The 53,189-nt window shown below is 66.8% G+C and carries 62 protein-coding genes and 1 tRNA gene (2 of these 63 only partly in view); 34 read left to right on the top strand and 29 right to left on the bottom strand.

Features of this window, described 5'->3' with window-relative positions; all coding sequences use genetic code 11:
• The 7 genes in view from AC5P53_RS08340 to AC5P53_RS08370 are tightly spaced (at most 58 nt apart) and all read right to left on the bottom strand, a layout consistent with a single transcriptional unit that may run on beyond the window.
• Positions 1–175: the 5' portion of a hypothetical protein gene (locus AC5P53_RS08340; protein WP_065200530.1), read on the bottom strand. Its footprint begins 20 nt before the window's first position; 175 of the gene's 195 nt are visible here — the first part of the coding sequence; its start codon is at positions 173–175; the stop codon falls past the left edge of the window.
• A complete protein-coding gene (locus tag AC5P53_RS08345) occupies positions 172–834 on the bottom strand; it encodes a hypothetical protein (RefSeq protein WP_495227271.1) in 663 nt (220 codons plus the stop codon). Before AC5P53_RS08345 ends, AC5P53_RS08340 begins: the two co-directional genes overlap by 4 nt.
• A complete protein-coding gene (locus AC5P53_RS08350; RefSeq protein WP_495227273.1) occupies positions 824–1,717 on the bottom strand; it encodes a helix-turn-helix domain-containing protein in 894 nt (297 codons plus the stop codon). Before AC5P53_RS08350 ends, AC5P53_RS08345 begins: the two co-directional genes overlap by 11 nt.
• A gap of 1 nt (position 1,718) precedes the next feature.
• Positions 1,719–2,033 (bottom strand): winged helix-turn-helix domain-containing protein, encoded by a 315-nt coding sequence (locus AC5P53_RS08355; protein ID WP_164166363.1) that lies wholly within the window; start codon positions 2,031–2,033, stop codon positions 1,719–1,721.
• Positions 2,034–2,038: 5 nt separating this feature from the next.
• Entirely contained in the window at positions 2,039–2,230 is a 192-nt protein-coding gene (locus AC5P53_RS08360) for a hypothetical protein (protein ID WP_088476175.1), read from the bottom strand.
• Positions 2,231–2,259: 29 nt separating this feature from the next.
• Positions 2,260–2,445, bottom strand: a complete 186-nt coding sequence (locus AC5P53_RS08365) for a hypothetical protein (protein WP_005418752.1) — start codon at positions 2,443–2,445, stop codon at positions 2,260–2,262.
• Between the two features lie 58 nt (positions 2,446–2,503).
• The gene (locus AC5P53_RS08370; RefSeq protein ID WP_495227275.1) at positions 2,504–2,962 is read right to left on the bottom strand and encodes a hypothetical protein; all 459 of its coding nucleotides are present in this window, start codon (positions 2,960–2,962) and stop codon (positions 2,504–2,506) included.
• Positions 2,963–3,035: 73 nt separating this feature from the next.
• Between AC5P53_RS08370 and AC5P53_RS08375 the strand changes: the two genes are divergently transcribed.
• The 15 genes from AC5P53_RS08375 (at position 3,036) to AC5P53_RS08445 (ending at position 11,520) form a co-directional block, all read left to right on the top strand.
• Positions 3,036–3,710, top strand: a complete 675-nt coding sequence (locus tag AC5P53_RS08375; RefSeq protein ID WP_164166367.1) for a S24 family peptidase — start codon at positions 3,036–3,038, stop codon at positions 3,708–3,710.
• A 29-nt stretch (positions 3,711–3,739) separates the two neighbouring features.
• On the top strand, positions 3,740–4,273 hold the full coding sequence (locus tag AC5P53_RS08380; RefSeq protein WP_478405182.1) for a hypothetical protein: 534 nt from the start codon (positions 3,740–3,742) through the stop codon (positions 4,271–4,273).
• A gap of 206 nt (positions 4,274–4,479) precedes the next feature.
• Complete coding sequence (locus tag AC5P53_RS08385) at positions 4,480–4,671, top strand: hypothetical protein (protein WP_329767954.1); 192 nt, start codon at positions 4,480–4,482, stop codon at positions 4,669–4,671.
• On the top strand, positions 4,668–4,907 hold the full coding sequence (locus tag AC5P53_RS08390) for a hypothetical protein (RefSeq protein WP_495227276.1): 240 nt from the start codon (positions 4,668–4,670) through the stop codon (positions 4,905–4,907). Before AC5P53_RS08385 ends, AC5P53_RS08390 begins: the two co-directional genes overlap by 4 nt.
• Positions 4,904–5,317: a hypothetical protein gene (locus AC5P53_RS08395; protein WP_495227278.1), complete on the top strand. Its 414-nt coding sequence runs from the start codon at positions 4,904–4,906 to the stop codon at positions 5,315–5,317. The genes AC5P53_RS08390 and AC5P53_RS08395 overlap by 4 nt, the downstream gene beginning before the upstream one ends.
• A 109-nt stretch (positions 5,318–5,426) precedes the next feature.
• A complete protein-coding gene (locus AC5P53_RS08400) occupies positions 5,427–5,684 on the top strand; it encodes a hypothetical protein (protein WP_481440087.1) in 258 nt (85 codons plus the stop codon).
• Positions 5,685–5,771: 87 nt separating this feature from the next.
• Positions 5,772–5,981, top strand: coding sequence for a hypothetical protein (locus tag AC5P53_RS08405; RefSeq protein WP_495227280.1), 210 nt, complete (start codon positions 5,772–5,774; stop codon positions 5,979–5,981).
• Positions 5,978–6,835, top strand: coding sequence for a hypothetical protein (locus AC5P53_RS08410; RefSeq protein ID WP_495227281.1), 858 nt, complete (start codon positions 5,978–5,980; stop codon positions 6,833–6,835). The genes AC5P53_RS08405 and AC5P53_RS08410 overlap by 4 nt, the downstream gene beginning before the upstream one ends.
• On the top strand, positions 6,828–7,775 hold the full coding sequence (locus AC5P53_RS08415) for a phosphoadenosine phosphosulfate reductase domain-containing protein (RefSeq protein WP_495227282.1): 948 nt from the start codon (positions 6,828–6,830) through the stop codon (positions 7,773–7,775). The genes AC5P53_RS08410 and AC5P53_RS08415 overlap by 8 nt, the downstream gene beginning before the upstream one ends.
• Positions 7,776–8,102: 327 nt before the next feature.
• A complete protein-coding gene (locus AC5P53_RS08420; RefSeq protein WP_401728575.1) occupies positions 8,103–8,309 on the top strand; it encodes a hypothetical protein in 207 nt (68 codons plus the stop codon).
• Positions 8,306–9,439, top strand: a complete 1,134-nt coding sequence (locus AC5P53_RS08425) for a DNA methyltransferase (RefSeq protein WP_197574492.1) — start codon at positions 8,306–8,308, stop codon at positions 9,437–9,439. The genes AC5P53_RS08420 and AC5P53_RS08425 overlap by 4 nt, the downstream gene beginning before the upstream one ends.
• On the top strand, positions 9,436–10,020 hold the full coding sequence (locus tag AC5P53_RS08430; protein ID WP_495227283.1) for a hypothetical protein: 585 nt from the start codon (positions 9,436–9,438) through the stop codon (positions 10,018–10,020). Before AC5P53_RS08425 ends, AC5P53_RS08430 begins: the two co-directional genes overlap by 4 nt.
• Positions 10,017–10,325 carry a hypothetical protein gene (locus AC5P53_RS08435; RefSeq protein WP_495227285.1) on the top strand — a complete coding sequence of 103 codons (309 nt, stop codon included), beginning with the start codon at positions 10,017–10,019 and terminating at the stop codon, positions 10,323–10,325. The genes AC5P53_RS08430 and AC5P53_RS08435 overlap by 4 nt, the downstream gene beginning before the upstream one ends.
• Positions 10,326–10,336: 11 nt before the next feature.
• The gene (locus AC5P53_RS08440) at positions 10,337–10,672 is read left to right on the top strand and encodes a hypothetical protein (protein WP_229767336.1); all 336 of its coding nucleotides are present in this window, start codon (positions 10,337–10,339) and stop codon (positions 10,670–10,672) included.
• A gap of 8 nt (positions 10,673–10,680) precedes the next feature.
• Positions 10,681–11,520 carry a tyrosine-type recombinase/integrase gene (locus AC5P53_RS08445; RefSeq protein WP_445979055.1) on the top strand — a complete coding sequence of 280 codons (840 nt, stop codon included), beginning with the start codon at positions 10,681–10,683 and terminating at the stop codon, positions 11,518–11,520.
• 93 nt (positions 11,521–11,613) lie between these two features.
• On the opposite strand, the gene AC5P53_RS08450 is transcribed toward AC5P53_RS08445, so the two are convergent.
• Positions 11,614–11,690 (bottom strand) — tRNA-Arg (locus AC5P53_RS08450).
• Positions 11,691–11,873: 183 nt separating this feature from the next.
• Here AC5P53_RS08450 and amaB point away from each other — a divergent pair.
• The 7 genes from amaB to AC5P53_RS08485 all read left to right on the top strand — a co-directional run bounded on the left by amaB (position 11,874) and on the right by AC5P53_RS08485 (position 18,620).
• The gene (gene amaB / locus AC5P53_RS08455) at positions 11,874–13,406 is read left to right on the top strand and encodes an L-piperidine-6-carboxylate dehydrogenase (protein WP_014646923.1); all 1,533 of its coding nucleotides are present in this window, start codon (positions 11,874–11,876) and stop codon (positions 13,404–13,406) included.
• On the top strand, positions 13,406–14,245 hold the full coding sequence (locus AC5P53_RS08460; protein ID WP_241886735.1) for an SDR family oxidoreductase: 840 nt from the start codon (positions 13,406–13,408) through the stop codon (positions 14,243–14,245). The genes amaB and AC5P53_RS08460 overlap by 1 nt, the downstream gene beginning before the upstream one ends.
• 261 nt (positions 14,246–14,506) lie before the next feature.
• On the top strand, positions 14,507–14,791 hold the full coding sequence (locus AC5P53_RS08465; protein ID WP_014646921.1) for a DUF4190 domain-containing protein: 285 nt from the start codon (positions 14,507–14,509) through the stop codon (positions 14,789–14,791).
• A gap of 4 nt (positions 14,792–14,795) precedes the next feature.
• Positions 14,796–15,566 (top strand): class I SAM-dependent methyltransferase, encoded by a 771-nt coding sequence (locus AC5P53_RS08470; protein WP_049440796.1) that lies wholly within the window; start codon positions 14,796–14,798, stop codon positions 15,564–15,566.
• Positions 15,567–15,574: 8 nt separating this feature from the next.
• On the top strand, positions 15,575–16,630 hold the full coding sequence (locus AC5P53_RS08475) for a quinone-dependent dihydroorotate dehydrogenase (RefSeq protein ID WP_241886734.1): 1,056 nt from the start codon (positions 15,575–15,577) through the stop codon (positions 16,628–16,630).
• Positions 16,631–16,638: 8 nt separating this feature from the next.
• Positions 16,639–17,700 carry a UDP-N-acetylmuramate dehydrogenase gene (murB, locus tag AC5P53_RS08480; protein WP_241886733.1) on the top strand — a complete coding sequence of 354 codons (1,062 nt, stop codon included), beginning with the start codon at positions 16,639–16,641 and terminating at the stop codon, positions 17,698–17,700.
• A 32-nt stretch (positions 17,701–17,732) separates the two neighbouring features.
• Complete coding sequence (locus AC5P53_RS08485) at positions 17,733–18,620, top strand: DMT family transporter (RefSeq protein WP_049406338.1); 888 nt, start codon at positions 17,733–17,735, stop codon at positions 18,618–18,620.
• Between the two features lie 110 nt (positions 18,621–18,730).
• Here AC5P53_RS08485 and AC5P53_RS08490 read toward each other — a convergent pair whose 3' ends face one another.
• From AC5P53_RS08490 to AC5P53_RS08510, 5 genes are all read right to left on the bottom strand, one after another.
• Complete coding sequence (locus AC5P53_RS08490) at positions 18,731–19,735, bottom strand: aminoglycoside phosphotransferase family protein (protein ID WP_032959991.1); 1,005 nt, start codon at positions 19,733–19,735, stop codon at positions 18,731–18,733.
• A gap of 99 nt (positions 19,736–19,834) precedes the next feature.
• The gene (locus AC5P53_RS08495; RefSeq protein ID WP_241886732.1) at positions 19,835–20,869 is read right to left on the bottom strand and encodes a heparan-alpha-glucosaminide N-acetyltransferase domain-containing protein; all 1,035 of its coding nucleotides are present in this window, start codon (positions 20,867–20,869) and stop codon (positions 19,835–19,837) included.
• The gene (locus tag AC5P53_RS08500) at positions 20,866–21,456 is read right to left on the bottom strand and encodes a TetR/AcrR family transcriptional regulator (protein WP_100449934.1); all 591 of its coding nucleotides are present in this window, start codon (positions 21,454–21,456) and stop codon (positions 20,866–20,868) included. Before AC5P53_RS08500 ends, AC5P53_RS08495 begins: the two co-directional genes overlap by 4 nt.
• Before the next feature lie 97 nt (positions 21,457–21,553).
• On the bottom strand, positions 21,554–22,357 hold the full coding sequence (locus AC5P53_RS08505; RefSeq protein WP_053494449.1) for an APH(3')-II family aminoglycoside O-phosphotransferase: 804 nt from the start codon (positions 22,355–22,357) through the stop codon (positions 21,554–21,556).
• 40 nt (positions 22,358–22,397) lie between these two features.
• Positions 22,398–22,904, bottom strand: coding sequence for a DUF2938 domain-containing protein (locus tag AC5P53_RS08510; protein WP_495227288.1), 507 nt, complete (start codon positions 22,902–22,904; stop codon positions 22,398–22,400).
• Positions 22,905–22,959: 55 nt separating this feature from the next.
• On the opposite strand from AC5P53_RS08510, the gene AC5P53_RS08515 reads away from it, so the two are divergent.
• The 4 genes from AC5P53_RS08515 to AC5P53_RS08530 all read left to right on the top strand — a co-directional run bounded on the left by AC5P53_RS08515 (position 22,960) and on the right by AC5P53_RS08530 (position 27,154).
• Positions 22,960–23,625: a metalloregulator ArsR/SmtB family transcription factor gene (locus tag AC5P53_RS08515; RefSeq protein ID WP_241886730.1), complete on the top strand. Its 666-nt coding sequence runs from the start codon at positions 22,960–22,962 to the stop codon at positions 23,623–23,625.
• A 14-nt stretch (positions 23,626–23,639) separates the two neighbouring features.
• Positions 23,640–24,368, top strand: coding sequence for a GNAT family N-acetyltransferase (locus tag AC5P53_RS08520; protein ID WP_046430294.1), 729 nt, complete (start codon positions 23,640–23,642; stop codon positions 24,366–24,368).
• 28 nt (positions 24,369–24,396) lie between these two features.
• The gene (locus tag AC5P53_RS08525) at positions 24,397–25,113 is read left to right on the top strand and encodes an SDR family NAD(P)-dependent oxidoreductase (RefSeq protein WP_049406437.1); all 717 of its coding nucleotides are present in this window, start codon (positions 24,397–24,399) and stop codon (positions 25,111–25,113) included.
• Between the two features lie 94 nt (positions 25,114–25,207).
• Positions 25,208–27,154 carry an EAL domain-containing protein gene (locus tag AC5P53_RS08530; protein ID WP_241886729.1) on the top strand — a complete coding sequence of 649 codons (1,947 nt, stop codon included), beginning with the start codon at positions 25,208–25,210 and terminating at the stop codon, positions 27,152–27,154.
• Here AC5P53_RS08530 and AC5P53_RS08535 read toward each other — a convergent pair.
• Positions 27,151–27,762: a TetR/AcrR family transcriptional regulator gene (locus AC5P53_RS08535; protein ID WP_014646907.1), complete on the bottom strand. Its 612-nt coding sequence runs from the start codon at positions 27,760–27,762 to the stop codon at positions 27,151–27,153. The two genes, AC5P53_RS08530 and AC5P53_RS08535, sit on opposite strands and share 4 nt — an antisense overlap.
• A 104-nt stretch (positions 27,763–27,866) precedes the next feature.
• Between AC5P53_RS08535 and AC5P53_RS08540 the strand changes: the two genes are divergently transcribed.
• Positions 27,867–28,943, top strand: a complete 1,077-nt coding sequence (locus tag AC5P53_RS08540) for an MBL fold metallo-hydrolase (RefSeq protein ID WP_111206785.1) — start codon at positions 27,867–27,869, stop codon at positions 28,941–28,943.
• A 166-nt stretch (positions 28,944–29,109) separates the two neighbouring features.
• Positions 29,110–32,229, top strand: coding sequence for a galactose-binding domain-containing protein (locus tag AC5P53_RS08545; RefSeq protein ID WP_241886728.1), 3,120 nt, complete (start codon positions 29,110–29,112; stop codon positions 32,227–32,229).
• A 59-nt stretch (positions 32,230–32,288) separates the two neighbouring features.
• On the opposite strand, the gene AC5P53_RS08550 is transcribed toward AC5P53_RS08545, so the two are convergent.
• The 9 genes from AC5P53_RS08550 to AC5P53_RS08590 all read right to left on the bottom strand — a co-directional run bounded on the left by AC5P53_RS08550 (position 32,289) and on the right by AC5P53_RS08590 (position 42,982).
• Complete coding sequence (locus AC5P53_RS08550) at positions 32,289–33,266, bottom strand: ABC transporter substrate-binding protein (RefSeq protein ID WP_111206783.1); 978 nt, start codon at positions 33,264–33,266, stop codon at positions 32,289–32,291.
• Positions 33,267–33,282: 16 nt separating this feature from the next.
• On the bottom strand, positions 33,283–35,028 hold the full coding sequence (locus AC5P53_RS08555; RefSeq protein ID WP_111206782.1) for an amino acid ABC transporter permease/ATP-binding protein: 1,746 nt from the start codon (positions 35,026–35,028) through the stop codon (positions 33,283–33,285).
• Positions 35,025–35,576 carry a GNAT family N-acetyltransferase gene (locus AC5P53_RS08560; protein WP_014646902.1) on the bottom strand — a complete coding sequence of 184 codons (552 nt, stop codon included), beginning with the start codon at positions 35,574–35,576 and terminating at the stop codon, positions 35,025–35,027. Before AC5P53_RS08560 ends, AC5P53_RS08555 begins: the two co-directional genes overlap by 4 nt.
• Positions 35,573–36,793: a M20 aminoacylase family protein gene (locus AC5P53_RS08565; protein WP_080355768.1), complete on the bottom strand. Its 1,221-nt coding sequence runs from the start codon at positions 36,791–36,793 to the stop codon at positions 35,573–35,575. The genes AC5P53_RS08560 and AC5P53_RS08565 overlap by 4 nt, the downstream gene beginning before the upstream one ends.
• A gap of 4 nt (positions 36,794–36,797) precedes the next feature.
• Entirely contained in the window at positions 36,798–38,141 is a 1,344-nt protein-coding gene (locus tag AC5P53_RS08570; RefSeq protein WP_241886727.1) for an LLM class flavin-dependent oxidoreductase, read from the bottom strand.
• Between the two features lie 18 nt (positions 38,142–38,159).
• The gene (locus AC5P53_RS08575; protein ID WP_241886726.1) at positions 38,160–39,137 is read right to left on the bottom strand and encodes an MsnO8 family LLM class oxidoreductase; all 978 of its coding nucleotides are present in this window, start codon (positions 39,135–39,137) and stop codon (positions 38,160–38,162) included.
• A gap of 14 nt (positions 39,138–39,151) precedes the next feature.
• Positions 39,152–39,514 carry a DUF3088 family protein gene (locus AC5P53_RS08580; RefSeq protein WP_032960011.1) on the bottom strand — a complete coding sequence of 121 codons (363 nt, stop codon included), beginning with the start codon at positions 39,512–39,514 and terminating at the stop codon, positions 39,152–39,154.
• 156 nt (positions 39,515–39,670) lie between these two features.
• Entirely contained in the window at positions 39,671–40,252 is a 582-nt protein-coding gene (gene msuE, locus AC5P53_RS08585; protein WP_495227291.1) for an FMN reductase, read from the bottom strand.
• A gap of 153 nt (positions 40,253–40,405) precedes the next feature.
• Entirely contained in the window at positions 40,406–42,982 is a 2,577-nt protein-coding gene (locus AC5P53_RS08590) for a TonB-dependent receptor plug domain-containing protein (RefSeq protein WP_241886724.1), read from the bottom strand.
• A 328-nt stretch (positions 42,983–43,310) separates the two neighbouring features.
• Here AC5P53_RS08590 and ftrA point away from each other — a divergent pair, with 328 nt between their 5' ends.
• The 3 genes from ftrA to AC5P53_RS08605 all read left to right on the top strand — a co-directional run bounded on the left by ftrA (position 43,311) and on the right by AC5P53_RS08605 (position 45,416).
• Complete coding sequence (gene ftrA / locus AC5P53_RS08595; protein WP_014646895.1) at positions 43,311–44,312, top strand: transcriptional regulator FtrA; 1,002 nt, start codon at positions 43,311–43,313, stop codon at positions 44,310–44,312.
• A gap of 94 nt (positions 44,313–44,406) precedes the next feature.
• Positions 44,407–44,841, top strand: a complete 435-nt coding sequence (locus AC5P53_RS08600; RefSeq protein WP_049440768.1) for a BLUF domain-containing protein — start codon at positions 44,407–44,409, stop codon at positions 44,839–44,841.
• Between the two features lie 107 nt (positions 44,842–44,948).
• Complete coding sequence (locus tag AC5P53_RS08605) at positions 44,949–45,416, top strand: chemotaxis protein CheW (protein WP_049440767.1); 468 nt, start codon at positions 44,949–44,951, stop codon at positions 45,414–45,416.
• 11 nt (positions 45,417–45,427) lie between these two features.
• Here the strand turns inward: AC5P53_RS08605 and AC5P53_RS08610 are convergent, their stop codons facing one another.
• The 3 genes from AC5P53_RS08610 to AC5P53_RS08620 all read right to left on the bottom strand — a co-directional run bounded on the left by AC5P53_RS08610 (position 45,428) and on the right by AC5P53_RS08620 (position 47,675).
• The gene (locus tag AC5P53_RS08610; protein WP_014646892.1) at positions 45,428–45,928 is read right to left on the bottom strand and encodes a hypothetical protein; all 501 of its coding nucleotides are present in this window, start codon (positions 45,926–45,928) and stop codon (positions 45,428–45,430) included.
• 92 nt (positions 45,929–46,020) lie between these two features.
• Positions 46,021–46,608 carry a TetR/AcrR family transcriptional regulator gene (locus AC5P53_RS08615; protein WP_495227292.1) on the bottom strand — a complete coding sequence of 196 codons (588 nt, stop codon included), beginning with the start codon at positions 46,606–46,608 and terminating at the stop codon, positions 46,021–46,023.
• A 122-nt stretch (positions 46,609–46,730) separates the two neighbouring features.
• On the bottom strand, positions 46,731–47,675 hold the full coding sequence (locus AC5P53_RS08620) for an AraC family transcriptional regulator (RefSeq protein ID WP_241886722.1): 945 nt from the start codon (positions 47,673–47,675) through the stop codon (positions 46,731–46,733).
• 108 nt (positions 47,676–47,783) lie between these two features.
• Here AC5P53_RS08620 and AC5P53_RS08625 point away from each other — a divergent pair, with 108 nt between their 5' ends.
• Complete coding sequence (locus tag AC5P53_RS08625; protein WP_495227293.1) at positions 47,784–48,623, top strand: oxidoreductase; 840 nt, start codon at positions 47,784–47,786, stop codon at positions 48,621–48,623.
• 47 nt (positions 48,624–48,670) lie between these two features.
• Here the strand turns inward: AC5P53_RS08625 and AC5P53_RS08630 are convergent, their stop codons facing one another.
• From AC5P53_RS08630 to AC5P53_RS08640, 3 genes are all read right to left on the bottom strand, one after another.
• Complete coding sequence (locus AC5P53_RS08630) at positions 48,671–50,440, bottom strand: oleate hydratase (protein ID WP_241886721.1); 1,770 nt, start codon at positions 50,438–50,440, stop codon at positions 48,671–48,673.
• A gap of 141 nt (positions 50,441–50,581) precedes the next feature.
• Positions 50,582–51,106: a GNAT family N-acetyltransferase gene (locus AC5P53_RS08635; RefSeq protein ID WP_241886720.1), complete on the bottom strand. Its 525-nt coding sequence runs from the start codon at positions 51,104–51,106 to the stop codon at positions 50,582–50,584.
• A 200-nt stretch (positions 51,107–51,306) separates the two neighbouring features.
• The gene (locus tag AC5P53_RS08640; protein ID WP_227863964.1) at positions 51,307–52,401 is read right to left on the bottom strand and encodes an FAD-dependent oxidoreductase; all 1,095 of its coding nucleotides are present in this window, start codon (positions 52,399–52,401) and stop codon (positions 51,307–51,309) included.
• A gap of 80 nt (positions 52,402–52,481) precedes the next feature.
• On the opposite strand from AC5P53_RS08640, the gene AC5P53_RS08645 reads away from it, so the two are divergent.
• Both AC5P53_RS08645 and AC5P53_RS08650 read left to right on the top strand, forming a co-directional pair.
• On the top strand, positions 52,482–52,937 hold the full coding sequence (locus AC5P53_RS08645) for a MarR family winged helix-turn-helix transcriptional regulator (protein ID WP_032958112.1): 456 nt from the start codon (positions 52,482–52,484) through the stop codon (positions 52,935–52,937).
• Positions 52,938–53,124: 187 nt separating this feature from the next.
• Positions 53,125–53,189: the 5' portion of an SRPBCC family protein gene (locus AC5P53_RS08650; RefSeq protein ID WP_241886719.1), read on the top strand. Its footprint extends 388 nt past the window's final position; 65 of the gene's 453 nt are visible here — the first part of the coding sequence; its start codon is at positions 53,125–53,127; its stop codon lies off the right edge, out of view.

Raw genomic sequence — 53,189 nt, forward strand, 5'->3', positions numbered from 1 at the left:
GGCCGGCATAGCGAGTGATCGGGATCCGCCGCATTCCATCGCGCCAGACAGTCATCCCGCGCGTCGCGTAGACCACCATCGGCTTGATCCCATAGCCGTAGGCCAGATACCAGCCTGCCTCGGCCACCGGCTCGCTCACAGGACGCACTTCGACGTTGAAATGATCGGGGCTCATGCGGCTTTGCCCTCCAGCAGCGCCACGATCTCGGCCAAGCGCGCACGGGTTCGGTCGTCCGCTGTCGGCGATGCCTCAACCGTTCCGGCCAGCAGCGCTACCGGGTTGAACGCCGGCGTGGCTGGCGGCAGTGCCAGGTAATCGGCCACCTGCGCCTCCAGAAGTTGGCCCGCGGCCACTGCTTCTCGCAGGACGCTATCCCGGCCGGATACGTCACCGCCAAGGGACAGCTGGTAGGTGGCGATCCTGTGTGCAGCGCGCGCCTCCTTCACCAGCCGGGTGTAGACCTCCAGAAATGCCGGCCGAGCCGCGATCTTGTCGCCCGCCTGCACCAGCGGCAGCGCCGCCGCCCACGCATCGCGGGTCTGCTCAGTCCACACCACGGTCGCACCTTCGTCGGCGGCGCGGATCGCGTTGGCCCATGCCTCGTTCGGTGCGGGGTGGCCGTCCTCGATGCGTTCGAGGATCGCCGCCAGCGAAAGCCGCGCCTTCAGCTCCCGGCGGCACGACGCCAGCGCGCGCTCCAGCATCGGCAGCGGGTACTGCGCCAGGTCCGAAACCATGAACACGGCGGCGCTGGGGCTGATCCGGTCGCCGATTACCTCGGCCGTTGCCACCAGCAGTTCGACAAGACGCTCCTGCTCGAAGTTACTGAGCATGGCTGCTCCCCTTGATCTTCCGCAGCAGCTCCTTCGCCTCTTCCGCCGCGTTGGCGTTCGACTGCCTCTGGTCCTGCTGCTGAGCACTGGCCTGCGTCATCTGCCGACCGGTGGCCCACTGCGTGCGGTATGCCTCGCACTTCGTCAGCAGCGCGCCCAGGTCGTGCATGTTCTGCACCACATAGCGCTCGTTGACGGTCAGGAACCACGCGGCGACCAACGGCGCCTCGGTGTGGCCGAGCCGCTGTACGATCTGGCGGACGTTGCTGTTCACCTTTGCGTTGCGGACCGGCGCCACACCGTGGCGGGTGCGGTAAGCGGTGGCGTACGCCGCCCAGGTGGCGCGGCACGCGGCCTGCAGGTCGGTTTCCGAATCCACCGCCAACGGCGCGGCCAGCAGGCCCGCCGGAGATGACGGTTCTCCTGACGGTTCATTGAGGGTTATATGACGGTTAGGCGGCACGGGGCGCACCCCTAGACCTGCGCCCGGTGCATCCCCCCCTGCATCGGGCGCATCCCCTCCTGCAGCGGGCGCACCCCCTGCATGGGGCGCAGCACCTGCGCCCGGTGCAGTACCTGCTTTTCCGGACTTGCGGCCAGCCTTCGACGGCGCAGCGGCCTTGTCGAAGTTGGCCGGAGTGACCTTGTAGACCGTGCTGCTGTTGAACCGGCGGTCACGGGTCAGCAGGCCGACGGCCTCCAGGTGATCCATTGCCGTACGCACAGCGCGCGCCGACATGCAGCAGCGCGCGGCGATGGTGCCCACCGCCGGCCAGCACACACCGTCGTCGTTGGCCTGATCAGCCAGCGAGATCAGCACAGCCTTCTGCGTGACGCTCAGCCCCTGCAGCGGCCAGCACTGCGACATGATGATGGTCGACATGTCAAAGCCCCAGCGTCAGGTTCTCGCCCGGCGCAACCGGCCACCAGGTGCATGCGGGCTTGCCGGTGGTTGCGCACGGCGCGGTTGGGCCGCGCCAAATGCGTCCCTCGCGGGCCAGCTCAGGCAGTCGGCGACCCAACATGTGGCGATCAAGGCCAGTCAGCGTCGACAGGTGCAGGCTGCTCTGGCCAGGATGGCGGATCACCGCAGCCTCGGTCTTGGCATGCTGGACACGAAGCGCGCCGCTGGCGACGAGGTCGGCAGCGGCGGCATGGCTGGTGTGCGGATCGGTGGAGCGCGCGAGCGTGCTGCTCATCGGTACTACCTCGTGGAGTCTTCGGGACGTTTCAGGCCCTGAAAAGGGACAACTTCGCCGTTACTTCGCGGAAGCCGGTAGCGGCGCCCAAGTTCGCCGCGCGCCAGCTCTGTGGCTGCCTCTTCGGGGGTGATGCCGCGAGAGGCCGCGTACTGCTCAAGCTGCTTTTGCTGATCGCGCGACAGCTGGATTTCCATGGACCCTCCCCGGGGACTCGTTGGGTCCTTCAGGCCGCATCACGGTCGGGGCTACGCTGTTCCAACGCGGCGAGGCCGGCCAGCACCAGGTCGCGCACGAAAACCGCAGGCTGGCGACCGTTGAAGTTCGCCGCCGCATCGATCAATGCCTTTTCCGTGTCGTTGAACCGGACCTTGATCGGGTTGTCACGAAGGTTCGAAGGATCTGCGTACATATCCGTATGAGAAGTTCAGGAGGGAGTGGTGGAACGAACTGCTACAGCGCGCGGCACGTCAGGCCGCATCGACCGGGACAATGCGGTCGTGGTCGAAGTCGGTGGGTGCTACGGGATCGGGTGGCTTGGCCTCGCCGCCGAGCAGGCGCTGGATCTGCGGGATAGCAGGCAAGACGCCCTCCTCCGGCCAGCCCTCGACCTGCGCTGCGGGGAGCTGCAGCAAGGTCGCCAGGTGCTTGTCGCTTGCGAGACCGAGTCGGGCGCGCAGCGCGCGCTTGCTCATCCGGCTGTCGATCAGGATGCGGACCGCGTCCGAGATTCCCGAGTGAGTCTCGTTGAGGCGACTCGCGTGAAGCCTCAACAGCGCAAACGCTGTAGTCGCCCGAGGCGATTGTGATCGCCCCGATGCGAGATCACCGACGGTGGAACCAGCTGCGCCAATTGCCTCGCCGATCTGGGCATAAGTCATGCCCGCCGACTGCAGGTCACCAATGATGGAAGCCCAAGGTTTGTCCATGTCCGCAACACTACGGGATTCCGTAGCTTCATGTCAACGGCATTCCGTTACGGTTTTCCGTTCAAATCCAGTGATGAACACCATTGGCAGCAGGATCAGAGCCGAGCGCGAGTCACTCGGCATTAGCCGGGGCGAACTGGCGAAGTTTGCGGGGATCGCCCCGACGACCTTGTCGAATCTCGAGCTCGGCCTTTCAAAGTCGACGACCGCACTACACAAGATCGCCGCGCGACTGGGCGTTCAGACCGACTGGCTTGAAACTGGCCGGGGGCCCAAGGAAGGCGAAGGTAGGTCCGTCGCATCGATCTCGGAGACTGAGACGCCACCCGGATACGTTCGCTTCGACTTGTTCGAAGGGGGTGCGGGAATGGGTATCGGCATGGTCAACCAGGACTACCCGGAGGTTGTGAAAACCATCGAGGTTGCGGAGTGGGAGGTGCGGCGGAAGCTCGGTTTTTTGCCCAAGCCTGGCCGGATCCAGATCATCACCGGTCGCGGCCCGTCTATGCGGCCTAAGCTGGAGGACGGCGACATTGTCTGGATCGACACCAGCTGCGACTACTTCGACGGCGACGACTACTACCTCATCAACATCGGCGGCGAGACCCAGATCAAGATGCTCCAGAAGCGCGGGGACGGCCTGTATGTGGTGAGCGTCAACACGGACTTCCCTGCCTACCGACCGGATCCTGGTGATGTAAGCATCTTGGGCAAAGCGCTGATTCATGCAGGGCTGCGCAAGTTCTAGACAAACCTTCCTTCGTATGGAGACGTGGAATGCCCCTGATTGATTGTGCCGAGTGCAAGCGAGAGATCAGCGATCAAGCGAGCGCGTGCCCAGGTTGCGGAGCGCCCCAGCGCCGACCTGTAGTCGCGTCTTCGCCGATGAAGGCGAAGACGTTCACGCCCCTTTCGGTGGCAGCGATCATCGTGGCAGTGCTCGTTACCCTTCTTGCCTTGGCGTTCACAGTCCGCAAGAAGCCGAACCAACAGGAAGTTGTCGCCACAGGCATGGCAATCATTAGGGGGCAGGTGGCTTCTGACATACAAGTTGAAATGGAGCCGTTCTCCTTTAAAGCCTTTGATGACGGCAAGCACTATCACGTCTGTGGCAAGGCCACGCTCAACCGGCCGGGCGACGGTCCCTTCGCGTTAAACAACGTCACGCAAGCGGTTGTAGTCAGCTTCAACCGAGATGGCCGAGGGCTTGCAATATTCAACGGCAGCGACGACCCGGCTATACAGGCCAAGTTCCGGGCTGCGTTTGCTGAGAAATGCCAAACAGTCGGTGGGCGAACCGTCCCTGATTGAATCTCCAGATAGATGTGGCCTCATCTACAGAGTCGCGCGCCTCGAGCCTAGTAGCCCCTCCATAGCGAGGGGCTTTTTATGAACCGAATTCCGTACGTTCATACTTTCGTACGGAATTCCGTTTGACAGGCAATTACGGTATTCCGTAGTCTACCGGTGCCGCCAGTTGAGGCCCTATTTCGGGGCCGGGCGCAGGAGACCACGCAATGGCTACCCTTTCTCTTGGCGTCAGCAAGGCGCCGCCCACCGTCGTCGCGATGCCCTCCATCGGAGTGGTCGCCATCAAGGTGGGCGCTGCCAGCCTCTACATTGAACTGGAAGAGGCCGACCACCTCTCGGTGGAGATCCAGCACGCCGCACATCAGCTGCGCGGCGAGAGCCAGGACGCCGCCGCATGAGCGCCGTCGTCCTCCACTTCCCCATCGCCAGCCTGCGCGCCAACAGCGTCGCCGACGCCGTGCGCCTCGCGGCCCGCCGCCTTGGCTACCACCAGCACAACGCAGACTTCGCCGCCAACCTCGCGCGCCAAGACTTCCTCTCTGGCCGATACAGCGCAGCGCGTGCCGTCAGCGAAATGGTCGACCAGCTCCGCACCGCTATGCGCCTTATGCACGCACAAGGCGGTGTTGCATGAGCCGCAGCGGATACAGCGACGACTGCGACACCTGGCCGCTGATCTGCTGGCGCGGCGCCGTTTCTTCCGCGTTGCGCGGCAAGCGGGGCCAGAAGTTCCTGGTCGAACTGCGTGATGCGCTCGACGCGATGCCCGAAAAGCGCCTCATCGCCGAACAGCTCCAGGACAGCACCGGCTGCCATTGCACGCTGGGCGTAATCGGCGCGAAGCGCGGCTTGGACATGACCGGCCTCGACCCTGATGACCGCGCGGCTGTGAGCGAAGCGTTTGGCATTGCCGAAGCGATGGCGGCGGAGATCGTCCACGAGAACGACGGCGAGTGGCGCTGGGACAACGAGACGCCGGAGCAGCGATGGACGCGCATGCGTGCATGTGTCGAGAGCCACATAGCCGATGGAGCAGCCGCGTGACCGACCACGACTTCTTAGCCGCCATGGCCGTCGGCATCCCGCCCATCACCCCGCCCGCAGGTCCGGCGCCAGCGCCGGCCGAGCCCACTGCCGAACAGGAGACCGAGTAATGCGCCACCTGGCCCTGCCCTTCTACTGCGCCGTCGTCGTGATCCTGCTGCTCGCCCTCCTGGCGCGCGTCATCTACACCGACGCCGGCTCCTTCCTGCCGCCCGTGCTGTTCGGCATCGGCTACTTCGCCTGGCGCGGCATCAAGGATGCCCGGCAGTCATGGCCGGAGCTCAAGGCCGATCGGCAGCGCGACGCAGACCGGCGCCGCCGCGAGGCACAGCGCAATCGCCATCCGATCACCGACACCGACTACTGACCCCCTGCCCTGCGCTCTCCCCCTGTAGCGCAGGGAACCCGCGCCGGCCGGGTTCCAACAGCCGGCAACCCATTCCAGGAGTCCAGCGTGCGTAACCAGCTCGACATCTTCGATCACGACCCAGCCCGCATGGCCGCGGCAAACCGCGCCGCCGCCGAGCGGGCACTGCACGACGTGCAGTTCACCGCCACGGTCCGGCAGGAACGCCACGAGTACTACCTGGGCGAAGCCGAACGCTGGGAACACCTCGCCGCGCACAGCGCGCGCTCCTCCAACAGCAAGGACATGCAGGCATGAGCAACGACAAGACAACCCTGGCGGACGTGCAGCCCGGTGGAAGGGTGAGGCTGGGGGATCAGCTGCGCTCTGAACTACTGGATCAGGCCGAACGCCTGGAGCGCATGGCCGCTCAGGATCGCGAGACTGGCGAGAGCATCGAACAGGCCCTCGAAGCTGGAGAGGAATACACCCCCGACGACGCTCCAGACGTTGCCGCTGGCCTCCAGCATGACGCCAACAGGTCCGAAGAAATCGCAGCCCTCCTGCGCAAGGCTGCTGCCGCCCTCTCCGCCCAGCCCTCCCCGGGTGGTCAGGGGGACGTGCTGGCAGCTGCGGCCCAAGCCGTGATCGAAGCCCATGATGGCGCCGACTTCATCACCGACGCCCAGGTCGAGTCGCTGCGCGCAGCACTCGCCGCCCGCCAGCGGGTGGGGGAGCCGATCACGGTGGAGGCCGTGGCAGAGATCTTCAACCATCCAGAGTACGGCCTGAGCATCAACTGGCTTCTGGAGAACGGCATCGGCGAACTGCAGGTCGGAGACGTGCTGTTGGTGTCTGACCGGGCAATCACCGATGAAGACGGATCGGGCGAGGTCTACACCGCCCCGCCCGCGCAGGCCGTGGACCTGGCGCCCGACCATCGCGGAATGCGGGTGAGCTGCAGCGGCCTGCTGAGCCAGGTGCGGGGTGGTCTGAAGAGCAACCCCGAGCTGGCAGAGATGGTGCGGCAGCTCCACGGCCACCTCAACGAGCTTGGGAAGCGGTGGTATGCCGGGGACCGGAAGGTGGTGGACGAGTTCCTGCAACTCTACGTGATTGAGTATGGCGCCCGGCGCGCCCTGATCGACAGCCAGGCGGTGGGCAATGGCTGAGCGCATACAGCACCTGGTGAATGTCTCCGGCGGCAAGGACAGCACGGCGGTGTACCTGCGTGCTATCGAGCTGGGCCGGCCCTTCCGCGCCGTGTTTGCCGACACCGGCAACGAGGATCAGCGCGTCTACGACTACGTTGCCGAGCTGGCGCACAAGACTGGCGGCCCCGAGGTCGAAACTGTCCGCGCGGACTTCACCCGGCAACTGGCTCAGCATCGCGCGTACATTCTCGAACGCTGGCCTAGCGAAGGTATCCCTGATGAGATAGTTCGGCAGGCCGCTGCCCTGCATGAGCCCACCGGCAACCCATTCCTGGATCTCTGCATCAGCAAGGGGCGCTTCCCTTCGCGGATGGCGCAGTTCTGCACCGAGGAACTGAAGACGATTCCGATCACCACCCAGGTGGTGGGGCCGATGCTGAAGGCCGGGCCGGTCCTGCAGTGGTTGGGCATCCGAGCGGAGGAATCCGCCAACCGCGCCAAGCAGCCGCGCTTCAATCGGCATGAATCCGGCTGCTACGTGTGGCGGCCAATCTTTGATTGGACGGTTCAGCAGGTATGGGACCAGCACCGCCGCCACGGCCTTGAGCCCAACCCGCTCTATGCCCTCGGCATGGGCCGCGTCGGCTGCATGCCCTGCATCAACTGCCGCAAGGGCGAGCTGCGGAACATCGCGGACCTGTTCCCCGATCACATCGAGCGCATCCGACGGTGGGAAGAAATCGTCGCCTCGGCCAACAAGCGCCGCAGCGCAACGTTCTTCCCTGCCGTCACCGACCCCACCGACGTGGAACGCCCTGGCACCTACTCGCGGATCGACACGCTGGTCGAATGGAGCCGCACCAGTCGAGGCGGCCGCCAGTTCGATCTGTTCTTCCAAGCCCAGGCCGGCGGCGGCTGTACCTCTGACCTCGGCCTTTGCGAAAGGAGCGCTGCGTGACTGCACCCATGGCTGACCAGCTGCTCACCTCAGCACCAATCTCTCCCCATCAGCTCGCAGAGCAGAATCTCCGTCTTCTCCTTCGCATCCTGCTGCGATACCACCGGAATCGCCAGACCAGTGAGACTCGGTCCGTACACCACGTGAACCGCCACGATCTCACCACGGCCTGGACTCCCCACCGAAACCCTGGCCGTCACCGTCCTGCCCCGGATTGCGAAGACCCAGTCCTCGTGCCAACTCCCACTCGCAGGCATCCAGTGCTCCCTTTTTCATCTCTCCTTGATCCCAGCATACAAAAGCAGGAAGCCGTGAGGTATTCCACCAATGGCTGACCAGCTGCTCACCGCTGCACAGGCCAAGCACACAGCGCGCGTATTCCTCAGCGAGGCGCGTGCGCGCCGGAATGCCCTCGGCTTCTGGTTCGCCTTCAACGCTGCACAGCGCGCGCGCAGCCGCGCCACTGCCCCCGCCCCGCTGCCGGCACCGCCGCGCGCACCGGCACTGCCGGCCCAACTGGACCTGTTCGCATGATCCACATCGGAGACTGCCTGGCAGTGATGCGCGGCATGGCCGACAACTCGGTTGATGCCGTCGTGACCGATCCTCCCTACGGCTTGTCGTTCATGGGCAAGCGCTGGGATTACGACGTTCCCAGCACCGAGGTGTGGGCCGAGTGCCTGCGTGTGTTGAAGCCGGGCGGCCACCTGCTGGCGTTCGCCGGCACCCGCACGCAGCATCGCATGGCGGTGCGCATCGAGGACGCCGGCTTCGAGATCCGCGACATGATCGCGTGGGTCTATGGCAGCGGCTTCCCGAAGTCACACAACGGCCCGTGGGGCGGTACTGCACTGAAGCCCGCGCTCGAGCCGATCACCGTCGCCCGCAAGCCGCTTACAGGCACGGTGGCAGCCAACTGGCAGCAGCAAGGCACCGGTGGGCTCAACATTGACGCTTGCCGGATCGAGACGATGGACAAGCTTGGCGGCGGCGATCAGTCTGCCGCGCCGAAGGTCGGTCCCAACGGCTGGCACCGGCCATGGATGCAAGACGAGCAGGCAAAGGCCGCGCATGCCGACCGTTGCAACGCAAACGTAGCGAAGGCCGAAGCGCTCGGCCGCTGGCCGGCCAATCTGATCCACGACGGCAGCGCCGAAGTACTCGCGGTGTTCCCCCAGGCTCCGGGACAGCAAGGCGATCTACGCGGCCATTCGCGTGATCGGACCTCACTTGGGATCTATGGCGACATGTCGGCGGCGAGGGACGCTGCCGCACGTGGGGATAGCGGCAGTGCCGCGCGCTTCTTCTACTGTGCTAAAGCCACGCGCGAGGATCGCAACGAGGGGCTGGAGTCTGGCCCGGTGCCGGCCGTGGCTGCTGGCGCGACGCCGCGCGATCTCGAAACAGCTAACTGGCCAGCCCGCAACGGCAACCATCACCCGACGGTGAAGCCCACAGACCTGATGCGCTATCTGTGCCGACTGGTCACCCCGGCTGGCGGCCTGGTGCTGGATCCGTTCATGGGAAGCGGCAGCACGGGCAAGGCCGCAGTACTCGAAGGTTTCCAGTTCGTCGGCATCGAGGAGGATCCCGTCTACGCCGCGATCGCCGAGGCGCGCATCCGCGTCGCCCAGCCAGGCTTGGCTTTTGGAGAAATCGCATGACCGCACCACTGCCCGTTTCTCCCACCACCGTTGTCGAGGCCACCAAGGCATCGTCGCCTGTTGCCGCGGTCATCTCTGCCATGCGGCGCATAGATCCCGACGGCGGCGGCGTCGCTGCCGCCCAGGTGCGCGCGTGGGCCGACACCCTGATGACGGCGCTCTACACCGCACAGCCGGTGCGCTGGGAGTACCGCCACAAGGACGATCACAGCCCGGGCTGCTGGATCCAGGCCGACGCCGGCCACGTCTACGGCGGGCACCAGCGCGGCCTCGTTGTCCGCGCCCTGTTCGACAGCCCGCGCGTGATCCAGCCAGAGAAGGTCCACGACTTCCAGCGCAACGAGTGCACACGCTGCGGCATGAGCCAAGACTGGGCAGGCCCCGATTGCTTCCCGCCTGACAAGAAGGTCGACCCGCGCACTCTGCTGCCCTTCGACCCGCAGTGGCTGGTCGAGCCGCTGGAATGGCTCAGGAATGCCCGTCCGAACCTCAACCCGTACGAACGCCGCAGGAGGGCCGAGCAAGCCGCCTTCCTGCTGGAAAAGCTGGTCGCCCACATCGAGGAGTGCAAGAAGCCATGACCCAGGAACATATCAGCCACCCGGAAGGGTTGCCGAACTGCGCCGCCGGCCACCGCGCGCGCCACATCCACGACAAGCGCTGTGCGTCCGCCGGCGGTGGCCACTTAGTCGAGTGCGCCTGCAGGTCGACCAGCAAGCATGCCGATCCCGACAAGGCCATCGCAGCGTGGCGCCGGCTCAACCGCCCGCCGCGCAGCGCGCGGCCGGCAGCGGTGCCTGCGGCAGTCGACAACGTCCTGCAGTTCCAGCTCGGCCTAGCGGAGCGCAAACCCAAAGCCCAGCGCGCGGCGCTGGCGGCGAACTGAAGGAGGACCCGATGGGAGCTGCTGAAAAGCTGGACATCGTCGGAAAGGACTGGCTGACCGTGGACGAGGCCGCGCACTACTGCGGCGTATCACGAAGCCAGTTCGATTCGAACATCGCCGACTACGGCATCGAACCACGAAATTTCATGGGCAAGAAGCTCTACGAGAAGGCTGCCCTCTACTCTGCAATCTACGGCTCGAAGCAATGGTCAAGGTCACAGTCTTCTGGCGCGATGGCGCCGCGTACCTCAACTGGCGGGAAGGCGGCAAGCGAAGCCGTGTCGCCATTGGTCGCGTCAGCCCACGCGAGGCTGAGGGCGTACGAGCAGCGAAAGAAGCGGAACTGACCCATGGAGTGCGCATCCTTCCCCGGCTCCCCACGGTCCGCGACTTCCTGGAGCCGTACCTGGAGTGGTACAAGGCCGAGCATCCCACCACGCACGGCAAGGCCAAGAGCGAGGTTCGGTTGTTTATGGCCCGCTTCGGCCATCGCCCCATCGATACGCTGCGTCCGATGGAAATGGAGGCCTACAAGACGGACCGCCTGACCAAGGACAGGGTTTCACCGGAGACTGTGGGGAAGGAAGTGCGCAGGCTGCAGGCCGCGTTCCGGCGTGGGGTGCAGTGGAAAGAACTGGACTTCAACCCGCTGGAGGAAACCCGGGCACCGCGGGGCGTTCGTAGCGTGGCGGTGCGGTTCTACGACCGGGCCGCGATGCGCAAGCTGTACCGTGCGAACCCCGGCCGGGCTCCGCTATGGCTGTTCATGGCCCACACGGGGCTGCGCCGTGGTGAGCTGGTTGGGCTGGGCAAGGATTCGGTGGCCGGGTGCAGGCTCAGGGTCGAAAGCGATCCAGACGAAGATGGCCAGGGACGCACGAAGTCGGGCAAGTGGCGCGAGGTGCCGCTGAACCGGTATGCGCGCTGGGCGCTTCGCCACCTACCCGATCCGCTGGTCGCCGTGCACAAGGACACGCTGTCCGACTGGTTCGCCTCGGATGCCAAGCGTGCGGGAATCGGTGGCAGCCTCCACCGGCTACGGCACACCTTCTGCGCCCACATGGTGATCGCCGGGGTTCCGTTGCGAAGGGTGCAGATTCTGGCCGGGCACGCCGATTACGCCACGACCGAGAAGTTCTACGCCCACCTAACGCCTGAGGGCGACGATGGCGCCGTAGCGAAGCTCAAGTACTGATCCACGCCGCTGGGACCACTGGGACCAAATCCTGTGGATATGCGGGAAACAGTGGGAAATGCGCACCACTGAGCCTGCCTAAGTTATTGATTCTGGTGACCCCGGCCCGATTCGAACGGGCGACCTTCCCCTTAGGAGGGGGACGCTCTATCCAGCTGAGCTACGGGGCCATGCAGCCGGGAAGTTTACAGGCAACGTGCCCTGCCCTCCAAGCATTCATGTTCGGCCAGGCCTGACTGGCGCGTTGCACCATGGCCGGCCGGGGCGCTCTGCTACCATCGGCGATTCAGTTCATCGCGTCCCCCACCTGCCCGCGATGGCACCAAACAACGTAACGAAATACAGGAGTCTGCATGTCTTCCGAGCTGCTCAAGTCCCTTGGCCTGGACGCGATCAACGCTGGCACGTACCTGGGCAACGGGGAGTGGTCGAGCGCGACCAGCGGTGAGCTGATCACCCCGGTCAATCCGACCACCGGCGAGCCGATCGCGCAGGTCCGCGCGACCACCGAGGCCGAGTACGAGACCGTCGTGGCCCGCGCCCAGGAAGCCTTCAAGGTCTGGCGCACCACGCCGGCCCCGCGCCGCGGTGAAGCCGTGCGCCTGTGCGGTGAAGCACTGCGCAGGCACAAGGACGCCCTGGGTTCGCTGGTTGCGCTGGAAATGGGCAAGAGCAAGCCGGAAGGCGATGGCGAAGTGCAGGAGATGATCGACATCGCCGATTTCGCCGTGGGCCAGAGCCGCATGCTGTACGGCTACACCATGCATTCCGAGCGCCCCGGCCACCGCATGTACGAGCAGTACCACCCGCTGGGCCTGGTCGGCATCATCTCGGCCTTCAACTTCCCGGTCGCGGTGTGGAGCTGGAACTCGTTCCTGGCCGCCATCTGTGGCGACGTATGCATCTGGAAGCCGTCCAACAAGACACCGCTGACCGCCATCGCCTCGCTGAAGATCTGCAACGACGCCCTGCGCGAAGCCGGCTTCCCGGACATCTTCTTCCTGATCAACGATGCCGGCACCGCGCTGTCGGAAAAGATGGTCGATGACCGCCGCGTGCCGCTGATCAGCTTCACCGGCTCGACCCAGGTCGGTCGCACCGTCAACGAGAAGGTCGCGCGCCGCCTCGGCCGCTGCCTGCTGGAACTCGGCGGCAACAACGCCATCATCCTGGACGAAACCGCCGACCTGAAGCTGGCCGTGCCGGGCATCGTGTTCGGCGCCGTCGGCACCGCCGGCCAGCGCTGCACCACCACCCGCCGCCTGATCGTGCACCGCTCGATCTACGCCGACGTGCTGGCCACCCTGGTCAAGGCCTACAAGCAGGTGGAAGGCAAGATCGGCGACCCGACCGATGCGGCCAACCTGATGGGCCCGCTGAACAGCGAAGGCGCCGTGCAGCAGTTCCTCGATGCGATCGCCCAGGCCAAGGCGGCCGGCGGCACCATCGAGACCGGTGGCAGCCGCATCGACCGCCCGGGCAACTTCGTGTTGCCGGCCATCGTCTCCGGCCTGAAGAACAGCGACGCCGTGGTCCAGCACGAGACCTTCGCGCCGATCCTGTACGTGATGCCGTACGACACCCTCGATGAAGCCATCGACATGCAGAACGGCGTGCCGCAGGGCCTGTCGTCCTCGATCTTCACCCAGAACCTGAAGACTGCCGAGAAGTTCCTGTCGGCCGCCGGCAGCGACTGCGGCATCGCCAACATCAACATCGGCACGTCCGGTGCGGAGATCGGCGGCGCCTTCGGTGGCGAGAAGGACACCGGCGGTGGCCGCGAGTCCGGTTCGGATGCGTGGAAGGTCTACATGCGCCGCCAGACCAACACCATCAACTATTCGGATTCGCTGCCGCTGGCCCAGGGCATCAAGTTCGACCTGTGATGGCAAACGACGCGGACACGTCCGTGGGCCAGAGCCCCTCCGGGGATCTGGCCCCAGCGAGGGGTCGGATCCCCGCAGGGGCTCCGACCCTCGATTTCAGCGGCCGCCGCGTGCTCATCGCCGGCGGCAGCAAGGGCATTGGCCGTGAAATGGCGCTGGCCTTTGCCGGCGCCGGCGCACAGGTCTCGGTCTGCGCCCGCGGCCAGGCCGGCCTGGATGCCCTGCGTGCCGATGCACGAGCGCAGGGCTTCGAACTGCACGTGTTTTCCACCGATCTGGCCGATCCCGGCCGGATCCAGGCCTGGCTGCAGGCCGCTGCCGCTGCCCTCGGCGGTATCGATGTACTGGTCAACAATGCCACCGGCTACGGCATGGCCGACGACGAGGACGGCTGGGCCGCCAGCCTGCAGATCGACCTGATGGCGGCCGTGCGTGCCTCGCGCCTGGCATTGCCATGGCTGCGTGCCTCCAGCGACGCCTGCATCCTCAATCTGTCGTCGATTGCCGCGCAGCAGCCGCGCCCCGGTGGCGCGCCGTACGCCGCGGCCAAAGCCGCGCTTTCGCACTACACCACGTCACAGGCGCTGGCGCTGGCCAAGGACCGGATCCGGGTCAATGCCATCGCCCCGGGCTCGATCGAGTTCGATGACGGCCTCTGGGACCGTCGCCGCGTCGAGGACCCTGCGCTGTACCACGGCACCCTGGCGAAGATTCCGTTCGGCCGCTTCGGCCACCCGCGCGAGATCGCCGACGCCGCCCTGTTCCTGTGCTCGCCGCTGGCGCGCTGGGTCACCGGTAGCGTGCTCAATGTGGATGGCGGCCAGGTGTTGATGGGCTGATACCGGCACTTCGGTAGCCGCCAACCCTGGTTGGCATGCCTTTCGTCGACCAAGGTCGACGCCTACCAGGGCCGATATGCCTTTCGTCGACCAAGGTCGACGCCTGCCAAGGCCGAAATCCCTTTCGTCGACCAAGGTCGACGCCTACCAGGGCCGAAATCCCATTCGTCGGCCAGGGTCGACGCCTGCCATCCCATCCGCCGGGCATGGGATTGCCGGGGCAGAGGCACTATCATGTGCACACTGCCAAGGAGGACCCCGATGAGCGTGGCACCCCGACAGACAAGCGCCCTGGCCGTGGTCAGCCTGGTCATGGGCATCGCCAGCTGGACCGTCCTGCCCTTCGTTGCCAGCATCGTCGCCATCATCACCGGCCACATGGCCCGCGCCGAAATCCGCCGCCGCCCGCACGAACTGGAAGGCGATGGCCTGGCCGTTACCGGCCTGGTGCTGGGCTGGGTCATGGTCGGCGCGGCACTTGCCGCCATCGTGGTCTTCATCCTGTTCTTCGGCGGCCTGGCGTGGCTGGCGGCGGTGTCGAACTGACGCCATGACCGCCTCCGACAGCACTGAACGCTTCAGCAGCCGCGTCGCCGACTACGTCCGCTACCGGCCCGACTACCCACCGGCGCTGCTGGAGTGGCTGCATGGCCCGATGGGTGTCAGCCAGCAGGCGCGTGTGGCTGACATCGGCGCCGGTACCGGCATTTCCAGCCGCCTGTTCCTGGCCAGCGGCCATCCTGTTGTCGCGGTTGAGCCCAATGCGGCCATGCGGGGCGCGGCCGAAGAATGGCTGGCACCGCAGTACCCGCAGTTCCGTGCGGTGGACGGCCGCGCCGAGGCCACCGCGCTGGACGATGCCAGCATCGATCTGGTCAGCGTCGCGCAGGCCTTCCATTGGTTCGACACCGTGGCGGTACGCGCCGAGTGGCAGCGCATCCTGCGCCCCGGCGGCCAGGCCCTCATCTACTGGAATTCTCGCCTGCTCGATGCGAGCCCGTTCCTGGTCGGCTACGAACAGCTGCTGCTGGACTACGGCACCGACTACACCGCCGTGGCCGAGCGCTACCAGGACGACGCCACCATGCAGGCCTGGTTCGGCGCTGGCCTGCGCGGCAGGGTGGAGCTGCCGAACGTGCAGCACCTGGACTTCGACGCCCTGCGCGGGCGCCTGCTGTCCTCCTCCTACGCCCCTCAATCCGGTCATCCGCGCCACGCACCGATGATCGACGCTCTGCAGCACCTGTTCGCCGCCCACGCGGTCGACGGCCAGGTCGCTTTTGAATATCGAACCCGAGCCTTCCTCGGCACGCTGGACTGAACCGACGCATGTATTCGCTTGCCCGCCCCTTCCTGTTCTCGCTCGACGCCGAGCGCGCCCACGGCCTTGGCCTGTCCGCACTGGACCTGGCCTATCGCACCGGCACCACGCCGCTGCTGGCCGCACGCATCGCGCCGATGCCCAGCACGGTGTTCGGGCTGACGTTCCCCAACCCGGTCGGCCTGGCCGCCGGCCTGGACAAGAACGGGGAGCACATCGATGCGCTGTTCGCGCTCGGCTTCGGCTTCGTCGAAATCGGCACGATCACCCCGCGCCCGCAGGCCGGCAATCCGCAGCCGCGCCTGTTCCGCCTGCCGGAACACAACGCGATCATCAACCGCATGGGCTTCAACAATGCGGGCGTGGACGCGCTGGTGCGCAACGTCGAGCGCGCGCGCAACCGCCGCGGCCTGCTCGGCATCAACATCGGCAAGAACAAGGACACCCCCAACGAACAGGCCGTGGACGATTACATCGCCTGCCTGGACAAGGTGTACCCGCTGGCCGACTACATCACTGTCAACATTTCCTCGCCCAACACCGCCGGCCTGCGTGAGCTGCAGGAAGAAACCGCGCTGCGCCAGCTGGTCAGCCAGCTGCGTGACCGCCAGGAAGAGCTCGCTGCCCGCCACGGCCGCCGCGTACCGATGCTGGTGAAGGTGGCGCCGGACCTCAGCGAGCGCGACATCGATGCCGCCGCCCGCGTGCTAAGCGAGCTGCAGGTGGACGGCGTGATCGCCACCAACACCACCATCGACCACAGCAAGGTGGCCGGCGATCCGCTGGCCAACGAGGCCGGTGGCCTGTCCGGCGCGCCGGTGCTGGAGCAGTCCACGCTGGTGCTGCGCCGCCTGCGCTCGCGCCTGCCCGAGTCGGTGCCCTTGGTCGGCGTCGGCGGCATCCTGTCCGGCGCCGATGCCGTGGCCAAGATGGCGGCCGGTGCCGCGCTGGTGCAGTGCTACAGCGGCCTGATCTTCCGTGGACCGGCGCTGGTTTCCGAATGCGTGGAGGCGATCCGTCGCCGCCGCGAAGCGCCCAGCCGCGGCGCGGTGGCCCCACTGTGAGCGCGCCCATGGACACCATCGACGGCAACGCCCCGCTGCGCTGGACGCTCACCCAAAATGCGCCGCTGCAGGGACTGAACACCTTCCACGTGCAGGCCAATGCGGAACAGCTGCTGGAACTGCACGATGCCGCGCTGCTGCCGGAGGTGCTGGCACTGCCCGAGGTGGCCAACGGCCCACTGCTGGTGCTGGGTGCCGGCAGCAACGTGCTGATCGCCGAGGACCTGCCCGGTACCGTGCTGGTGTTCGGCAACCGCGAAATCAGTTTCCTTGAACACCGCGCCGACCATGCCGTGATCCGCGCCGGCGCCGGCGTGCCCTGGCATGGCCTGGTGATGTGGTCGCTGCAGGAAGGCCTGTCCGGCCTGGAAAACCTGGCGCTGATTCCCGGCACCGCCGGTGCCGCACCGATCCAGAACATCGGCGCCTATGGCGCGCAGGTCGGCGAGTTCATCCAGGCGGTCGAAGCCTGGGACTGCCAGGAACAGGCCTGGGTGCGCCTGGATAACGAACAGTGTGGTTTCGCCTACCGCGACAGCGTGTTCAAGCAACAGCCCGATCGCTACCTGATCACCGCCATCGAACTGAAACTGCCACTGCTGCACGATCTGCGCATGGACTACGCCGGCATCCGCGAAGAGCTGCAGGCGCAGGGCGTGGTGCTGCCGGGCGCGGTGGACGTGGCCAATGCGGTGATCGCGATCCGCCGCCGCAAGCTGCCCGACCCGGAGGTACTCGGCAATGCCGGCAGCTTCTTCAAGAACCCGGTGCTCCCGCTGGAGCAGGTCGACGTGCTGCTGCAGCATTTCCCCGACCTGCCGGTGTTCCCGGCCGAGCAGGACGACAAGCGCAAGGTCTCGGCGGCCTGGATGATCGAATCCTGCGGCTGGAAGGGCTTCCGCGACGGCGATGCCGGCGTGGCTCCCAGCCACGCGCTGGTGCTGGTCAACCACGGCAATGCCAGCGGCGCTGAACTGCTGGCGCTGGCGCGCCGCATCTCGGCCTCGGTGCTGGAAAAATTCGGCGTGCCGATCGAACCGGAGCCCCGCCTGCTCGGCGCACAGTGGTGAACAGCCCCACCCTTTCCCCCAGCGCCACCCCGATGCGGGCGGCGCTGCTGATGCTAGGCAGCACGATGGCGTTCGGCCTGATGGCGGTGGCGATCCGCTATGCCACGCGCTACGTGCCCACCCAGGAAGTGGCGTTCTTCCGCAACGCCTTCGGCCTGCTGGCGCTGCTGCCGATGCTGCTGCGGCCCGGCCGTGCGCCCTTGAAGACGCAGCAGCTGCCACGCTATTTCGTGCGCAGTGCAATCGGCCTGGGCTCGATGCTGTGCGCGTTCTGGGCGCTGGGTCACCTGCCGTTGGCGCAGGCGGTTTCGCTCTCCTATTCCACGCCGCTGTTCGTCACCATTGCCGCCGTGCTGTGGCTGGGTGAAACCGTGCGCGTGCGCCGCTGGGCCGCGGTCGTGGTCGGCTTCATCGGCGTGCTGGTGATCGTGCGTCCCGGCACCGCCGGCTTCACCGCCGGCAGCCTGGTCGCGGTGGGTGCGGCGGTACTCAGCTCGCTGGTGGCGATCCAGATCAAGCAGCTGACCCGCGTCGACAGTGCCGATACCGTGGTGCTCTATACCTACGTGTTCTGGGTGCCGCTGTCGCTGGTGCCGGCGCTGTTCGTCTGGGCCTGGCCAACCGGGTCGGCCTGGCTGTGGCTGCTGGCCACCGGCGTGCTCGGCACCGTCGGCCAGCTGTTGTGGACCCGCGCGCTACGGCTGGGCGAAGTCTCCGCCCTGACCCCGATCAGCTTCCTGCAGCTGCCCCTGGTAACGCTGTTCGGCTGGCTGCTGTTCAACGAAACGGTGGACCGCTGGACGATCATCGGTGCCGGCATCATCCTCGCCGCCAACGCCTACATCGCCCACCGCGAAGCCGTGCTGTCACGCCGCGCTGCAAGCGCGGCGGCCTCTGCAGCGGCCAAGCCCGCAGAGTAGATCCACACCCCGCGCAGACACCGCGGCCCCCTGTAGAGCCGAGCCATGCTCGACTCATCGCGCAGCGTGAGGGTTCATCGTAGAAAATGCCATGCACGCATGGCGTGGATCTACAGCGCGCGATACACCCGCTCTGCCGCGTCGAATACATTGCCCGGTGCGAACTGTTCGCTGAGGAAATGCAGCGACTGCCGGCGCAGCTGCGGCGAACGGTCCTCTCCATCACTGCCCAGCAGGACCTGCTGGAACTCGATCAGGTCCTGCAGGATGCGCCAGTGCCGGTACCAGGCGATCCAGCGTGGATCGCCGCGGTCACTGCCATAGCCTTCCTCGAATCCCAACGGGTTCTCGCGCCCCCAGCGCCCACCGACCGCGCCACCGATGAACATCAGGTCGCGCTCGCGCGGGGCCAGCGACAGGCCATCCCAATCGATCAGGTGCAGGCTGCCGTCATTGCCCATCAGCAGATTGCCGGCATGCAGGTCGGTGTGGCACAGGTGCAGCCGCACCGGGACATCCTGCAACGCCGCGTGCAGCTGCAGTGCCTGCGCATGCAGCGCCGCGATGCGCGCATGCTGCTGGTCCCAGACGGATACGAAGGCGCGGCCCAGCCCATCCCTGGCGGCCGCCAGGCCCTCGCCGGCCAGCCATTGCCCGACCGTATCAAGCGCCGCGGTTTCCATCCGCAGGCTCGGCAGCGCCTCCTGCAGCGCCGGTGGCGGGCACGCCTCGTGCAGGCGCCGCAGCACCTCGCCCAATCGTTGCCACTGCGTGCGGCTCAACGCCGCCTCGAAGCCGGACTGGCCTTCCACATACGGGAACAGGGTGAACTGCAGGCCCCAGCGCTGCACTGACGCTCCACCGGTCAGGGCCGGCCAGGGCGCGACGATTTCCTCGATGCCCAGCGTGCCGCGCAGCCAATGCAGGGTGTCCCAGACGGCAGGGGCAACCTGGTAACTGCGGCACTTCAACCACCATTGCCCGCGCCGTGCATCGATGCGATACACACTGGCGTTGGCATCGGCGCCAACCGGGCGTGGCACCACGGCATTGGCGGTGATGCCATAGGACTGCTGAAGGACTTCGCCGAGATGCTGCGCCGAAGCGAATGACATGGATGCAAGCGGAGAGTATTACCTGCCGCCACTATCGCAGATGCGCGGGCCGCGACACAGACATGTCCGTCACAACATCGTGCCTGCGCGACCAAAGTGCTAGCCGGCGACGCGTCGCATCACCGCTTCCAATGGGCCCCGCGCGAACCGCCAGGACCACAGCCACGCTGCGCTCGTGGCCAGCATCAGGAACAACAATGCCCACAGCAGCACCGACGCGAGCGACGCGCTGCCATCAAGCAGGCCCAGGCCTTCCAGCGTGCCCATGCCCAGCAGGATATGGCAGACGTACAGGGTCAGGGTCATGCGCCCGGCCGCGGTGAACGGTTCCAGCCAGTCACCCGGTCGTACACGCGTCAGCCACAGGCAGGCTGCAATGACACTGCAGGCCGCGCCCGCGCCTGTGAGTACGTAGGCCGGTCCCGGTGGCATCGGCTGCGTTCCCAGCCACGCCTGCCAGGGCGTTCCCTGCGCAAGCTGCTGCACGCCATGTCCAGCCACGATCAGCATCAGGCCCAGCACCAGCAGCGCGCGCTGGACCTGCGGTTGCGACAGTTGCAGCCGCGCCAGCAGCATGCCCAGCAGGAAGAAGCACAGCCACGGCAGCAGCGGATGGAACCCATTGAACAGCAGGTTGCGGGCCGCGCCCGGCCATTGCCACAGACCGGCGTATTCCAGCGTCTGCCAGTTCCATCCCTGGCTGTAGTCCCAGTGCAGCAACGCCCAGAACGAACAGGCCGCGATCCCCACGATGCTGGCCAGCAACACCCGCGGCGAGGCCCGCAGCCACAGCACGGCCAGCGCGAAATACACCGCGTAGTAATGCAGGATATCGGCCGGGAACAGCGTCAGGTTGAGCAGGCCCAGCACCAGCAGGAACAGTGCGCGCCGCCAGGTCTGCACACTGGCCGGCCACCAACCCTGCCGATGCGTGCCCAGTACCAGGCCCAACCCGGCCAGCGTAACGAACGTCGCCGAAGCCTTGCCTTCCAGAAAGTGGAAGACGCCTGCCAACCATCCGGCGCCCTCTGCCGGCACGGCCATCGCCAGGCGGAAGTTGACCAGCACCATGCCGGCCAAGGCCAGGTAACGCGCCAGATCAACGCCGTGCAGTCGCCGGTCGACGGCGCTCATGCGCGTGCGCCCAGCAGCAGCGCAAGCAGGCCGAGATCCAGCGATGCCTCATCGGTGCCCCCGGCTTCGCCCAGCCCTCGGCGCAGGGCATCGCTTTCGATGGCATCCAGCAGCACCTGTGCCTGCAGTGCCGGGGCCAGCACGGGGCGCCGACGTTCGCGCCGTGCCACCTGCTGCAGGGCTTCGGCCAGCGTCGCCTGCAATTGCCTGCGATTGGCCGCAAATGCCTCGGCCACGGCCGGATTGCGTGCGCTCTCGGCCAGCACTTCGACGGCGAGCGTTGCCCACTCCGGTTGCCGGCACAGTGCGTGGAAGTCCTGAAGGAAAACCAGCACCCGTGCGCGCTCGCCATCGGACGCGGCCAGTCGCTGCAGCAACGGTGCCAGTTCCTCGCCTTCGGCCACGGCCACCGCAAGGATGATCGCCTCCTTGCCCGGGAAGTGGTTGTAGAGATTGCCGAGGCTGACGCCGGCCGCCTGCGCGATGTCACGCATGCTGGTCTGGTGGAAGCCCTTCACGAGAAAGCACTGCAGGGCGGCCTGCAGGATCTGCGCGATGCGTTGCTCGTTGCGGTCGGTTCGGTTCATGCCACAAATAGTGAACGAACGTTCGTCCATTTTTAAGGGCGCGCGCATCCGCTGGCAGGGCGCCGTTCAGCCCTGCCCTACGCTGCCCTGTGCGGTTTCAGAAGAACTCGTCGAGAAGACGGTAGAACGCCAGCCGCCGTTCGTCGGGCACAACGCCATAGCGCCGGAACAGCGGCGCGACCCAGCGCGTGTCGCCGAAGTTGTGGACCAGGCTGCGCGCGGCGAGCGCCAGATCCTGGTAGCGATCGGCCACACCCAGCCGGCCACAGTCGATGAAACCGCTGAAACGGGCTTCGGCTGCCAGCAGGTTCGGCAGGCAGGCGTCGCCGTGGCTGACCACCAGATCCTCGTGATTGGGCCGGGTAGCGCGCAGTTCGGCGAACACCTGCTGTGCGCTCTGCCCCAGGCGCTCGTCATCGAAGTCATCGGCGTCGACCAGGCCCGCCTCGACCCGTGCCTGCGCGGCCTGCAGGCGCGAGGCCAGCCGCTGGTCGAACGGACAGGCTGCCACCGGTATGGCATGCAGGCCCCGCAGCGCATCGGACAGCAGTTCCACCAGGCGCTGGGGCGGAAGCTCAGGCGACGAGGCCAGGTCGCGGCCGGGCAGCGCGCTCATCAGCAACCAGCGCCGGCCCGCTTCTTCGGCAGTGGCAATCACTGCAGGCGCCGGCTGCCCCTGGCCCTGCAGCCAACGCAGGCGGGCAATTTCATCGCCCAGCTCACTGAAGGCGTCGATCACTTCCGATTTCAGGAAGGCATCAGCCTGTCCCGGGCGATGCACACGGGCGACGTCTGCGCGCGATACGCCGATCGACTGTCGCTCGATGCGCGCATCGGCCAATGTTTCCCGCCACGCCCACGGCAGCGGCATGCCATCAGTGAAGGGATCGGGTGCTTCCATGGCGGGATGCTCCTGCTGCCGGTGACCCACGGATTCTCGCTCATCCTGCACGGACCCCGGCCCACAGCAGCGCGGAAAGGTGCATGCCTGCGCCGAACACGCTGTGTGCCACCAGGCTGCGCAGCCGCGCCTTGCCAGGCACCGGGGTCTTCGAAGCGGCAATGCCGGCGCCCATACCCGGCTGCAGGATGAAGAACGGCGCGGCAACGCTGAGAATGCCGAAGGCCAGCGCCGGCCACAGGGTCGGTGCCTGCACCCAACCGTTCCCGACCACGGCCAGCAACACCGCGGCGAAGACCACACCGATCACGTAATGCGCGGTCCACCCAAGCGCGCGCTCGCCGGCCACCGGCAGCGAACGACCAATGCCCTCATGGCGCAAGCGCCCACGCCGCAGGTGGCCGAGCCAGCGGCCGACCATCGCAACATCCAGCGACGGAATGCCGAGCAGCCTGCGCTGCAGCAACGCCCACAGATCCATCAGCGCGGTCGCGCCCACGCCGATCACTACCGCGTCGATCACCAATGTCGTCGCCCAGCCACTCATTCCGCCAACCTTCAATTATTTGCTTGAATGATAGATCGATGCTAGCGTGCCCGGCATGAACGCTGCAACCGAGCTGCCGCCGTCCCCGCTGGAAGCGCTGGCCGAGATCGCCCGCAGCCTGGGCCACCCGCACCGCCTGGCCCTGCTGGAGCACATCGCCCAAGGCGAGCGTGCGGTCGAGCGCCTGGCCGAACTGAGCGGCCTGTCGGTGGCCAATACCTCCCAGCACCTGCAGCAGCTGCGTCGTGCCGGCCTGGTGCAGACCCGCCGTGACGGCAAGCGCATCCTCTACCGCAGCGCTGACGGCCCACTGGCCAACCTGCTGGCCGCGCTGCGCGACTATGCCGACCACCAGCGCAGCGAAATGCAGGGCGTCCTCACCGACAGCCTGCAGCGCCGCGATGCACTGGAAGGGCTGACCGTCGAGCAGCTGCTGGAGCAACGCGACAGCGTGGTACTGCTGGACGTGCGGCCGCGCGAAGAATTCGATCTGGGCCACCTGCCCGGCGCGCTGAACATTCCCGCAACTGAACTGCACGCGCGGATGGACGAACTGCCGCGCGCCGTCCACATTGTCGCGTACTGCCGCGGGCCCTACTGCGTGCTGTCCAACGATGCAGTGATGATGCTGCGCGAAGCCGGCCTCAGCGCGCAGCGACTGGCCGCCGGCTATCCCGAATGGAAGGCCGCAGGCCTGCAGGTTGAACTGCCCCGACACTGAGCGAACCGTTTGTCATGGATGATGCGATTTCCCCGTTGATCGATGCTGCCTGGCAGCGCGTGTTCGCCGGCCAGCGCACGTTGCAGCAGGGGCCGCAGCTGCACCTGGCGTGCAGCGATGATGTCGATGAGGGTGAGGACGGCATGCTGTTACAACCGGTCGCGGGCCCCGCCCGAGCGCTGTTGCGTCCTGCCCTGGCCGCTCGCCTGCAACTGCGTGCGCAACCGCACTGGACACTGGCGCAGCTGCAACAGCGCTTGCAGCAGCTCGGCCAGCATACGCACGGCGCGGATCGTGTCTTCTACTTCCCCACCGCAACACTCGCCGCCCTCGCCGAACACCCTGCCCCACCACATATCCGCCGCCTCGGCGCGACCGACGCGGCAGCGTTCAACGCGTTCCAGGCCACCGCCAGCGAGGACGATCTCGATGCCGCATGGGTCGAGCTGGATCACTGGCAGGTGTTCGGTGCCTTCGACGGCGAGCGCCTGGTCGCTGCGGGAAGCATGTACCCCTGGAGCCTGGATCCAGCCTTCGCCGATATGGGCGTACTGACCCTGCCCGAGGCCCGCGGTCGCGGTCACGCGCGACAGCTGGTACACGCCATGGCCGTGTCCGCGCGGGCGTCCGGGCTGCAGCCGCAATACCGTTGCCAGCTCGACAACACCGCCTCGATCATCACCGCCGGACGCAGCGGCCTGCGCGCGTTCGCCGATTGGGACACCATTCTGGCGGCCGACTGAGGCCGCCGCAGCACAACAAGGAAGCCACATGAAATTGATGGTCATCGGCGCCAGCAGGGGCCTCGGTCGAGCGTTCGTCGAAGGCCTGTGCAGTGCGGGCGACACCGTCATCGGCGTTTCGCGCAGCCGCCCGCACGACCTCGAATGCCCCGAGGGCGTCACCCTGCAGTGGATCGAAGCGGATCTGTCCCAGCCCACCCTTGCTGCCAATCACATCGCAGCGCAGGCGCCGGCCGATCTGGATGTGCTCATCCACAACCTGGGCATCTGGGAAGAGACGGCCTTCAGCGACGAGTACGCCTTCCTCGACGAAAGCGATGCCGCGCTTGCCCAGCTGGTCGACGTCAACATCACCGCCACCCTGGTGCTGCTGCGGCGCCTGCTGCCGAGGGTACTGGGCGCAGCACGTCCACAGCTGGTGCTGACCGGCTCGACCTCGGCGCTGCCGCGCAGCGGCCGCCCGGAAGTGGCGTTCGGCGCATCCAAGTTCGCGCTCAACGGCATCGCCGATGCGCTGCGCGAAGGCTTCCGGGATCGGCGCCTGGCGGTAACCAGTCTGCAGCTGGGCTACCTCAACACCGACGATGCACTGTCAGTGCCGGTAGCGGACGCCGCAGCGCGCGGCGACGGCGCACTGGTGCCGGTCCATGATGTCGTGGCGATGGTACGCGCCCTGCTGCAGCTGTCACCGTCCTCCTTCGTGCGCGAACTGGTGCTGCCCGCCATCGCCGACCCGCGCTACTGACCGCAGGGACCTTGGCCTGCCCCTTGGTGGCCGCACAGGCGCCTGTGGTTTACCCTGCTCGTCACTGGCCGTCGGTCACAGGCGGGAACCTGCTATGGATGCGCTTTCACGGGTCTCGGCCCAGGTCCTGGACAGCGCCCTGCCCAGCCTGCCGCTGTACCTGCTGCAGGCCACGGCGGTGATCGGCATGATCGGCGTGCTGCTGATCGCCACCCGTCGCGCCGGGCACGCCATTGAAGGACGGCGCCTGTATGTCGGCATAGCGCTGGGCCTGATCTACCTGTTCAATTCCTGGTTCGTGGCCCGTTACACCCAGGGTGTGGTCAAGCTGCACCTCGGCTTCGACATCCTGCTGGTCAGTGGCCTGCTCGGTGGCTGGCGCGGCGGCTTGGCCTGCCTGGCCGCCGCCCTGCTCGCCCGCTACCAGTTCGTCGGCACCCAGTTCTTCCTGCCTGCCAGCCTCGAGGCCGTGTTGCAGATGGTGGCCGGCGTCTGGCTGCGCAGGCGCCTGCACCCGCGCATGCTCAACGAACTCTCGCCACGCATGATCCTGCAGGCGTGGTCCGTGCGTATCGGGATGACCGCTCTGGGCCTGGCGCTGGGTGTGGCGATCATTGGGGCCGATCAACTACCGGTGGCCGAACTGGCGATCCAGCGCGTGCTGGCACTGCCGGTCTCGCTGCTGGTACTCGGCGCAGTGTTCGCGCTGGTCTACAACGATGCCCAGATCGATGCGCAGCGCCAGCGCGAACAGGCGTGGCTGCGCATCGATCCGATCAGCGGCCTGCCCAACATGCGTGCGCTCGGTGAACGCCTGCAGCGGTACTGGCGCGACAACGACGGCATCGGCAAGGCCTGCCTGATCGTGGCCGAGATGGGCAACCTGCGCGATCTGCGCCTGCGCTACGGGCCATTGCAGGACAACGGCCTGTGGCAGCGCGATACACCGGCCGACGTCCACCGGTTGCTGCCATCGCTGGCGGTGGACGACGTGGAGGTCTACCAGTTCGGTGATGCCGCGCTGGCGATCCTGGTGCGCGGCATGACCTTGTCCGAACTGCGCATACAACCGCAGATCACCGAGCTGGCCAGCAACCTGGCCGATCGGGTCGGCCGCGATTGGCCTGGCTTCCGGCCACTGTTCCGTTGTGCGGTGGTTGAATTGAAGCCCCCCGTTGATGCCGACGAAGGACATCTTCCGTTCCGCGCGATCACCGTGGCACTGAGCGCGATCGAATCCGGCGTCGTGTTCTTCGACGACCCGATCCAGCGCGACGGCGAGATCGACGCCCTGATCGAAGCCGCCCTCGAACGCTGGCTGCAGCAGGGCGACGCACCGCTGTGCTACCAGCCCAAGCATCGCCTGCAGGACCGCCAGCTGGTCGGCGCCGAAGCGCTGCTGCGCATGCGCGATGGCGAAGGCCGGCCGATCGCACCGATGCGGGTGATCTCGCTGCTGCGCCGGCAGGGCCGGCTGGCAGACCTGGAATGGGCCACGCTGCAGTCGGCGGTGCACTTCCTGCAGCACTGCCGGCAGGACGGCGCGGCGCTGACCATCGCAGTCAATGTGTCAGCCGAATCCCTGCGCCTGCCCGACTTCGGCCTGCGCCTGCAGGAACTGCTGCAGCTGCACGACATCCCCGGCGCGATGCTGCGGCTGGAAATCGTCGAGTGGACCGAGATCGTCGAGCGTGACCTGGTCGATGCCAACATCGCACAGCTGCTGGCGGCCGGAGTCACCCTGTCGCTGGATGATTTCGGCGCGGGCTATTCGACCCTGATACTGCTTTCGCAGCTGGCCATCGCCGAGGTCAAGATCGAGCAGGCGTTGATCGCCACGCTGTCCGACGCCAAGTCGCAGTCGATCGTTCGCTTCATCGTCGAAGTCGCGCACCGCTGCGGCGCGATCGTGGTGGCCGAGGGGACCGAAACCCTGGCGCAGGAACAGCACCTGCGCGCGCTGGGCGTGGATGTCGGCCAGGGCTATCTGTACTCGGCCGCACTGCCGGCCGACGAGTTCCGTCGCTTCGCCGCCAGCTAGACCGCGTAGAAACCCAGGAACATGGCCACCGCCGATTCGGCGACGCGTGCGCGTTCCTGCGCGGTCAACGGTGGCTGCCCCATCGTCACCTGCGGCCAGAACGCAAAGCTCTTCACCAGCCCATGCAGCTGGTGGCCGGCGAATTCCGGATCAACCTCTCGCAACCGGCCATCGGCGATCGCTGCGCGGATCCACGCACTCTCGCCACTTTCCTTCTCGCCCATGCGGCAGACGATGGCCTGCGCCCGCTCCGGTGAGTGGATGACCTCGGCCATCGCCACCCGTGCCAGGTCGATGAAGTTGGCATCGCTGAGCAGTTCCAGCTTCTGGCCCAGCAACTGCAGCAGCTGCGCCTGCAACGGCTGGTCCGCGCGATACGGCAGTGCGTCGCTGGCCACGCTGCGTTCCCACAGCTCCTCCAGGATCATCGAAAACAGCGCTTCCTTGCTCGGGAAGTGGTTGTAGACGGTGCGCTTGGAGACCCCGGCCACCTCGGCGATGCGGTCCATGCTGGTCGCCTCGTAGCCCGATGCACGGAACTCCTCCACCGCCGCGCGCACGATGGCCTCGCGTTTGCGGTCGGTCAGGCGTTGTGGGGCACGGGGCATGGCGGAGACCGGATAGCTGAACGGACGCCACCATTTTACACCCAGCAGTGTACTTTTGAAAAATGCGAAACTACACTGTGCAGTGTACCCAGCGGACGTCACCCATGAAGCGCCTGCTCCTTGTCCTCCTGCTTGGAATCCTCGCCGTGACCGCCTACACCTTCTGCAAGTCCTGGTCCCTCCCCGACTTCCCCGATTCGCCGCAGTACCGCGACGGCAAGTTCCGCAATGCCCTGCCCCGTCCGGCGATGGGCCTGCGCGACGGTGCGGAGATCTGGTGGACGTTCCTGTTCAACAAGCCCAAGGGCACCGTGCCCGCCCACCCGATTCCGGTGAAGCCGCTGGACCGCGCCTCCCTGGATGCTGCGCCGGATCGCAGCCTGTTCCGGCTTGGGCACTCCACGATCCTGCTGAAGCTGCGTGGCCAGTACTGGCTGACCGACCCGGTGTTCTCCGAGCGCGCCTCACCGGTGCAGTGGATGGGGCCGGCGCGCTTCCACGCACCGCCGATCAGCATCGACGAACTGCCGCCCATCGCCGGCGTGATCCTCTCGCACAACCACTATGACCATCTCGACCATGCCGCGGTAATGCAGCTGGCCGGCAAGACCGCGCGCTTCATCGCACCGCTCGGCGTCGGCGACCAGCTGATTGCATGGGGTGTGGACGCCAGCAAGGTGGAACAGCTGGACTGGTGGCAGTCGACTGAAGCCAGTGGCCTGCGCTTGACCGCGACCCCGGGCCAGCACTTCTCCGGCCGCGGGCTGGGTGACAGCGACCGCAGCCTGTGGGCGTCATGGGTGATCCAGGACGGCGACTTCCGCATCTTCTTCAGCGGCGACACCGGCTACTTCGATGGCTTCAAGGCCATCGGCGAGAAGTACGGACCGTTCGACCTGACCATGATCGAGACCGGCGCCTACGATCCGCGCTGGGCGTTCGTGCACATGCAGCCGGAACAGACCCTGCAGGCGCACCTGGACCTGCGCGGCAAGTGGCTGCTGCCGATCCATAACGGCACCTTCGACCTGGCCCTGCACGCATGGCAGCAGCCGTTCGAGCGCATCACGGCATTGGCCGCCGCAAAGAATGTGCCGGTGGCCACGCCGATGATGGGCGAAGCACTGGACATGCAGGCGCCGCAGGCGGGTACGCGATGGTGGGAGACGGTGGAGCTTTAGCGGGGGATGCCGTTTGACCTGCCGGAAGCCATGTAGAGCCGAGCCATGCTCGGCTGCGTCAACCACGGAAGCGGCCTGCGGCGCTGCAGTGCGTCATGTAACCGATTACATCCCTTGCTAGCGTAGCACTCGCCCGATTCCGGTCGAACCTGCGAGGCTGTCTGTAATGACGTTGCGCGCCGAACGCTCCAAGGTCTCCCGCTCAGCTATCCCATGGCGATCTGCCGCCGCCCTGCTGTTGGCCGCCCTGGCCTCCAGCGCACAGGCACAGACCCTCCCCCCGCGCAACCAATGGCAGGCCAGCAGTTCCTCGCAGCAGGTACCGGCGATGGCGATCGGCCACCTGATCGACGGCGACCCGAAGACCGTGACCGGCGGCGCCTTCAGCCCCGGCCACTGGTTCCAAATCGATCTGGGCGCGCCCACCCTGCTGGCCGGTGCGCGCCTTACCTGGGATGTCTCCAATCCGGAAGGCTATTCACTGCAGACCTCGCTGGACGGCACGCAGTGGCAGACCGCGTACACGATGGCCGATTCGCTGGGCGACGTGGAAACGCTGTACTTCGCGCCGCGGCAGGCACGCTACCTGCGGCTGGCCAGCCCGCAGCGCACCTCCGATTGGGGCGTGTCGATCTTCGAGATGGAGCCACTGGACAGCACGCTCAGCGCACGCATCAGCGGTATCGATGCAACGCAGGCAGCGGCGCTCTGGCAAGGGGGCGGCACCGTCGCGATGCCGGCCGGGGCAAATGGATCCCATACGTTCGAGATCACGCTGCCGCGGGCCCAATCAACGGCTGGCCTGGTCGTGGACTGGGCCGATGGCGCGCGCGGCGCCGCGCGACTGCAGGTGCAGGATGCACAGGGCCGTTGGCAGGACCTCGCACACGATGCACAAGCGGCCAATCATCGACAAAGCTGGCTGGCCGCCACTGCAGCACAACCGTTACGTACATTCCGCCTGAGCGTGGACGGCGCTGCACCGCAGATCGCGCGCCTGCGCCTGCTCGGCCCGAAGGCCGTGATGACGCCGATGAAGCGCTACCAGATCGCTGCCAGCGGCGCGCAGCGTGCGCTGTTCCCGGCGTCGCTGCAGATGCAGCAGACTTATTGGACGGCCGTCGGTGTGCACGCAGGACGACAGAAATCGATCTTCGACGAGTACGGCAATCTTGAAGCCTTCAAGGGCGCGCCGTTGGTGCAGCCGATCTGGCGCAATGCCGATGGCCAAACCGCCGGCGCCGCCGCGCAGGCCATGCAGCATGCCCTGCGCGACGGCTGGAAGCCGATGCCCTCCGCTACGTGGTCACCGCAGCCCGGGCTGGAGTTGCGCAGCGAGGTATTCGCCATCGAGCGCAACGGCCAGCCGGTAACGTTCCTGCGTCATCGCCTGCACAACACCGGAAAAACCCGGATCGACGGCACGCTCAGCCTGGTCGTGCGCCCGATGCAGATGAACCCGCCATGGCAGAACGGCGGGCTGTCGCCGATCCGCGATGTGGCCATCGACAGGCAATCCGTGCGCATCAATGGCCGCACGCTGCTGCAGTCGCTCACGCCAGTGGCTGCATCCGGCGCGGCGCCGTTCGGCAGGGATGGCGCCACGGAAATCACCGCGGACATCGCTGCCGGCCAACTGCCTTCCGCGCAACAGGCGCATGATGACCAGGGTCTTGCCTCGGCTGCGTTGGACTACCGCGTCTCGTTGGCGCCGGGAACCAGCGATGCCATCGTGGTCGCGTTCCCGTTGGGCACCGCCGCCGCGGATGCCAATGGCGTGCTGCCCGAAGCGCCTGCGTTGGATCTGGCCACGCTTCCCCGCGATGCCAATGCGGCGTTCGATTCACTGGCCACGCAGGCGTCCGCGGACTGGCAGGCACGGCTGGGCCAGGTCGGCCTGCGCCTGCCCGATCCATCACTGGTGGACATGCTGCGCGCGCAGGCCGCCTACATGCTGATCAACCAGACCGGCCCGGCGATGCAGCCCGGCCCGCGCAACTACAACCGCTCCTTCATCCGCGACGGCATGGCCACATCGGCCGTGCTGCTGCGCATGGGCGAGGCCAAGGTCGCGCGCGACTACCTGGCCTGGTACAGCGAACACGGCGTACATGCCAACGGCCTGGTCTCGCCGATCCTCAATGACGATGGCAGCGTCAACACCGGCTTCGGTTCGGACATCGAGTACGACAGCCAGGGCCAGTACGTGGCGCTGGTCGCCGACGTTGCACGGCTGGATGGCGGACCCGAGTCGGTGCGTGACTACCTGCCGAAGGTGAAGGCCGCGCTGCACTTCCTGCAGGAACTGCGCGAGCGCACGCTGGTGCCCGGATACAAGGCTGACCAGCCTGCCCCGGAACGCTTTGCGGGCATCCTTGCACCATCGATCAGCCATGAGGGCTATCCATCACCCACCCACAGCTACTGGGATGACTATTGGGGCCTGAAGGGGTGGCACGACGGCGCGTGGCTGGCCGAGGCGCTGGGCGACCACGAAACCGCCCGTTGGGCGCGCGAGCAGTACAAAGCGCTGTACGACGCATTGCGTGCCTCGATCCGCGCAACGATGGCGTGGAAGGGCATCGACTTCATTCCGTCATCGGCCGATCTTGGCGATGGTGACCCCACCGGCGTGTCGATCGCCCTGGACCCGACCGGCGCGCAGAGCGTGTTGCCGGCCGAGGCGTTGCGGACCACCTTCGCCCGCTACCTGGAAGACGTGCGCAAGCGCAGCCAGCCCGGTGCGCTGTATGCCTACACGCCGTACGAGATCCGCAACGTGCTGAGCTATGTGCACCTGGGCCAGCCAGACGTGGCTGACGAGCTGCTGCAGGGCCTGCTTCACGACCGGCGCCCGCTTGAATGGCAGGTGCTGGCCGAAGTAGTGCATTCACGGCTGCGCTTCCCGCGCTACCTCGGCGACATGCCGCATACCTGGATCGGTGCCGAGTACGGCCGCACCCTGTTCGGCATGCTGATGCGCGAAGACGATGATGCGCTCTCGCTGCTGCCGGGCACACCGCCCTCGTGGGTGGCGGGGGATGGATTGGCGGTGGAACGCCTGCCGACGGCGTATGGCACATTGCAGATGCAGGCGCGGCAGCGCGACGGGGTGCTGAAGGTGGGGCTTGGCAAAGGGCTGCGCGACGGAACGGCGGTGAAGGTCTGGTGGCCGGCGCGCACGATGCCGAAGACGGTGCGTGTGGACGGACGCAGCGTTTCCGACTTCGACGCCGAGGGCGTGCGCCTGGCGAAACCGTTCAGAACGCTGGAGGCGCGCTGGTAAAGCAGCCGAGCATGGCTCGGCTCTACAAAAGCGGAGGTCGCGCCGGGCCACGCCCGGTGTCATTGCAACGTCGGCAATCCCGGCGGGTTGGTCTGCGACTGCGGCACGGCTTCCTCGGCCACGTTCCACCGTTTCAGCGCCTGCGCGTAGGTGCCACTGGCGATCTGGGTGTTCAGCGCCTGCGTCACTGCATCAGCCAGGCCGCTGCCCTTGCGCGTGGTCACCGAGATCGCCGCAGCGTTCGGCCAGCCACCGGGGAACAGGCCGACGCGCCGCACCTTACCGTCGCGTGCGGAATAGGCGCCGGTGGCGTTGGGCTCGAACGACACATCGGCGCGGCCGGTGATCACCGCCAGCCGCCCGACCACGGCGTCATCGAAGTACTGGTACTCCACCGGTTTCAATCCCGCCGCGATGTTCTGCTGGTCCCACTGCCGCAGGATCTGGTCCTGGTTGGTGCTGGCACCCACCACCACCTTCAGCCCGGCCACATCGGCCGGCTTCTCGATCTTCTGGATCGGCCCGTCTGCGCGCGTGTAGATGCCCAGCAGGTCGAAACGGTAGCTGGAGAAATCGAACTTCTTCTTGCGCTCTTCGGTAACCGTCACGTTCGACAGCACCGCATCGTACTTGCCTGATTCCAGACCCAGCGGCCAGTCGGCCCAGGCCACCGGCACGATCACCAGCTTCAGGCCCAGCGCATCGGCGATCAGGCGCGCGATGTCGGGCTCGATGCCCACAACGTCCTTGCTGTCGGCCCCGTAGTCGGCCAGCGGCAGCTGCCCTGGATGGGTGGCCACGGTGAAGGACCCGGGCGTGACGAAGCGATACCCCGAGGGGATCAATGCCTGCGCCTCTGGATCGAACGTGCCTTTCAACACCGCCGTGTTCGCACCGGCCAGGCTGGTCGCGGCCACGGCGCCGGCATCCGGTGCCTGCCGCACGCGCGAATAGACGATGCCGGTGATGCCGATGACCAGCACGCCCACGATCAACAGGGTGCTGCGCGAGGGACGACGCGGTGCTGCAGGGCTCATGGTGTTCCTTTCTCGGTTACAGGGTCTTGGCCAGGAAATCGGCGGTGCGCTGCTGGCGCGGGCGTTCGAACAGCACCTCGGGCGTGCCCTGCTCGATCACCCGGCCCTGGTCCATCATCACCACGTGGTCGGCTACGCGGCGGGCGAAGCTCAGCTCATGGGTGACGATCACCAGCGTGGTGCCGGAGCGGGCCAGCTCCTCGATCACGCTCAGCACCTCGGCCACCAGTTCCGGGTCCAGCGCCGACGTCGGTTCGTCGAACAGCAGCACCTTCGGCTGCAGGGCCAGCGCTCGGGCAATCGCGATGCGCTGCTGCTGGCCACCGGACAGCTGGCGCGGGAAGGCATCGGCCTTGTCGGCCAGGCCGACCCGTTCCAGCAGCGTGCGCGCCTGCTGCTCGGCCTGCGCGCGCGGCACGCCACGCACCGCGATCGGTGCCTCGATGATGTTCTCCAGCGCGGTCAGGTGCGGGAACAGGTTGAAGCCCTGGAACACCATGCCCACTTCTGCACGGCGGCGTCGGATCTCGCGCTCGGGCAGCTCGTACAGGGTGTCGCCCTCGCGGCGGTAGCCGATCAGCTGGCCGCCGACAGTCACGTAACCGCCGTCGGCGCGTTCCAGGTGGTTGATCAGCCGCAGCAGCGTGGACTTGCCGGCGCCCGAAGGGCCGATCAGCACGGTCACGCTGCCGGCGCGCAGGTCCAGGTTCACGTCTTCCAGGACCGGCTGGTCGCCAAACACCTTGCCTACGCCATGCAGCGACACCGCCGCGCCCTCGCCCGCTTCAACCTGGGTGGCGATACGCGGGCGGCTTGCTACGCGCGGTGCGGCTTCGCCCTGCACACGCGGGGGCGATGACACCCGCGACACCGAGCGCTCGCGCTGCAGCTGGCCGCGCGCGAAGCGTTGCTCCACGCGCCGCTGCAACAGCGACAGCACGGTAAGGATCACCAGGTACCAGACCGTGGCCACCATCAGCAGCGGCACCACTTCCAGATTGCGGCGGTAGATCACCTGCACGGTGTAGAACAGCTCCGGCAGCGCCAGCACGTAGACCACCGAGGTGCTCTTGGCCAGGCCGATCACATCGTTGAACGCGGCCGGCAGGATCGAACGCATCGCCTGCGGCAGGATGATGCGGCGCACCTGGCGGCCACGCGGCAGGCCAAGTGCCGCTGCCGCCTCGTACTGGCCATGGTCGACCGAGAGGATGCCACCACGGATCACTTCGGCCGAGAACGCGGCCTGATTCAAGGTGAGGCCCAGCACTGCGGCGGTGAACACGCCGATCAGCTGCGTGGTCGGGTACGAGAACAGGCTGATGCCGGTGAACGGCACGCCCAGCTCGATGGTGCTGTACAGGTAGCCCAGGTTGTTCAGCAGCAGCAACAGCACCAGCAGCGGGATCGAACGGAACAGCCATACATAGCCCCACGACACCGCCGACAGCAGCGGCGAGCCGGACACGCGGGCCAACGCCAGCAAGGTGCCCAGCGCGAAACCGAGGCCAGTACCGAGTGCGGTCAGCAGCAGCGTGCGACCCAGGCCTTCCAGCACCGGGCGCGCGAAGAACCACTCGGCGAACGTGCCCCAGCCCCAGCGCGGATTGCCCAGCACCGATTGCAGCCCGATCAGGATCAACGCCAACGCCAGAAGGGTTCCGACCACCTGCAGCGGATGCCGGGCCGGCACGATCTTCAACGCCGGTGCTGGCGCGGGGGGTGCGGCAATGCCATCCAGCGCAGTCGAAGGCGTGCTCATGCGTGGGCTCCGTGCAGCACGGTCTGCGACGGCGAAAGCACTGGCGCCGGCGCACGTAGATGCTTCTCGAACGGCAGGTGCGCGATGGTTTCCGGGTCGGCCTGCAGGTCGAACAGCGCGGTATAGCCGTGGCTGAGGTACAGGCCGACGGCTTCAGGCTGGCGGAAGCCGGTGGTCAGGAACACCCGACGGTACCCTTGCCGCGCCGCCTGGTCTTCCAGTTCCTGAAGCACGCGACGCGCGATGCCCTGCCTGCGCAGCCCGGGCAGCGTCCAGATGCGTTTGAATTCGGCGGTGTCCGGATCGCGGTGCGGCATGAAGGCGCCGCCGGAGATCGCCACACCATCGCGCAGCAGCAGCACGAACGCGCCTACCGGCGCCGCGAAGGCCTGCGCCGGATAGCGTTGCAGCTCCTCGCGGGCGCTGCCGCCGATGCGTCGGCGCACGTCGGCGTAACGGCTGTCGTACTCCTGCTCCAGGCCATCGAACAGCGGCCGCGCCAATGGATCATCCACCGAGGTATAGAGGAAGCGTTCGTTGCTGCTCATGCCACGTCCTTCACCAGATAGTCTTCGGCCAGTCGCGCCCACAGGCTGGCGGCCGGTGCGATGGCCGCGTCGTTGAACACATAGCGCGGGCTGTGCAACGGTGCGCTGTCGCCGTTGCCGACGAACACGAAACTCCCGGGCCGTGCCTGCAACAGGAAAGCGAAGTCCTCGCTGGCGGTGCGCGGCGCGAACTCCGGCACCACCTGTTCGTGGCCGAAGCCCTGCACCGCCACGTCGCGGATGTAGGCGGTCTGCTGCGGGTGGTTGATCACGCTGGGGAAGCCACGCGGGAACTCGATTTCGGCGCGTGCCCCGAAAGCGGCAGCGGTCTGCTCGGCAATCCCGGTCACCCGGCGGCGCAGCGTGTCGCGCACCTCGGGCAGGTAGGCGCGCACGGTCAGCTTCAGCTCGACCACGTCCGGAATCACATTGGCGGCCTGCCCACCGTGGATCGAACCGACGGTGACCACGCCCATCTGCCGCGGGTCGACATTGCGCGACACCACACTCTGCAATGCAGTGATGATGTGCGCGGCGACCAGGATCGGGTCCACGCTGCCCTGCGGCTCGGCACCGTGGCCGCCCTTGCCGATCACCTTCAGCCGCGCCCAGTCGACCGACGCCATCGCCGGGCCGTCGACGAAGCCGAAGTGGCCGACCGGTACGCCGGGCCAGTTGTGCAGCCCATAGATCGCATCCACCGGGAAGCGCTCGAACAGGCCGTCGGCGATCATCTTCGATGCACCCGAGCCGGTTTCCTCGGCTGGCTGGAACACCAGCTGCAAGGTGCCGTCGATAGTGCCGTGATGGGCCAGGTAATGCGCGGCGGACAACAGGATGGCGGTGTGACCATCATGGCCGCAGGCATGCATCAGGCCGTCGGTCTGGCTGGCGTAGGCCAGCCCCGAGTCTTCGTGGATCGGCAAGGCATCGATGTCCGCACGCAGCCCCAGCCGACGGCTGCCCTGCCCACGCTGCAACGTGCCGACCACGCCGGTGCCGCCGAGACCGGTGGTCACCTCATAGCCCCACTGCTGCAGCAACTCGGCCACACGGGCGCTGGTGCGGTGCTCCTCGAAGGCCAGCTCCGGGTGGCGGTGCAGGTCATGGCGGATCGCGATGGTGGCCTCGGCGCGTGCCGCGATCTCGGGCAATATGCCCGTCGATTGGGAAATCCGCCGGGCATGCCCCGGTGCTACCGCAGTGTCTCCGCTCATTGCCCTACCCCGCCTTCCGCGCCGGCTCGGCATCGGTCGAATGGCGGCTGGCCTTGTACGGCAGGCCCAGATGCTCGCGCAGGGTCTGCCCTTCCAGCTCGCGCTGGTGGTAGCCGCGCGCCTGCAGGATCGGCAGCACCTGGGTCACGAAATCGTCCAGGCCTTCGCGCTGCGCCGCGAAACCGAGGATGAAGCCGTCGCTGGCACCGGCATCGAACCAGCGGATCAACTCATCGGCCACGTGCTCCGGCGTGCCGATGAAGTTCGGTCGTGGACTCACGGCTTCCAGTGCCACCTGGCGCAGGCTCAGCCCCTTCTCCCGCGCATCCTGCTTGATGCGATCGGTGGTGGAACGGAACGAGTTGCTGCCGATCTCACCCAGCTCCGGGAACGGCGCGTCCGGATCGTACTGGCTGAAATCGTGGTGATCGAAGAAGCGTCCCAGGTACGCCAGTGCATCCTCCAGCGTGGCCAGTGCGGCGATTGCCTGGTACTTGGCTTCGGCCTCCTCTGCGGTACGGCCGACGATGGGGCCGATGCCCGGGAAGATCTTCACGTCGTTGCCGCTGCGGCCATGCGCGATCGCCGAGTTCTTCACCTTCTGGGTGAACGCGCGGGTTTCTTCCAGCGACGGCGAATGGGTGAACACCGCATCGGCGTACTTGCCGGCCAGCGCGATGCCATCGTCGGACGAACCGGCCTGGAAGATCACCGGCTGGCCCTGTGGCGAACGCTGGATGTTGAGCGGGCCTTCCACCTGGAAGAAGCGGCCCTTGTGGTCGAGGCGGCGGAACTTTTCCGGCGCGAAGAACGTACCGCTGTCGCGCTCGCGCACGAAGGCATCGTCATCCCAGGAATCCCACAGCCCCTGCACCACCTCCAGGTACTCGTCGGCGATCTGGTAGCGCAGTGCATGCTCGGGATGTGGGCGGCCATAATTGCGACCCGAGCCCTCCAACGGCGACGTCACCACGTTCCAGCCGGCGCGGCCGCCGCTGAGCAGATCCAGCGAGGCGAACTGGCGGGCGACGGTGAATGGGTCGCTGTAGGACGTCGACAGCGTGCCGGCCAGGCCGATCTTCTTCGTGGCCGTGGCCAGCGCCGACAGCAGCGAGATCGGCTCGAAGCGGTTGAGGAAATGCGGGATCGACTTCTCGTTGATGTACAGGCCGTCGGCCACGAAGCCGAAGGCGATGCCGTTGTCTTCGGCGGTGCGCGCGATGTCGATGTAGAACTGCAGGTTGACGCTGGCATCGGCCGGGTTGGACGGGTGCTTCCAGGCATGCATGTGGCTGCCGGGGCCCTGCAGCATGATGCCGAACGGAATGTGGCGCGGGGTCGTGCTCATGGGAAACGCTCCTGCAGGTCAGGCCACCGCCGCGCGCGGCGCGGGCGACAGCAGTTCAAGGGATGTCAGGCGTGCGTCGAGGTCAGCCACCGGCGCATCGAGGATGAACTCGCCCACGCCGAAGCGCCGGTGCAGCGCATCCAGTTCGCCGCGCACGTGCTGCGCATCGCCGGACAGCACGCTGGGGCGCGTTTCCTCGATGCGGAAGTCGGCCACGCCCACCTGGCGCGCGTACTCGACAGCCGCCTCCGGGCTGGGCAGGTTCACCGCCTGCCCGGGACCGAGGTGCAGCTTGTAGACGCGCAGCGCACCGATATGACGCGAAGCGGCTTCCGCAGTCGGTGCGGCGAAGGCCACCGTGGCCAGCAGCGGCGGCTGCGAGGCGACGCTGCGGTAGGCGTCGAACGCGGCCTCGATGTGCTTCGGGTCACCATCGAAGTGCGCGGCGTAGACGAAGCGCCAGCCCAGTTCGGCCGCCTGCTTTGCGCTCTGTGGACTTGCGCCGAGCAGGAAACGCTCCGGCGCCTGCTGCGGAACCGGCCGCGCCAGCGCCTCGCTTTCGGCGCCGGCCAGATAACCCTCCAGGTCGCGCAGTTGCTGGTCGAAGTCGGCGAACGGCGGACGCCCGGCTGCCAGCGCGGCAGTCGAGGCCGGCAGGCCGCCGGGGGCCTTGCCCACGCCCAGATCGACGCGCCCCGGCGCCAGCGCCGCCAGCAGGTTGAAGTTCTCCGCCACCTTGTACGGCGCGTAGTGGCGCAGCATCACCCCGCCACTGCCGATGCGGATGCGCCGGGTCTGCGCCAGCACCCAGGCCGCCAGCACTTCCGGTGCAGGGCTGGCCAACGTCGGTGCGGCATGGTGCTCGGCAAACCAGTAGCGGTGATAGCCCAGCTGTTCGGCGCGCTGCGCCAGCTGCAGGCTGTTGCGCAGCGCCTGCTCCGGCGAAGCGCCCTCGGCCACCGGGCTCTTGTCCAGCACGCTGATCTGATAACTCATGGTCGCGTCCTCGCTCAGGGGTGGGCCACGGGAATGCCAAGCAACCCGTTCAGCGCAGCCAGGATCGGTTCGGCACCGGAGATGTACTGGCGGTCCTGGTGCGCGCCACTGGCCAGGTCGCTGCGCACGCCCTGCGGCAGCACCAGCTTGGGCAGCGACTGGTCCTGCTCGCCGATCTCGGCGATCACCTCGCGGCGCGGCCGCGCGAAGCCGATGCGACGTACGTCCAGCTGCGCATCAAGGCCGTCGATGCTCGACAGTGCACCTTCCAGCAACAGGCTGTGCCGGCAGAAGAAGCGCTGGCCTGGAATCTGGCCGTCCTCGAACTCGCGATCGAGCAGGAACAGGATGGGTTTGCTTGCTGCGTCGAGCGTCACTGGGGGGTCCTCATCTGGGCCGGCAATGCGATGCCGCTTCGATATCGATGCTAGAGATGCCGGCGGCTGCGGCAGCGACGCCTGGCGACAATCGGCGGTCAGATCCGGCCATGCAGATGCAGCGTGGCCATAAGCAAAGCGCCGCCGGTTATGGCGTCAGGCGATGCGTCGCAGCGGCGCCGCTACCGCCAGCGCCTGCGTCGCCAGGTGGCCGGCCGCACGCTCGGCTGCCAGCGCGATGCGTGCCTGCAAGGCAGCACTGTTGATGTGCTCGCCGTCGAAGTCGGCAGGCGTGGCGTACACCCCGATCGGCAGCGTGTGCGCCTGCAGGAAACTGAACAACGGCCGCAACTGGTGGTCGATCATCAGCGCATGGCGCTCGCTGCCACCGGTCGCCGCCAGCAGCACCGGCGTATCCACCAGCGCCTCCAGCCCGACGAAGTCGACCAGGTGCTTGAACAACCCGGGATACGAGCCGCGATAGACCGGCGCGGCCACCACCAGCAGCTCTGCGGCCTCGATGCTCTGCAGCGCCTGCTCCACCTCCGGCCCCGCCTCATCGCGCGACAACGACTGGCCCAGCGAGCGCGCGATCGGCGCCAGCTCCACCAGCTCCACGCTGGCATGCACGCGTTGCTGCAGCGACGCCAGCAGATGCCGCACCAGCAGCAACGTGCGCGATGCCGCCGAACTGGTCGGCGACCCCACCAATGCAACCACCTTCAATGCAGAAGACATGAACTGCTCCTCGATAATGCCGAACTACCTCCGGCCGCCCTTCGTCTTTTGTAGAGCCGAGCCATGCTCGGCTGCTTCCCGCCTTTGTAGAGCCGAGCCATGCTCGGCTGCTTCCCGCCTTTGTAGAGCCGAGCCATGCTCGGCTGCCCCAGATCAGAACCGGTAACTGATCCGCCCATACCAATACGCCCCGACGTTGCCCAACACGTCGCCGTTGTCCCACGTCGTCTCGATGCTCGCCACATCGGTGGCACTGCGCGCATACGCGGGCACCTTGCGCGTGCGCTTGTCGAACACATTGTTGATCCCCAGCGCCGCGCTCCAGCCCGCCCCCAGCTCCACGCCGCCGGACAGGTTGGTCACCAGCACCGGCGGCTGCTTGTACTCCACGCCGTTGTTCAGGCGCTTGATCGGTCCGTAGTAGGTGAAATCCAGGTTCGAACGCCAGCGCCCGTTCTGCCAGCCCAGCCCGGCTACCTGGGTGTAGCTGGGCGTGCGGAAGCGCAGCGCGTATTCGCTGCTCTTGGTCAGCAGGTTGATGTTCGGCAGCCCCTGCAGCGCCGCCGGAATGTCGCTCACCTTCTGGATGGTGGTACGGCCGACGTTGGCCGCGTAGCTCCAGCGCAGCTTGCCCCACGCAGTGTCCTGGTTGGCTTCCAGGGTCAGCTCGACACCGCGCGTGCGGGTATTGCCCACATTGGTGAAGTAGCTGGCGTAGAACGCATCACCCGGCAGGATGCTGATGCCGGCGGAACCCAGCAGCGCATCGATGGTGTTCTTCTGCGCCGCGCTCAGCACCGTACCGCTGTTGTCGGTGATGCGCGCCGGATCCTGCGCGTTGTAGCCGATCTGGCTGGACTGGCCCAGCTGGCCACGGATGTCGATCTGGTACGCATCCACGGCCAGATGGAACGCCGGGCTCGGGTCCCAGGTCACGCCCAGGCTGTAGTTGGTGGCTTTCTCGGGCTTCAGCGGCGTAGCACCCAGCGCAACCGCCGCCGGTGAAGACACCTGCGCCACCAGCGTGGTCCCGCACGGGCAGCTGCCCGTGGCCTGGTAGAACTGTGCGCCCAGGCTGGGCGCATGGAAGCCGTTGCTGACCGTCGCGCGTACACCCAACGCGTCGGTGAAGTCGAAGCGCGTGGTCAGGCGGCCAGTGGAGACACTGCCGAAGTCGGAATGATCTTCCCAGCGCGCCGCTGCATCCAGATACCAGCGCGAGGTGATGTTGCTGGCCGCGCCCACATAGACCGCCTTGCTGTTGCGCGTCGCCTTCACCGCATCGGCGGTGGAGTAGCCCACGAACGCGGCTGCACCGAAGCCGGTGTACGACTCCCACTGCCCGGCCCCGCGTTCGTACTGTTCGTGCTGGTACTCGGCGCCTGCGCTCACTTCCAGCGGCGACGCAAAGGCCGCCACCTCGAAGCCACGGCGCAGGTCGAGGTTGGCGATCCCCTGCTGGTAGTCCAGCTTGCCGTCATAGAAGTCAGTGGGCGAACCGGGATACGGCAGCGAGTAGTTCACCGAATTGCGGGTATAGGTGCGCACCGTGCTGCGGTTGCCGGTCAGGCTGGCGTCGTAATCCCAGCCCGCGATCTGCCCCTTCACGCCCGCAGTGCCGGTGTACTGCTTTTCCTTGGTCTCCAGCACCGGCAGGAAGCCATCGGGAAACACGCTCAGCACGCCGGGTGCCTTGTAGGTGGTGAAGATGGTCGCCGGCAGGCGGAAGTTCTGGATCGCCTGCGCGGTGCGGTCACTGGCCGTGGCGTTGGCGTAGAACTGCGCGCTCTCGCCCAGGCCATGGCCTGCATTCACTGCGAAAGCCTTCAACGCGTACGACGGCGAACTGAGGATGGTGTTGGCCTCGGCATCGCGGTTGGCCTCGGCCGGGTTCGGCGATGCACCCGTCGGCAAGCGATTGTTCGGGCGCAGTGCGACCCGGTTGCCATTGGCATCTACTGCCGGATAGCTCAGGTAGCCATCGATGTAGCGACGGGTGCGGATCGCGTGGTGCTGCCGCGTGTTCTCGCCGGACAGGTTGACGAAGCCATCCTGGCCCCACGGCAGCCCGACATTGGCGCGCACGCTGGTACGCGAACCATCACCATCGATGCTCTGCCCGCTCTCCACCGACACATCGCCACCGTGCGCCTGCGATTTCAGGATCACGTTGACCACGCCGGTGATCGCGTCCGAGCCATAGATGGCCGACGCACCATCGCGCAGCACCTCCACGTGGTCGATGGCCGAGACCGGAATCAACGCCAGGTCGGCCCAGGCGTGGCCCGGAAAGCCACCACCGTTTGCGCCACTCACGTAAGCGCTGGCATTGCGGCGCTTGCCGTTCACCAGCACCAGCGTGTAGCCCGGCGACAGGTTGCGCAGCTGGTAGCCACGGATCAGGCTCTCCTGGTCGCTCTGGTAGCCGCCGATCTGGCTCAGCGACGGCAGGCTGCGCTGCAGCGCTTCCAGCAGGTTGCCCTGCCCGGTCGCGGCGAGGTCCTCTGCAGAGATCACATCGATGGGCGTGGAACTGTTCTTCACCGTGCGCGTGCTGGTGCGTGAGCCGGTGACCACCACCGCATCCAGCGTGGACGCTGCCACGTTGGCTGTCGCGGCGGTGGCAGCAGGATCTGCGTCTGCTTCAGCCGCATGGCTGGGCGAGGCGGCAAGGATGGCTGTGATCAGAACAGCGAGAGTGCTCAGGACAGGGGCGTGGGCGGCAGGCATGGGGGCTCGTGGGGGGGCCGGAAACACGCTTCCATTCAAGGGCCTGTTCACCTGGTGCGACAGGCGCGATCGCGTCACCCAGCCGTAACATCCGGCCACCCACATGACCGCTGGTAATGACGTTAGGCGGCGCACACGCACAGGGTCCCCCACGGAGTCGGATCCCTTTCCATAGGAAAGGGCTCTGACCCCACGCACGCCTCCCCACCACGGGGTCAGAGCCCTTCCTGCGGAAGGGATCCGACCCCGGTTCCCATATGCCCGCCCGGCATCACCTCATGCCCGCGCATCACGCAACGCCACGCACCGCCACCCGTAGCATCAAGCCATGCCCAGCCCACCCGCCGATCCCACCGCGCCGCTCGTTGCCATCGTCGCCTGCCACGGCCAGGGGCTGTTCGAGTTCGGCTGCGCGGTTGGCCTGTTCGCGCCGGTGCGGCCGGAACTCGGCGTGGCCTGGTACCGCACCCAGCTGTGCGCGGGCGAACCCGGTGCGCTGCGCATGCTCGGCAATGCGCAGGTGCAGCTTCCCTACGATCTCAGCGCGGTTGATGACGCCGACATCATCGTCATTCCCGGTTGGCGCGAACCCAGCGAGCGCCCACCGCAGGCACTGCTCGATGCACTGATCCGTGCCCACGCACGTGGCGCGCGCATCGCCTCGATCTGCTCCGGTGCCTTCGTGCTGGCCTGGGCCGGGCTGCTCGATGGCCGCCAGGCCACCACCCACTGGCGCCTCACCGAAGCGCTGGCACGCGAGTTCCCACGCATCGATGTGCGCGAGGATGCGCTGTACGTGGATACCGGCAGCATCATCACTTCGGCCGGCTCGGCCACCGGCATGGACATGATGCTGCACATGGTGCGCAAGGATTACGGCGCGCGCGTGGCCAACCTGGTGGCCGAACGGCTGGTCCTGGCACCGTGGCGTGATGCCGGGCGCAGCCAGCGCGTCAGCCGCGCCATTCCCCACGGCGAGCCCACCCGCTTGGCAAAGCTGATGGAATGGATGCGCCGCAACCTGCGCGAGCCCCACTCGCTGGGCAGCCTCGCCGAGCAGGCCGCGCTCAGCCAACGCACGCTGCAGCGGCAGTTCCTGGACGCCACCGGCCTGTCGCCGATCGACTGGCTGATCCGCGAGCGCGTGGCTTTCGCACGCGAGCTGCTGGAAACCACTGACCGGCCGCTGCAGTGGATTGCAGAACAGGCCGGCTTTGGTTCGCAGGAATCGTTCCGTCGGCACTTCCGCGGTCAGGTCGACGCGAGCCCTACCGAGTACCGCAGCCAGCATCGCGGCGGTCTCGGTGCCGACCGGTTGGTGGGCTGTTGATCCAGTGCGCGGAGCCAATCGCGGCGTGAGCAAAGCCTCACGACGGTCCGGGCTTGCGTGCGTATAGTGACGTGCGTCACAAGAAGCCCCTTCCATGCTCCATGCATTTGCTTACTCCAGCCGCATGTCGGCTGAGCTGTCCAATCAAGCCCTCCACCAGATCGTCTCGCAATCTGCCACGTTCAATCGCCGGGTGGACGTTACCGGTGCGCTGATCGTCGACGGGCAGCGGTTTTTCCAGTACATCGAAGGCCCGCCCGACGCCTTGGAAGCAGTCAAGCGCCGCATCCATGACAGCCGCTCGCATTCTGCCGTCGTGCCGGTACTGGACATGGCCATCAGCGCGCGTGCCGTTCCGTACTGGGCAATGACCCACATCGAGACCGGGCAGATCGTGGTGTCCGGCCTGGTGAATGCGCGCTGGGACGAGTTCGGCCACTCCATTCCGGGCATGGACCAGCTCGTCGGCCTGCTGCGTCCGCATTTTCCACGCGTCGGCACCGTCGGCGCGCCACGCGCAGCCGCCTGATAGACACTGAACCATCGCCTTGCACGCGCACGCCGACGCGGCCGCGCGTTGCGTCCAGGCGTCATCATCCAGATCTCCTTTCCCATCGTCTTCGCCACGCCCATCGCATGCCCGTACCCGCCCACCCTGTAACGGAAACACGCGCATCGCCTGCCGACCTGTTCGAGATCGTCGTCGTGCGTGCAGGCACCGTCCTGTTCGCCATCGACATCCAGGCAGCGGTCGAAATCCGCGGTCCGGAGGCATTCGGCCCTGCAGACCGCAACGGCAGGCCGACCCTGGAGGTCCGTGGGCAACCGTTACCCGTCGTCGACCTGCGCCGTATGAGCGGCCAACCGGCATTCGAGGGTGGCAGCCCGGCCATGCTGTTGATCAACGCCGGCACCGCAACCCTGGCGCTGGCCGTGGACGAAGTGCTGGAGATCGAGACGCCGGACGCGAGCGCGAACACCCCCGAGCCTGCAGCGGGCCAATCGTTCTGCTTCTGCAGCCGGCACATTCAACTCGATCCGGCGCGCTCGGCGGCACTGATCGAACCGGCGGCACTGCTGGGCGCACTTGCCGCGCCGGGGTGACCGGCGGCGTCTCAGGATCGTCCTGCAAAGGCACGGTTTCGCAGCCTCCAGCACTGCGCGGCAAAGCCGATCACGAACACCACCAGGCAGGCCAGCAGCGTGTGCAGCACCACCGGGGCCATCGGTGCCGCAGCAATCGGATGCGCCGCCGGCAAGCGGGTCAGCGTTTCGTTGACACCGGGCACCAACGAGAGCAGGAAGCTGAACGACAGTGCGAAGGTCGACAGGTAACGCGCGGCGCGCCCCAGCCAGCGCAGCCGCGCGGCCAGCACGCCGCCGAATGCCACCAGCAGCACGATCACCCCGAATGCGTGGCCGGGGTTGATCCCGCCCGTGCTGGACACGGTGAACGAGGTGGCCACCGACAGCACCAGCCCCACCAGGTACAGCTTGCCCGCGCGCGTGGCGGGATCGATTGCGCGGTGGCGAATGAAGGCATACAGGCCACTCAACACCGGGATCAGGCTGACAGCGGTATGGATCACGCCAAGTGTGGACAGAGGGTGGGACATGGGACATCTCCAGGGACAGAATGAACCTACTAGTAGGTAGGCATTGGACTCAAAAAGAAGGCCCGCGTCGCCGCAGGCCCACCACACATCTCTCAGGACGCCGCGCTCACCCGCGCGATCGCCAACCGCGCCAGTGCCGCGAAGGTCGCCGCATCACCGAAACCGCGCGCGGCCAGCATCGCGCCGTGCACCGATGACATGAACGCCTTGGCCTCATCGGCCGCCGAGCCCTGCAACTGCAGTTGGCCCATCGAAACGCCCTTCTCCAGCGTCACTGCCAGCCAACCGCTCAGGTCCTCGAAATGGCCGCGCACTTCCTCAGCGATCTCTGCCGGGATCATCGGCGCTTCGGCGGCCAGCATCGCGCAGATGCAGAACGAGGACGTGCCCCCTGCAATGCAGCTGGACCAGTAATCCACATAGGCGTTGAGCTCCTGCAGCGGGTCGGCCAGCCGCCGGTCCAGCAACGCCAGGCCTTCGCGCGCCTCGGCCCGGTACAGCTCGACCACCGTGCGCACCAGATCCGCCTTGCTGGGGAAGTGGTGATGGATGCTGGCCTTGCTGATGTTCACCCGCGCCGACACGTCGGCGTAGCTGAAGCCGTTGTAGCCACCGGCTTCCAGCAGCGCACGGGCATTGGCCAGGATTTCCTGGGCCTTGGGCGAGAGAGATTCCTTCATGGCAATAAACCTACTAGTAGGTAGACATCCTGTCAACCCCTCTCTGCTGCACCCGCCAGGCATCATTCCCGGCAGAGCCGGCCGCTGGCCGGCTTGCTGGCAACGTGACCTTCGATCGCCCCTCAATGCGAAGACACGTACACCGCATCGGCTGGCGGAGGTGGCAGCGTGAAACTGCGCCGCATCCGCGCGACCTCGGCCGCCGGCGGCAACGCGAACAGGCGCTTGAACTCACGGTTGAACTGCGACGGGCTGGCATACCCCACCGCCAGCGATGCCGCTTCGGCAGTCATCCCCTGCCGCAGCATCAGCAACCGTGCCTGGTGCAGGCGGGTCGACTTCACGTACTGCATCGGCGACGTGCCGGTAATCGCGCGGAAGTGGTCGTGGAAGGTCGCCACACTCATGCCCGCTTCGGTGGCCAGTTGCCCCACGTCCAGGGTGGTGGCATATCCGGCATGGATCGTCCGCAGCACTCTGCCGATGCTGCCGAAGCGCCCGCGCATGGCCAGCGCCTCGCGCATTGCGCCGCCCTGTGCACCCGTCAGCACGCGGAAGTACACCTCACGCACCAACGCAGGGCCGAGCACGGCAGCCTCCAACGGTTCAGCCAGTGCCTCCAGCAGGCGCAGCACCGTGGCCTGCATCGGCGCCTGCATCGGGCTGGACATCATGCTCTGCGCCGGTGTCGCCGGGGTGCCCTCCTGTTCACCCAGTTCGATCAGCAGATCCGCCGCCAGCTGCAGATCCAGGTGCAGGTAGATGGCCAGCAGCGGCGCCTGGGCCGACGCATCGGTTTCCATCGTGAACGGCACCGGCACCGACACTGCCAGGTAGTGCTGGGCGTCGTACTGGTAGACCTGCCCGCCCAGATAGCCACGCTTCACGCCCTGGCAGACGATCACGATGCCGGGGTCGTACAACACCGGCGTGCGCGCCAGTGGCCGGTCCGATCGCAGCAACCGCACCCCCGGCAGGCGCGTGAGCGTATAGCCCTCCTCCACCGCCAGCGTCTTCAGCAGGCCGACCATGCGCGCCTGCACCTGCCGTTGCAGGGAATCGACCACAGGCACAGGCACTCCAGAGGAATAGGCAAGAATGGCCGAATCCTAGGCCTGTGACCCCGGTCGTTCAAGAACTAACGTGCAAGCCCCGCCCACCACGAACGCCCCCTCATGCCCCCTTCCCGCTTTCTCCTCATCACCGGTGTCAGCAGTGGATTCGGCCGCGCCCTTGCCCAGCAGGCCCTGCTGGCCGGCCACCGCGTGGTCGGCACCGTGCGCAACGAAACCGACCGCCAGGTACTCGAAGCGCTCGCTCCCGGCCGCGCATTCGGTCGCCTGCTGGACGTAACCGATACCGCCGCCATCAATGCGCTCGTCGCCGATATCGAAACCAACATCGGAAGCATCGACGTGCTGGTCAACAACGCTGGCTACGGCCACGAAGGCATCCTCGAAGAATCCACGCTCGCCGAGCTGCGGCGGCAATTCGAGGTGAACGTGTTCGCTCCGGCCGCGCTGATCAAGGCCGTGCTGCCGCACATGCGCGCCCGGCGGCGCGGCCATATCCTCAACATCACCTCCATGGGCGGTTTCATCACGATGCCGGGCATCGCGTGGTACTGCGGCAGCAAGTTCGCGCTGGAGGGCATCAGTGAAGTGCTTGGCAAGGAAGTCGCGCCGTTTGGTATCCACGTCACGGCCGTCGCGCCGGGTTCCTTCCGCACCGACTGGGCAGGCCGCTCGATGGTGCGGGCACCGCGCAGCATTGACGACTACGACGCATTGTTCGATCCCATCCGCAGCGCGCGTGAGGCGAAGAGTGGCCACCAGCCCGGTGATCCAGTGAAGGCTGCGCAGGCCATGCTGCAGGTCATCGACAGCGACGCTCCTCCCCGCCACTTGCTGCTGGGCGGTGATGCACTGCAGCTGGTGAGGGCAAAGCTGGCATCGATGGCCGGTAGCATCGACGCGTGGGAACAGCTGAGCCGTTCGACCGACGGCGTAGCGTGAGATCTTGAGGCCGCCGATGCCCTCACCGGCGGCCTCCCCCTGCCCGCTCAGTCTTCCTGCACCAGCTTGAACTCGCGCAGCAGGCCACCGATCTGGGTCTTGTCCAGCTTGTTCATCAGCAGATTGCGCAGGAACGCAGGCCCGGGAATATCCAGTTCCTTGCCATCGCGCAGGCGACCGGTGGCGGCCAGCAGCGAGCGCACGTCATACGTGGAATTGAACACCTCCGGCACGCCGCGCTCGATCCCCAGCAGGGTGTACACCGCTTCCATCGGCGTGCGCACCGAATATTCGGTGGTGAAGATGCAGTCGCGCTGCTTCGATTCGGCAAACTGGCCGATGAAGGCGAAGTTCACCGCGCCGTCCGGCACCACGTCCGGGCGGTCACCGGCCTGGCGTGGCATGAAGAACGCCGTGATGTACGGCATCATCACCGGCACCGTCTTCGCACCGGTCGCGGCCAGCGCATCAATCTCTTCCACCGGCACGCCCAGGTGGTACAGCCACTCGCGGGTGATCTCCTCGCCGGTGCACTCCTGCATCGGCTTTTTCACGTAGTCGCCCGGCGTATCCACAAACAGCGAGTACACCCAGACCACGATCTGGTCCTTGGGCTGGTTCTTGAAATGCGGCTGGCGGTTCACCGTCCAGCTCATCAGCCAGCGCGAGTCGCGCACGCTGACGATGCCGCCGGTCACCACCTTGCCACTGAACGGGTCGCGCTTGGCGATCTTCTGGATGTAGGCCGGAATGCGCGCATCCAGCGTCGTCACTGTCGCCGATTCCCACTTGGTCTGCGGGATATGCGCGCCGAACACGTCCGGGCGGCCAAAGGCCTCGTCCTTCGCGGCGATGCGGCGCCACAGGTCCCAGGCCGGCGCCGGTCCTTCGTTCAAACGCGCCGCGGTGTGGTGATCGCCATTATCCGAGTTTTCGGTCAGCGAACCGATCGTCATGAAAACAAGGTCATCCACCCCCAGGTCCACGCCGCCGGCCACGCCTTCGCGCGTCCAGTGGATGCGGGTGGCCTGCTTGCGGCCGACCGACAGATCGAAGTCGACGTCGGTCACCTCGGTGCCGTACTGGAACACCACACCCTGCTCCTGCAACCACTTCACCAGCGGCAACACCAGCGATTCGTACTGGTTGTACCTGGTGAACTTCAACGCCGAGAAATCCGGCAGGCCGCCAATGTGGTGGATGAAGCGATGCAGGTACAGCTTCATCTCCAGCGCTGAGTGCCACTCCTCGAACGCGAACATGGTGCGCCAGTACAGCCAGAAGTTGCTGTCCAGGAAGTCGCGGCCCAGCACCTCGTCGATGCGCTTGTTCTCCATCTCCTTCCGGGTGGCCAGGAACAGTGCGATGATGTCCTTCTGGGCCTGCTCGGTCAGCGTGAACAGGCCATCGGTGTGCGCATCTTCGCCGCGATTGATGGTGGCACGCTGCAGCGAATAGTTCGGGTCGTCCTTGTTCAACCAGTAGAACTCGTCCAGCACGCTGGCATCTTCAATCTCCAGCGACGGAATTGAGCGGAACAGATCCCACAGGCACTCGAAGTGGTCTTCCATCTCGCGGCCGCCGCGGATCACGAAGCCCTTCTCCGGCACCTTCAGGCCATCCAGCGCGCCGCCAGGAATCTGCTGCTGTTCAAGGATGGTGATGCGTTCACCGGCCATGCGCCCGTCGCGCACCAGGAATGCGGCGCCGGCCAGCGAGGCCAGGCCCGAGCCCACAAACCAGGCGCGCTTGCCATCCACACCGGCCGGCTTGCGCGGGCGCGCGAAAGCTTCGTAGTTGCCACTGCTGTAATACATGCGTTGCACCTTCCTGGAGGGGGTCATCAGGAACCGGCAGCGGAATGACACAGCCATCCGATGCAGGTCATGACCCTACTCTAGCGCCGAACCGGTCTATCGTTTCCTGCGCGCGGGCTGCGACGGAATGACGCAGCCGCGTCAGAGCGTCCTTCCCAGCAGCATGCCTGGCCAGCCGTCCACGTTGAACGGCGCGATGCGCGTATACCCGTAGGATTCATAGAAGCGCACCAGGTCGCCGCTGCCTCCGGCGTAGCAGTCCACACGCAGATGGTCGACACCGGCAGCGCGCGCCTGCTCGTCGGCAAACGCCATCAGGCGGCGGCCGATGCCACGCACGCGCACATCACGCGAGGCCACCAGAACCCGCACATACAGCTCCGGCCCGGTGGGCGCCGGCACATAGGGCATCGACTCGCCCAGTGCAAGGAACGCCCGCACGTCGCCCTGCTCGTTCTGCGCCACCCATGCGCCTGGCAGTGCACACGCCTCGGTGACCTGGGCAATCCGGCGCGGCATCGTCGACCACGGTTCGCTGCCCCATTGCTGCACATTGCCGATCGACACGAACCACTCGATCACCTCGTCAAAGAGCCCCAACACTGCGGGGGCATCGGCCGCGCTGGCGCGGCGGATGTTCAAGGCGTCCTTTCCGGTTTCAGTCATGCGTTCCGCTCCTGTCATACCACGCTCCCCAACCCTGGAAAACAGGGGGAGCGTCGGCCGGTTCAACCAGTCTAGCGCGTGCCCCAGCGTGGCCACCTGTACCGGACCAAAGCAGTCGGAAGTCCATGTGACTTCCAGCGCGCCGCCAGGAATCTGCTGCTGTTCCCAGTGTCGCAGGTGCGTACAGACTCGATGCTTCATCAACCGCGTGGAGCATCCCCTCCGGTAGTGAACCAGCGCTGGAATCCCTCGATCGCATCCGGCATCAGGGCGCGGGCGCGTTCACGCACCAGCACTTCGGCGTCGCGCATCGCGCTGATCGCATCCGGCCGCGCGCACAACGCCATCGCCACATCCGACGCGTCCAGCATCGCCAGGTTCACGCCCACGCCCACCGGCGGCATCAGATGCGCCGCATCGCCGATCAAGGTCACGCCATCGCGCGGGGCCCAGCAAAAATCCGCTGGCAGGCTGTAGATCGGCCGCCGCACGAAGTCCGTGCAGGCCTCCAGCAGGCGCCGAAGGTTCGTGGCCCACCCGGTATAGCAGCCTGTCACCAGCGTCCGTATGCCGTGCTGCGCGATCTGTGCATCAAGCCATTCGGAAGAGCGCTTCAGCGCCGCATACACGCAGAGCCGATCGCGGCTGTTGCGTTGCACGAACAGGGCCTCCTCGCCGCCAAAGCAGAACAGGCTGCCCTGCCCGACCATCGCTGCGATGTCCGCAGCAGGCTGTGCGATCCAACCTTCGAAGAAGGTAATGCCGGTGGGCACCGGCTGGCACGTACTCAAGGCCGCGCGCACTTTCGACCACGCACCATCGGCACCGATCACGATGTCCGCCTCGCGCTGCACGCCGTTGGCGAATCGCAGGCCGTGGCCGTTCGCCTGTGCAGATACCAGCGCGGTCAGGCTGTGGCCCCACTGCACCGTGTCCGCCGGCAGCGCGTCCAGCAGCAGCTGGCGCAGGTCGCCGCGGTCGATCTCCGGCTTGTCCTTGCTCCCTTCCGGCCCGAACCCGCCGGTGGTGATCCCCCCGGACCACGGGTCGCCCATCCGCGCCTCCTGCCCCTCATGCCGCGCCACCGCACGGAAGGCCTCCAGCAGGCCCGCGCGCTGCAGCGCCACCTGCCCGGAATCGTCGTGCAGATCCAGCGTGCCGCCCTGTGTGCGCTGCTGCCCGGATGCTTCGCCCTCGTACACGCTCACGGGGTGACCGCCCCGATGCAGGATGAGCGCAGCGGTGAGGCCAGCGGGGCCTGCGCCGATGACGGCAATACGGGGAGGGTGCTGCATGGCGCGATCCAGGTTGGTTGATACGTCAACCGTATGCCGCGAGGGTTGACATGTCAACCATTGCCCGGCAACGTTCGGCCATGACCTCCCCCAGCATCACACCCGACGAATGGGCCACCTGGCGCGGCTTCCGGCGCATGGCAGAAATCACCTCCGGCCGCATCGTCCAGGACATCACCCGTAGCACCGGGCTCTCAAGGGCCGACTTCATCGTGCTGATGGAGCTGAACCAGTCCAAGGATCGCTGCCGCCGCCAGCGCGAACTGCTGGACTACCTGGAATGGGACAAGACGCGCCTCTCGCACCAGCTGACCCGCATGGCGGGCCGTGGCCTGATCGAACGCGATACCGACAGCGAAAACGTCGTAGTGATCCGCATGACCACAGAAGGTCACGCGCAGCTGCGCGCGGCACGGCCGGTACACGCCGCCGGTGTCCGCCGGTATTTTCTCGACCATCTCTCCGCGGATGATCGTGCCGCACTGCAGCGGATCACCGACAAACTGCATGCCGCCCTTCAGGACGGCGAGAACTGAAGCATCGCCCCCGGTAGTGCCGGCCGCTGGCCGGCAACTGCAGTCACCCAACGCCACCGGGATGCCGGCCAGCGGCCGGCACTACCACGCCCGGGCGTTCGTGGCGGGGTTTGACATGCAGGCATTTACCTGCATATAGTCCACTCGAGGGCGGCGCCTGCCGGCCCATCGCGAGGAATCTGCAACGGTGGATATCGCACACAGGGTCGGCATCAAGGCCCCCGCAAGCCAGGTGTACCAGGCGCTGGCCAC

Source organism: Stenotrophomonas sp. YJH_SMC_82 (assembly GCF_059368875.1).

Bases quoted from the DNA above. Each gene is read 5' to 3' on its own strand.
- amaB (WP_014646923.1), top strand. From the start codon at position 11,874: ATGTCTTCCGAGCTGCTCAAGTCCCTTGGCCTGGACGCGATCAACGCT.
- AC5P53_RS08435 (WP_495227285.1), top strand. From the start codon at position 10,017: ATGACCCAGGAACATATCAGCCACCCGGAAGGGTTGCCGAACTGCGCC.
- AC5P53_RS08475 (WP_241886734.1), top strand. From the start codon at position 15,575: ATGTATTCGCTTGCCCGCCCCTTCCTGTTCTCGCTCGACGCCGAGCGC.
- AC5P53_RS08350 (WP_495227273.1), bottom strand. From the start codon at position 1,717: ATGTCGACCATCATCATGTCGCAGTGCTGGCCGCTGCAGGGGCTGAGC.
- AC5P53_RS08470 (WP_049440796.1), top strand. From the start codon at position 14,796: ATGACCGCCTCCGACAGCACTGAACGCTTCAGCAGCCGCGTCGCCGAC.
- AC5P53_RS08490 (WP_032959991.1), bottom strand. From the start codon at position 19,735: ATGTCATTCGCTTCGGCGCAGCATCTCGGCGAAGTCCTTCAGCAGTCC.
- AC5P53_RS08570 (WP_241886727.1), bottom strand. From the start codon at position 38,141: ATGAGCACGACCCCGCGCCACATTCCGTTCGGCATCATGCTGCAGGGC.
- ftrA (WP_014646895.1), top strand. From the start codon at position 43,311: ATGCCCAGCCCACCCGCCGATCCCACCGCGCCGCTCGTTGCCATCGTC.
- AC5P53_RS08380 (WP_478405182.1), top strand. From the start codon at position 3,740: ATGCCCCTGATTGATTGTGCCGAGTGCAAGCGAGAGATCAGCGATCAA.
- AC5P53_RS08615 (WP_495227292.1), bottom strand. From the start codon at position 46,608: ATGAAGGAATCTCTCTCGCCCAAGGCCCAGGAAATCCTGGCCAATGCC.
- AC5P53_RS08430 (WP_495227283.1), top strand. From the start codon at position 9,436: ATGACCGCACCACTGCCCGTTTCTCCCACCACCGTTGTCGAGGCCACC.
- AC5P53_RS08495 (WP_241886732.1), bottom strand. From the start codon at position 20,869: ATGAGCGCCGTCGACCGGCGACTGCACGGCGTTGATCTGGCGCGTTAC.
- AC5P53_RS08395 (WP_495227278.1), top strand. From the start codon at position 4,904: ATGAGCCGCAGCGGATACAGCGACGACTGCGACACCTGGCCGCTGATC.
- AC5P53_RS08605 (WP_049440767.1), top strand. From the start codon at position 44,949: ATGCCCGTACCCGCCCACCCTGTAACGGAAACACGCGCATCGCCTGCC.
- AC5P53_RS08635 (WP_241886720.1), bottom strand. From the start codon at position 51,106: ATGACTGAAACCGGAAAGGACGCCTTGAACATCCGCCGCGCCAGCGCG.
- AC5P53_RS08415 (WP_495227282.1), top strand. From the start codon at position 6,828: ATGGCTGAGCGCATACAGCACCTGGTGAATGTCTCCGGCGGCAAGGAC.
- AC5P53_RS08550 (WP_111206783.1), bottom strand. From the start codon at position 33,266: ATGAGCCCTGCAGCACCGCGTCGTCCCTCGCGCAGCACCCTGTTGATC.
- AC5P53_RS08500 (WP_100449934.1), bottom strand. From the start codon at position 21,456: ATGAACCGAACCGACCGCAACGAGCAACGCATCGCGCAGATCCTGCAG.
- AC5P53_RS08565 (WP_080355768.1), bottom strand. From the start codon at position 36,793: ATGAGCGGAGACACTGCGGTAGCACCGGGGCATGCCCGGCGGATTTCC.
- AC5P53_RS08520 (WP_046430294.1), top strand. From the start codon at position 23,640: ATGGATGATGCGATTTCCCCGTTGATCGATGCTGCCTGGCAGCGCGTG.
- murB (WP_241886733.1), top strand. From the start codon at position 16,639: ATGGACACCATCGACGGCAACGCCCCGCTGCGCTGGACGCTCACCCAA.
- AC5P53_RS08510 (WP_495227288.1), bottom strand. From the start codon at position 22,904: ATGAGTGGCTGGGCGACGACATTGGTGATCGACGCGGTAGTGATCGGC.
- AC5P53_RS08410 (WP_495227281.1), top strand. From the start codon at position 5,978: ATGAGCAACGACAAGACAACCCTGGCGGACGTGCAGCCCGGTGGAAGG.
- AC5P53_RS08535 (WP_014646907.1), bottom strand. From the start codon at position 27,762: ATGCCCCGTGCCCCACAACGCCTGACCGACCGCAAACGCGAGGCCATC.
- AC5P53_RS08365 (WP_005418752.1), bottom strand. From the start codon at position 2,445: ATGTACGCAGATCCTTCGAACCTTCGTGACAACCCGATCAAGGTCCGG.
- AC5P53_RS08345 (WP_495227271.1), bottom strand. From the start codon at position 834: ATGCTCAGTAACTTCGAGCAGGAGCGTCTTGTCGAACTGCTGGTGGCA.
- AC5P53_RS08425 (WP_197574492.1), top strand. From the start codon at position 8,306: ATGATCCACATCGGAGACTGCCTGGCAGTGATGCGCGGCATGGCCGAC.
- AC5P53_RS08640 (WP_227863964.1), bottom strand. From the start codon at position 52,401: ATGCAGCACCCTCCCCGTATTGCCGTCATCGGCGCAGGCCCCGCTGGC.
- AC5P53_RS08385 (WP_329767954.1), top strand. From the start codon at position 4,480: ATGGCTACCCTTTCTCTTGGCGTCAGCAAGGCGCCGCCCACCGTCGTC.
- AC5P53_RS08355 (WP_164166363.1), bottom strand. From the start codon at position 2,033: ATGAGCAGCACGCTCGCGCGCTCCACCGATCCGCACACCAGCCATGCC.
- AC5P53_RS08375 (WP_164166367.1), top strand. From the start codon at position 3,036: ATGAACACCATTGGCAGCAGGATCAGAGCCGAGCGCGAGTCACTCGGC.
- AC5P53_RS08360 (WP_088476175.1), bottom strand. From the start codon at position 2,230: ATGGAAATCCAGCTGTCGCGCGATCAGCAAAAGCAGCTTGAGCAGTAC.
- AC5P53_RS08370 (WP_495227275.1), bottom strand. From the start codon at position 2,962: ATGGACAAACCTTGGGCTTCCATCATTGGTGACCTGCAGTCGGCGGGC.
- AC5P53_RS08555 (WP_111206782.1), bottom strand. From the start codon at position 35,028: ATGAGCACGCCTTCGACTGCGCTGGATGGCATTGCCGCACCCCCCGCG.
- AC5P53_RS08420 (WP_401728575.1), top strand. From the start codon at position 8,103: ATGGCTGACCAGCTGCTCACCGCTGCACAGGCCAAGCACACAGCGCGC.
- AC5P53_RS08440 (WP_229767336.1), top strand. From the start codon at position 10,337: ATGGGAGCTGCTGAAAAGCTGGACATCGTCGGAAAGGACTGGCTGACC.
- AC5P53_RS08610 (WP_014646892.1), bottom strand. From the start codon at position 45,928: ATGTCCCACCCTCTGTCCACACTTGGCGTGATCCATACCGCTGTCAGC.
- AC5P53_RS08400 (WP_481440087.1), top strand. From the start codon at position 5,427: ATGCGCCACCTGGCCCTGCCCTTCTACTGCGCCGTCGTCGTGATCCTG.
- AC5P53_RS08575 (WP_241886726.1), bottom strand. From the start codon at position 39,137: ATGAGTTATCAGATCAGCGTGCTGGACAAGAGCCCGGTGGCCGAGGGC.
- AC5P53_RS08465 (WP_014646921.1), top strand. From the start codon at position 14,507: ATGAGCGTGGCACCCCGACAGACAAGCGCCCTGGCCGTGGTCAGCCTG.
- msuE (WP_495227291.1), bottom strand. From the start codon at position 40,252: ATGTCTTCTGCATTGAAGGTGGTTGCATTGGTGGGGTCGCCGACCAGT.
- AC5P53_RS08525 (WP_049406437.1), top strand. From the start codon at position 24,397: ATGAAATTGATGGTCATCGGCGCCAGCAGGGGCCTCGGTCGAGCGTTC.
- AC5P53_RS08530 (WP_241886729.1), top strand. From the start codon at position 25,208: ATGGATGCGCTTTCACGGGTCTCGGCCCAGGTCCTGGACAGCGCCCTG.
- AC5P53_RS08600 (WP_049440768.1), top strand. From the start codon at position 44,407: ATGCTCCATGCATTTGCTTACTCCAGCCGCATGTCGGCTGAGCTGTCC.
- AC5P53_RS08485 (WP_049406338.1), top strand. From the start codon at position 17,733: ATGCGGGCGGCGCTGCTGATGCTAGGCAGCACGATGGCGTTCGGCCTG.
- AC5P53_RS08590 (WP_241886724.1), bottom strand. From the start codon at position 42,982: ATGCCTGCCGCCCACGCCCCTGTCCTGAGCACTCTCGCTGTTCTGATC.
- AC5P53_RS08515 (WP_241886730.1), top strand. From the start codon at position 22,960: ATGAACGCTGCAACCGAGCTGCCGCCGTCCCCGCTGGAAGCGCTGGCC.
- AC5P53_RS08460 (WP_241886735.1), top strand. From the start codon at position 13,406: ATGGCAAACGACGCGGACACGTCCGTGGGCCAGAGCCCCTCCGGGGAT.
- AC5P53_RS08560 (WP_014646902.1), bottom strand. From the start codon at position 35,576: ATGAGCAGCAACGAACGCTTCCTCTATACCTCGGTGGATGATCCATTG.
- AC5P53_RS08630 (WP_241886721.1), bottom strand. From the start codon at position 50,440: ATGTATTACAGCAGTGGCAACTACGAAGCTTTCGCGCGCCCGCGCAAG.
- AC5P53_RS08545 (WP_241886728.1), top strand. From the start codon at position 29,110: ATGACGTTGCGCGCCGAACGCTCCAAGGTCTCCCGCTCAGCTATCCCA.
- AC5P53_RS08505 (WP_053494449.1), bottom strand. From the start codon at position 22,357: ATGGAAGCACCCGATCCCTTCACTGATGGCATGCCGCTGCCGTGGGCG.
- AC5P53_RS08645 (WP_032958112.1), top strand. From the start codon at position 52,482: ATGACCTCCCCCAGCATCACACCCGACGAATGGGCCACCTGGCGCGGC.
- AC5P53_RS08625 (WP_495227293.1), top strand. From the start codon at position 47,784: ATGCCCCCTTCCCGCTTTCTCCTCATCACCGGTGTCAGCAGTGGATTC.
- AC5P53_RS08540 (WP_111206785.1), top strand. From the start codon at position 27,867: ATGAAGCGCCTGCTCCTTGTCCTCCTGCTTGGAATCCTCGCCGTGACC.
- AC5P53_RS08390 (WP_495227276.1), top strand. From the start codon at position 4,668: ATGAGCGCCGTCGTCCTCCACTTCCCCATCGCCAGCCTGCGCGCCAAC.